The organism is Curtobacterium sp. APC 4022 (genome assembly GCF_030407555.1).
In the GTDB taxonomy this organism is placed as follows: Bacteria; Actinomycetota; Actinomycetes; order Actinomycetales; family Microbacteriaceae; genus Curtobacterium.
Genome location: NZ_JASDDD010000008.1, coordinates 1 through 57,671, shown reverse-complemented (window position 1 = coordinate 57,671; position 57,671 = coordinate 1). Strand labels below are relative to the sequence as shown.

The following is a 57,671-nucleotide window of genomic DNA, read 5'->3' as shown; positions in this document are numbered from 1 at the left end:
GTCCATCGCGCTCGGCAGCCGGAAGCCGTGCTCCACCAGGGTGCGCTTCCGGGAGGCGTCGCCCTCGTACATCGCACCGATCTGCGGCACCGTGACGTGCGACTCGTCGATGACCAGGAGGAAGTCCTCCGGGAAGTAGTCGATGAGGCAGTGCGGGGCTTCGCCGGGGCCGCGGCCCTCCATGTGGCGGGAGTAGTTCTCGATGCCCGAGCAGAAGCCGATCTGCTCCATCATCTCGATGTCGAAGGTGGTGCGCATCCGGAGCCGCTGGGCCTCGAGCAGCTTGCCCTGGCCCTCGAGCTCGGCGAGTCGCTCGGCCAGCTCGTGCTTGATCGAGGTGATCGCCCGGTGCATGACGTCGGTGTCCGCGACGTAGTGGGACGCCGGGAAGATCGAGACGGCGGGCAGGTCGTCGATGACGTTGCCGGTCAGCGGGTGCAGCGAGGACAGCGCTTCGATCTCGTCACCGAACATCTCGATGCGGATCGCGTGCTCTTCGTACATCGGGATGATCTCGAGCGTGTCGCCGCGGACCCGGAAGGTGCCGCGGGCGAAGTCGACGTCGTTGCGCTGGTACTGCATGCTGACGAACTTCCGCACGAGCTGGTCGCGGGAGATGTTCTGCCCGATGTGCAGCGCGACCGAGGCGTTCATGTACTGCTCGGGCGTGCCGAGGCCGTAGATGCAGGACACGGTCGACACCACGACGGTGTCACGGCGGCTGAGCAGGGAGTTCGTCGTCGAGTGCCGCAGACGCTCGACCTCGGCGTTGACGGACGAGTCCTTCTCGATGAAGGTGTCCGTCTGCGGGACGTAGGCCTCGGGCTGGTAGTAGTCGTAGTACGAGACGAAGTACTCGATGGCGTTGTTCGGCATCAGGCCGCGGAACTCATTGGCGAGCTGCGCCGCCAGCGTCTTGTTGTGCGCGAGCACCAGCGTCGGCCGCTGCACCTGTTCGATCAGCCACGCGGTGGTCGCCGACTTGCCGGTACCGGTCGCACCGAGCAGCACGACGTCGGTCTCACCCGCGTTGATGCGCCCGGCGAGTTCGGCGATGGCCGCGGGCTGGTCCCCACTCGGCATGTACTCGCTGATGACCTCGAACGGTCGGATGGCACGCGTGGGCTCTACGGCAACTCCCATGGAGCCAACAGTAGGCGCGGCCGCTGACATCGGAGTGCTCTGCTCGCCCTCGGCGTACTGTCAGCCGATAGCGGACGCAGAGACACCTGATCGGAACCGGTCGTAGCCTCCGAGCCGTTCAGCAACCCGACCGAAGAGGCCCCATGACCACGGCCCCCGCTGCAGCACCAGCGACGGGCACCCCGTTCCGCGGACGCATCCGCGGGCGGGTGCTCCTGCTCCTCTGCTGCATGTACGCCATCTCGTACATGGACCGTACGAACATCTCGACCGCCCTCCCCCACATCACCGACGAGTTCGGCCTCAGCGACACCGATGCCGGGTTCATCGTCTCGGCGTTCGCACTGCCGTACGCCCTGCTGCAGGTGTTCGGCGGCACCATCAGCGAACGCTTCGGCCCGCGCCGCGCACTGTTCGTCATCACCGTCGTCTGGGGTGTCGCCACGCTCTGGACCGGACTGGCCACGGGCTTCTGGACGCTCTTCGCGGCGCGGCTGCTGCTCGGCATCAGCGAAGCCGCGGCGTTCCCCTCCGCCACCCAGGCGATGAGCCGCTGGATCCCCCGCGACCGCAACGGCTTCGCACAGGGTGTGGTCCACTCCGCCGCGCGGCTCGGCAACGCCCTCGCACCGCTCGTCGTCGCTTACTTCATCGCGATCAGCGGCTGGCGCCTGGCGTTCTTCGCCACCGCCGTGCTCTCCGTGGCCTGGGGCATCACCTGGTTCGTCCTGTTCCGCGACCGCCCCGAGGACGCCCGCGGGATCACGAAGGCCGAACTCGCCGAACTGCCACCGGTCGAGACCCGCGCCACCCGCCCGCCGGTGCCCTGGCGCGCCCTGGCGAGGCAGATCCTGCCGGTGTCCTTCGTCGACTTCGGGTACGGGTGGACCCTCTGGGTGTTCCTCACCTGGATCCCGACGTTCCTCAGCGACCAGTACGACCTCGAGATCAGCGCCTTCGCCTGGTTCACGACCGCCGTCCTCCTGGCCGGGGTCGTCGGCGACACGGTCGGCGGGCTGCTCAGCGACCGGATCATCCACCGGGGCGGTGACCCGCGGCACGCACGACGCCTGGTCCTGGTGATCGGGCTCGGTGGGTCGCTGGTCTGCCTGCTCCCGCTCGTCGTCGTCGGGCAGAGCCTGACCGTCGCGACCGTGTCACTCGCCCTGTCGTTCTTCTTCCTCGAGCTCTGCAACGCGAACCTGTGGGCGATCCCGATGGACGTCGCCCCGCAGTGGTCCGGCACGGCATCCGGGTTCATGAACACCGGGTTCGGCGTCGCCGGCGTCGTCTCCCCCATCGTGTTCGGCGTCCTCATCGACGCCTCCGGATGGCAGCTGCCGTTCGGGATCTCGTGCGCGCTGCTCGCGGGTGCCGCGGTGGTCGCGTGGGTCATGAAGCCGCAGCGCCTCACCGTGACCGACGGCTTGCTCGAGGTGGGCGTCCCCGCGGTCGAGCGCGACGCCACGCAGTAGCGTCCGGCGGTCACCGATCCGTCCGACGCGGGGCGGGCCTCCAGTCCGGGAGGCGCGCCCCACGTCGGTCCGCACCGACCGTCGTCAGGCGCGCACCCGCCGCGCCCGCGACGGCCGACCGGTCAGCGGCACGCTGAGCGGCGTCCAGCGGAACGCCTCCGTCACCGCGACCGACAGCACGAGCACGAGCACGTACGTGACGAGCGTCAGCCACGGCTTCGGCACCGCCGACTCGAGCCAGTTGTCGCCGTACAGCAGGACCCAGATCATGAACGGGTGGCTGAGGAAGATGCCGAACGACCGGTCCGAGCCGTAGTCGACGACCCGCGCCAGGGCGGAGCCGGCCCGGCGGCGGTCCGCCCAGGCCGCACCGATCGCCAGGAACCCGACGAAGACGGCGGTGCTCCAGAGCACCTGCACGGGCTGCAGCGGGGTGCCGGCGGCGTACAGCGACTGGCCGAGGCCGACCTGCAGCCACCACACGCCGAGCGTGAGCGCCCCGGTGCCCGCGAAGGCCCAGAGGACGGCGCGGCGGTGCTCGCGGATGAAGCGGAGGAACGGGTCCGCGTGGTCTGCGGCCACCGCCCCGGAGACGATGAAGAACACGTACGAGAAGAAGAACTGCTTCTGGTACCCGTGCAGCCAGTCGATCGAGTGCGGCCAGTACTTGTAGGCGGCGAACACGGCGAGCTGCAGCAGGAACGCGACGCCCAGCACCGTGACGTGGTGCCGCCGGGTGACCCGGACCAGCCAGATGATCACCGGCAGCAGCAGGTACACCTGCATCGTCACGAGCAGGAAGTAGAGGTGGTACCAGGACGTCCCGGTGACGATCCCCTCGGCGGCGGTCGTGACCAGCGCCGGCACGTCTCCCCGGGTCGACGAGCTGGCCAGCCAGGACGCGGCGACGTACACGAACGACCACGCCAGGTAGGGCACGCCGACGAGCAGGAACCGGCGCGGCCAGAACTGCGCGAGCGGGCGCGGTCGGAGTGACCAGCTGTAGACGAGCACGAACGCGGTGAGCGAGAAGAACACCAGCCGGGTGAAGTGCAGCAGCCCGAGCAGGGCGTTCAGCGGGACGTCGTCGGCGGCGATGGTGTGGCTCGTGGTGTGCACGCCGATGACGCACGCGAACGTGAGGATGCGGAGGACGTCGACCTCGTACAGGTGCCGGGGCTTGCCGGACGCCGTGCGGGTCGGGGTCTGCACGCCGGGCGTGTCGGTGGCGGCGCTCACCGGGACTCGGTCATCGCTCGGACGCGGGCACGCTGCACCTTGCCGGTCGGTGCCCGCGGCAGGTCGGGGACGACGGAGATCTCGGCCGGACGACGGAACCGGGTCAGGGCGGACTCGGCCAGGGCGGTCAGGTCGGCGACGAGCCCGTCGATGTCGGCGTCCGCCTGCGGGATGACGTACGCCACCGGAACGGCACCGAGCACCTCGTCCGGCCGACCCACCACGACCGCTTCGAGCACGCGGGGATCGCGGAGCAGGACGTCCTCGACCTCGGACGGGTAGACCTTCTCACCGCCGCGGTTGATGACGTCGTCGGACCGCCCGGCGAGCGACACCCAGCCGTCGTCGGCGACGGACCCGAGGTCGCCGGTGGACAGCCAGCCGTCGGCGTCGAACCGGTCCGCCGCCCGGCCGCCCAGGTACGAGCGGACGATGCCCGGACCACGCACCCAGAGGGCACCGATCTCGCCGGCCGGCAGGAGGGCGCCGTCCTCGCCACGCACCTGGACCTCGGAGCCGACGGGCAGTCCGACGCTGCCCGGTCGGGCCGGTGCGTCGAGGGGCGTCGCGGTGATCTGGCTGGCACCCTCGGTCATGCCCCAGCTCACCACGAGCGGCAGGTCCCCGAGGGCGGCGCGCACCGGGTCCGGCAGCGGGGCGGAGGCGCTCCGGACGAACCGCAGCGACGCCGGCGGCTGCAGCGGTCCGGTCTTCGCCAGGACCGCCAGGACCGCCGGCACGGCGTTCAGCCAGGTCACCCGGCGGGCCGCGAGCAGTTCCCAGAACCCGGTCCGACGGAACCGGCGGTCGAGCACCAGCGTCGCTCCGGCCACCAGGGTGGCGGCGAGGCCCACCACCTCGGCGTTCACGTGGAAGAGCGGCAGCGAGTTGAAGCCGCGGTCCTCGGCGGTCAGCCCGTTGTGGCGGGCGATCGCGCGCGCGACGAACACGAGCTGCGACTCCGGCAGCTCGACGCCCTTCGGCGTCCCGGTGGACCCGGAGGTGAAGAGCACGACGGAGCCCTCGCCGGGGCCGTCGGTCGGCGCGTCCGGGACGTCGCCGTCGCGGACCCCGACCGGGAGGCCCGTGGCCGGGTCGATGCCGGCCGCGGGTGCTTCGGGGACGGTCGCGGGGGTGCCGGGGCCGGTCCCGGGCGTGCCGGTGCCGGTGCCGGTGCCGGTGCCGGTGCCGGTGCCGGTGCCGGTGCCACGGTCCGACACGACCATCGATGCGCCGCCGAGGAGCGCCGCGAGCCGTGCGGGTTCCGAGGGCGGCTGCCCGGTGTCGACCGGCACCGACCGTCGCCCGGAGGCGATCGCGGCGAGGTGCACGACGGCGAAGGCGATCGGGTCCCCCACGTCGACCAGGACGCCACCGGACGCCGGGACACCGATCGCGTCGAACGTCCGGGACCACGCGGTGACGGCGGCGTCGAGATCGCCGTACGTCAGCGTCCGGTCGGAGCGGGCGTCCTCGAGGTAGACGTGGTCCGGGGTCTGCTCGGCACGCTGCCGGATGAGCGCCGCGAGCGTCGTCTCGTCGCGGGCAACCGCCTTGAGGTCGGGTGTGGGGTGTTCACCGTCGTGCTGCACCGACTCATCGTATTTCCGCTGGCTATGACCGTCCGGAGGGAACGGCCGGAGTCGGGAACCGGTGCAGCATCCACTGCCAGATCCGGAGCATCCGCGGATCGCCGTGCTCGTCGAGCGGCGTCGAGTCCTTGATGATCCGCGAGTGCGCCCAGTGCGGGTTCCCCACCGGCAGGGCGGTGAGGATCGCGTGCGGGTCCGCGCCCGGTGGTGGAGGCTCGGTGTCGGTCCGCCACGGTCCGCCGGTGCCCGCCGAGCCGAGCGAGTTGCCCGCTCCGAGGGTGCCGCTCGGGCCCTCGTCCCGTCGGTCGCCGTCGAGTCCCATCGCCGACCAGGAGCCGGTGATCCGCGGGCCGAACTCGTCGCGCACGTCGTCCAGCGCGTACATCCGGCTCACCGGGGTCTGGCCGGGGTGGTCCATCCACGCGGCGTGCACCGGACCGACCGACTCGACGGGTGACGAGAACATCAGCGCCCCGAGCACCGGCCGGATGTGGGCGATGTACGCGGCCTCCCCGCCGCCCTGCGAGTGCCCGGCGACGACGATGTCCTGCCACTGGATGTCCTCGTCGGAGTGCACGAACCGGCCCCAGCCGCCGGCGGGGTCGACGTCGTCCAGGTGCGCCACGGCGTCGCGGAAGCGTGACACGATCGAGCCCGCCGGGCTCACGTCGCTGAGTGCCGAACCCCGCGTGCCGTCGAACCGGTTCCGCTGGACCTGGCCGTAGCAGCGGGCGTCGGCCTCGCAGGTGCCGGACAGGGTCTTGCCGAGGTTCCAGTAGTCGAGCCCGAGCACGTGGTACCCGTCGTCGAGCGCCGTGGTGAGGAACCGCTGGTAGTCGGCCGGCTTCGCCCGGGTGGCCGGCAGGAACAGCAGCAGCGGACCGCTCGGCGAGGTCCGGGCGGCGAAGTCGTCGCGGTTCGGGGCCAGCCGCTCCCCGTCGATCGCACCGAGCCGGAAGCGGTGGAAGTCGCTGTGCGGTGCTTCGCCGGGCTCCAGCGTGCCGTGGGGTTGCGCCGGCCGGCCACCCTCTGCGACACGTTGCCCGCCGAGCACGTTCGCCCCGACGAGTGCGGCGAGGCCCATGGCGACCAGGACGATGACCGCGACGACGAGCAGCCGGTGGTGCGTCCTCATCGGACGAGTCGCGCCCAGACCTCGTCGGCCGAGCGGATCGTCTGCTCGAGGGTGCTGGTCGCGTCGACGACGTGGTCGGCGAGGGCGAGGCGGTCGGCGTCGGAGGCCTGCGCCGCCACCCGCCGTTCGGCGTCCTCCCGGCGCATCCCCCGGTGTTCGACGAGCCGCTCGATCCGCACCGCGGCGGGGGCGTCGACGACCACGACGGCGTCGAACCGGAGCGGCCGTGACCCCTCGGCCTCGGCGAGCAACGGCACGTCGTAGACGACGACGGCGTCCGGGTCAGCTGCCTCGGCGGCGTCGAAGCGCTGCTGTGCGAGGCGCCAGACCGCCGGGTGGGTGATGCCTTCGAGCGCCCTGCGTGCCTCCGGGTCGGCGAAGACGACCGCACCGAGCGCGGGCCGGTCGAGACTGCCGTCCGGGGCGATCACCGCGTCGCCGAAGCGCTCCCGGACCGCCTGCAGACCCGGGCTGCCCGGTGCCACGGCGTCGCGTGCGAGCCGGTCGGCGTCGACCACCACCGCGCCGTGCTCCGCGAACCGCGTCGAGACGGTCGACTTGCCCGCGGCGATGCCGCCCGTGAGTCCGATGATGCGCACCCCGACAGCGTCGCACGGACTGCTCCACGAATGCTCCCAGCCGAGATCGCGGTCGCGGCGAGCCGTACGACGCCGAAGAGCCCGGCCCCGGTCGTCCCCTGGGGGACGATCAGGACCGGGCTCTCGGTCGGTGCGACGGGTGATCAGCTCACCCGGTCACATCCGTTCAGCTGGTGCTGGTCGTTCAGCTGTTGCTGAGCGCTCAGCTGTTGCTGAGCTTCTCGCGCAGCGCGGCGAGGGACGCGTCGTCGGCGAGGGTGCCGGCTCCGGTTGCCTCGCTCGTGAACGTCGAAGCGGCGGCCGGGAGGTCGAAGCCACCCTGCGCCTCTTCGGTGAGGGACTTGGCGACCTGGGCCTTGTGGGCCTCCCAACGCGCCTGGGCGGCCGCGTACTGGCCCTCCCACTCGGTGCGCTGGGTGTCGTAGCCCTCGAGCCACTCGTTGGTCTCCGGGTCGAAGCCCTCGGGGTACTTGTAGTCACCCTTGTCGTCGTACTCGGTCGGCATGCCGTAGAGCGCCGGGTCGAACTCGGTGCTCTCCGGGTCGACGCCCTCGTTGGCCTGCTTGAGGCTGAGCGAGATGCGGCGACGGTCGAGGTCGATGTCGATGATCTTGACGAAGACCTCGTCGCCCACGGACACGACCTGCTCGGCGAGCTCGACGTGCTTGTTCGAGAGCTCCGAGATGTGCACCAGGCCCTCGATGCCGTCCGCGACGCGGACGAAGGCACCGAACGGCACGAGCTTCGTGACCTTGCCCGGCGCGATCTGACCGATCGCGTGGGTGCGGGCGAAGACCTGCCACGGGTCTTCCTGGGTGGCCTTGAGCGAGAGCGACACGCGCTCGCGGTCCAGGTCCACCTCGAGGATCTCGACGGTGACTTCCTGACCGACCTCGACGACCTCGCTGGCGTGCTCGATGTGCTTCCAGCTGAGCTCGGAGACGTGGACGAGGCCGTCGACGCCGCCGAGGTCGACGAACGCACCGAAGTTGACGATCGACGAGACGACGCCCTTGCGGACCTGGCCCTTGTGGAGGTTGTTCAGGAAGGTGGTGCGCGACTCGGACTGCGTCTGCTCGAGCAGGGCGCGGCGCGAGAGGACCACGTTGTTGCGGTTCTTGTCGAGTTCGAGGATCTTCGCCTCGAGCTCCTGACCGAGGTACGGCGTCAGGTCGCGGACACGGCGCAGCTCGATGAGCGATGCCGGGAGGAAGCCGCGGAGACCGATGTCGACGATCAGACCGCCCTTGACGACCTCGATGACCGTACCGGTCACGACGCCGTCGGACTCCTTGATCTTCTCGACGTCGCCCCATGCACGCTCGTACTGTGCACGCTTCTTCGACAGGATCAGGCGGCCTTCCTTGTCCTCCTTCTGGAGGACCAGGGCCTCGACCTCGTCACCGACGTTGACGACCTCGTTGGGGTCGACGTCGTGCTTGATCGAGAGCTCGCGCGAGGGGATGACACCCTCGGTCTTGTACCCGACGTCGAGGAGGACCTCGTCGCGGTCGATCTTCACGACGGTGCCGGAGATGAGGTCTCCGTCGTTGAAGAACTTCAGGGTCTTCTCGACCTCGGCCAGGAAGTCATCAGCCGAGCCGATGTCGTTGATGGCGACCTGCTTGGGAGCCTTGGTCGTGGTGGTTGTCATGTAGAGATTGCTCCGAACGGACATGAGTCGGGCCGTGGCGGCGAGGGAGCGACCCCCGGTCCGCGAGCCGATCGGACGATCGGTGCGAGCCACCATGGCGATGAGTGTTGTTGGCGCGGATTGCGCCGCACAAGTCTATCCAGCGGGAGGGACGCCCACAACCGGGCGTGTCGGCTCAGCCGACGAGCGCACTCCGCAGGGTGTCCAGGCCGACGCCACCGAGCGCGAGGGCCCGGTGGTGGAAGGCCTTGAGGTCGAACGCCGCCCCTTCACGAGCCGCCACGTCGTCCCGGATCGACTCCCAGACGCGCTGCCCGACCTTGTACGACGGCGCCTGTCCCGGCCACCCGAAGTACCGCGCGACCTCGAACTGCACGAACGCGGGGTCCATGTTCACGTTCTGCCCCATGAAGTCGAGGGCGTACTCCCACGTCCAGCCGCCGCCGTCCGGGTTGGTCTTCTGCAGGTGCACGCCGATGTCGAGCACCACGCGGGCGGCACGCATCCGCTGGCCGTCGAGCATGCCCAGACGGTCGCCGTCGTCGTCCAGGAACCCGAGCTGCTCCATCAGGCGCTCGGCGTACAGCGCCCAGCCCTCGACGTGCCCGGACGGTCCGGCCAGCTGTCGGCGCCAGGTGTTCAGCTCGCCGCGGTTGTAGACCGCCTGGCTGATCTGCAGGTGGTGGCCCGGGACGCCCTCGTGGTAGACCGTCGTCTTCTCCCGCCAGGTGCCGAACTCGGTGACGCCCTGCGGGACGGACCACCACATGCGGCCGGCGCGCGAGAAGTCGTCGGACGGACCGGTGTAGTAGATCCCACCCTCCTGGGTCGGGGCGATCCGGCACTCCAGGCGCTTGATCGGGTCCGCGATGTCGAAGTAGCGACCGTCCATCGCGCGGATCGACTCGTCGCTGGTCTCCTGCATCCAGGCGCGGAGCGCGTCGGTGCCGTGCAGCACGCGCGCCGGGTCGGCGTCCAGCACCTCGATCGCCCGGGCGACGCTCGCCCCGGACTCGATGCGGTCGGCGATGCGCTCCTGCTCGTCGCGCATCCGCGCGAGCTCCTCGATGCCCCACTCGTACGTCTCGTCCAGGTCGACGACGGCGCCGAGGAACCGGCGGGAGTGCAGCGCGTAGTCGTCACGGCCGACGGCGTCCACCGGGGTCGCGAGCGGCAGCACGTCGTGCTCCAGGAACGCGCCGAACGACCGGTAGGCGGCCGCGGCGACCTCGGCCCCGCGGGTCAGCTCGGCGCGCAGCTGCTCGGGGACGGGAGCGCCGCCCTCGAGTGCGGCGCCGTCGGCGAGCTGGCGGAAGAACCCGTCGGGCGCGCCGTTCCGGGCGGCCTGCTCGGCGATCAGCTCGACCTGGCGCTTCGCCGCGGTCACGCCCTCGCGGGTGCCCTCGAGCAGCGTCTCGCGGTACCCCTCCAGGGCGTCAGGCAGTGCCTGCAGACGGCCGGCCACGTCCTGCCAGTCCTCGGCCGTCGCCGTCGGCATCAGGTCCAGGACGTCACGGAGCGACTGCGCCGGGCTCTGGATCACGTTGAGGTCGCGGAGGTGCAGCTTCCGCTCGTACGACTCGACGGTCAGGTCGAGCTCCGCACCGAGGTCGGTCTTCGTCACCCGGTCGACGTCGTCCAGTGCGTCGGCGGCGTCGAGCGCCCGGCGGGCGGCACGAGCGGCGTCGGCCAGGGCCGCGGCGCCTGCCGGCGACGTGTCGCCGTACCCGTCCGTCCGCCCCGGCACGCCGATGTACGTGGCGACGGTCGGGTCGAGGTCCACGAGCGTGGTGACCCACTGCTCGGCGACCTGGTCGACGGCGGACGGCTGACGGACGGGACGGTCATCGCTCATGTCACCGACCCTACCCACCGGCCCGACCGGCCCGACCGGAGCCGCCGCTCCCGCGGGTGCCGCCGCGCTCAGTGCGCCGCCGCCTCCCAGTTCGTGCCGAGCCCGACCGAGACGTCGAGCGGGACGGTCAGCTCGGCCGCGCCGCCCATGCGGGTGCGGAGGATCTCCTCGACCCGGTCCTGCTCCCCCGGTGCGATCTCGAGGATCAGTTCGTCGTGCACCTGCAGGAGCAGCCGCGAGCCGAGGCCGCCGTCACGGAGGTCCGCGTCGACGCCGAGCATCGCGATCTTCATGATGTCGGCGGCCGAGCCCTGGATCGGGGCGTTCAGCGCGGCACGCTCGGCGTTCTCGCGGAGCACCCGGTTCGGGCTCTTCAGGTCCGGGAACGGCCGACGACGACCGAAGATCGTCTCGGTGTAGCCGTCTTCGCGGGCCTGCTCGACGACGTTCCGGAGGTAGTCCCGGACCGCGCCGAAGCGGGCGAAGTACTCGGTCATCAGGGTGCGGGCTTCGCTCTGCTCGATGCGGAGCTGCTTCGACAGCCCGAACGCACTGAGCCCGTAGGCCAGGCCGTAGGACATCGCCTTGACCTTGGTGCGCATCTCCGGACTGACGTCCGACGGCTCGACGCCGAAGACCCGGGCGCCGACGAAGCGGTGCAGGTCCTCGCCCTCGTTGAAGGCCTGGATCAGCCCGGCGTCACCCGACAGGTGCGCCATGATCCGCATCTCGATCTGCGAGTAGTCGGCAGTGAGGAGCGTCGTGTACGGCTCGGCGACCGCGAAGGCCGACCGGATGCGGCGACCGACGGCGGTCTTCACCGGGATGTTCTGCAGGTTCGGGTCGGTCGAGGACACCCGGCCGGTGCTCGTGCCGGTCTGCTCGTACCGGGTGTGGATCCGGCCGTCGACCACGGCGGCGTCGAGGGTGTCGACGATCTGGCGGAGCTTCGTGGCGTCGCGGTGCTGCAGCAGCAGGCCGAGGAACGGGTGCGGGTGCTGCTCCTGCAGGTCGGTGAGGCTCGCGGCGTCGGTCGAGAAGCCGGTCTTCGTCTTGCGGGTCTTCGGCATCGCGAGCTCGGTGAACAGGACTTCCTGCAGCTGCTTCGGCGACCCGAGGTTGACCTCGTGGCCGATCTCGGCGAAGGCCTGCTGGGCGAGGTCCGCGGCGCGCTCCCCCAACTCGTGCGAGAGCCCGGTCAGCACCGGCCGGTCGATCCCGACGCCGGTCGTCTCCATCCGGGCGAGCACCGACGTCAGCGGCAGTTCGATGTCGTCGAGCACCGTGAGCGAACTCGGGTCGACGCGGGCCCGGAGCGCCGTGACCACGCGGAGGACGTACCAGGCGTGCACGCCGACGTTCACCGGGTCGGTCTCCGGCACGAGCTGGTTCGGGTCCGCCGTCGGCAGTTCCTCGCCGAGCTCCTGGTAGACGAGGTCGGCGAGGGGCTGGCCCTGCTTGCCGGGGTTCGCGAGCCAGCCGGTGATGCGGGCGTCGCCGGCGATCCCGGCGACGGTGAAGCCCGCCGTGCCGAGCGCCTTGATCGCGGCCTTGGCGTCGTGGAAGTGCTTCGGGGCGTCCGAGGCGAACCACGCCGAGAGCTGCTCGTAGTCCTGTGCTCCGCTGCCGCCGGGCACCAGCACGGCGTCGTCGTGCGTGGCGATGCCGATGGCGCTGAGGCGGCCGTCGATGACCTCCACCGCGACACCGAAGCCGTTCTCGGCGTCGGCGGCGGACTTCCGCTCCAGCCAGTGGCCGAGTTCCTCGTCGATCAGGGTCTTCACCGGCGGCGGCGTGGGGCCGGCGTCCTCGACGCTGCCGTCCGTCGTCGACGGATCGGTCGGTTCGCCGCTGCCGACGACCTTGAACACCCGGTCGAGCAGGGTGCGGAACTGCAGCGTGGCGAAGAGTTCACGCACCGCGGCCTCGTCCACCGGCCGGAGGGCGACGTCGGCGGGGCCGACCGGCAGCTCGACGTCGGTCACCAGGCGGTTCAGGCGGCGGTTCCGGATCGCCCGGTCGCGCTGCTCGCGGAGGTTGTTGCCGACGACGCCCTTGATCTCGTCGGCGTGCTCGAGCACCCCGTCGAGCGAGCCGTACTGGGTGACCCACTTCACCGCGGTCTTCTCGCCGACCTTGTCGATGCCGATCAGGTTGTCGCTGGTCTCCCCCACCAGGGCCGCGATGTCCGGGTACTGGTGCGGCTCGATGCCGTAGCGCTCGTACACCTTGTCGCGGTCGTAGCGGGTCAGTTCGGACACGCCCCGGACCGACGGATAGAGCAGCGTGACGTCGTCGTTGACGAGCTGGATGGAGTCGCGGTCACCGGACACCACGTAGACCTGGAAGCCCTGGTCGGCCCCCTGCTTCGACAGCGTCGCGAGGATGTCGTCCGCCTCGAAGTCCTCCTTCGTGACGGTGGTGATGCCCATCGCCTCGAGCGCCTGCTGCAGCAGCGGGATCTGGCCCTTGAACTCGGCCGGGGTCTCGGAGCGGGTGCCCTTGTACTCGGCGTACTCCCGCGTACGGAACGAGAACCGGGAGATGTCGAACGCGACCGCCAGGTGCGTCGGCTTCTCACGCTGCAGCAGCATGAGCAGCATCGAGATGAACCCGTGGATGGCGTTCGTGTGCTGCCCCTCGCGGTTCACGAAGCTGTCGACCGGCAGCGCGTAGAAGGCCCGGAAGGCGAGCGAATGGCCGTCGATGACCATGAGGGTAGGCTTTGCGGAGTCCGACACCCGGACAGCCTACCGACGGCCCCCGACAGGGTGCGGCCCCGGTCCTGGCAGAGCGACCACGCGGAAGGCCGACGCGACGTGACCGACGAACAGACCGTTCCGGACAGCCAGGGCGTCCAGGGTCCCCCGGCGGCAGTCGCCGAGTACCTCGCCCGCGGGATGGGCCAGCTCGCCGACAAGATGGGCATGGTCGTCACCGAACTCGGCGCGGACCGGGCCGTCGCGTCCATCCCCGTCGAGGGCAACCGACAGCCCGCCGGCCTGCTGCACGGTGGCGCGTACGTCGTCCTGGCCGAGAGCCTCGGGTCGATGGCGGCGAACATCCACGCCGGCCCCGGGCGCTACGCCGTCGGCATCGAGCTCAGCGCGTCGCACACCCGGAGCGCCACGAGCGGCCGCGTCACCGGCACCTGCACCGCGATCCACCTCGGTGGCACGCTCACCACGCACGAGATCGTCCTGACCGACGACGAGGGCCGGCGCTGCTCGACCGTGCGCATCACGAACATCATCCGCGACGCCCGCTGACACCGCGCGTCGGTGCCACCGGGCGTCAGTGACACCGGACGTCGTGACATCGGGCGTCAGGCCTCCGGCGGTCGTTGCAGCAGCAGCGGGGTGTCGCCGAACCCGAGCCGTCGGTAGAGCGTCTCACCGTCGACACTCGAGTGCACCGAGGTCCGCTCCACCCCGGCGTCGTCCGCGAGCTCGAGCAACGCGGTGACGATCCGTCCCGCGACACCGCGTCCGCGCAGGTCCGGGTGCACGTAGACCGTCTGCACGTCACCGGTCACGCGACGGCCGGGTCGGTCCGGCGTCGGCGGCCGGTCCGTCAGCGCGAGCCAGCCCATGCCGAGCACGACGCCGTCCCGTTCCGCGACCACGCAGCGGTGACTCTCCGACTGGTCGGCGGCGAACGCCACCATCGCGTCCCGGAAGTCCGCGGCGGACACCGCTGGCACCGCCCCGCCTTCGTCGACACTCCAACGCCAGCGGAGGTCGGCCACCGTCGGCAGGTCGGCCGGTCGGGAGGCCCGGATCACCACGTCGTCCATGCCCTCACCCTGCCACGTGGCCGGGTCGTGCTGGACGACGGGTCGCCGTACGACGGCTTACTTCTTGGCGCTGAGCTGCTCGATGATCGCCTTGGCGACGTCGTGCATGGTCAGACGGCGGTCCATCGACGCCTTCTGGATCCAGCGGAACGCCTCGGGCTCGGTGAGGCCCATCTTCTCGTTGAGCAGGCCCTTGGCCCGGTCGACGAGCTTGCGCGTCTCGAAGCGCTCGACCAGGTCGGCGACCTCGGCCTCGAGCGTGATGATCTGCTGGTACCGCGAGAGGGCGATCTCGATCGCGGGGAGCAGGTCGTTCGGGGTGAAGGGCTTCACGACGTAGGCCAGCGCGCCGGCCTCGGTCGCGCGCTCGACGAGCTCCTTCTGGCTGAACGCCGTGAGGAGGACGACCGGCGCGATGTGGTTCTTCGACAGCTTCTCGGCTGCGGAGATGCCGTCGAGCTGCGGCATCTTGACGTCCATGATGACGAGGTCGGGACGCAGGTCGGTCGCGAGCTGCACCGCGGTCTCACCGTCGCCGGCTTCACCGACCACGTCGAACCCGTTGTCGCGGAGGATCTCGACGATGTCGAGGCGGATGAGCGACTCGTCCTCGGCGACGACGACGCGACGGGGTGCTGCTGCGGTTGCTTCTGTGTCACTCACGACGGAGAGCCTACTAGACGCTCGATCCGACCGCGGCAACCCGGCCGGTCGCCGGAGCGACTCCAGATCAGTACGAGTGGCGGGACTCGAACCCGCACGCCAGAGGCAGAGCATTTTGAGTGCCCCGTGTCTACCATTCCACCACACTCGCGAGCGGTGCCAGCGTAGCAGCAGCGCTCCGGACCGCAGGTTCCGGCCAGGTCGCCGTCCCGCGCCGCCCCACCGCGGCGCGCGACGCCCGGTCACGGTACGGTCGGAGGTCCGGCTGACCTGTCAGGGAGGAGCCCCGTGGACTCTCGTGCCGTCCGCACGTTCCGCGCGTTCGTCGTCGTCACCGCCGTGGTCGCGGTGACCGCCGGCGTCGTCGCCGTCGTCTGGCCACGACCGACCCTCGTCCTCGTCGCGCTGCTCTTCGGTGTCTACCTGGTGGTCGCGGGCGCGATGCGGGTGTTCGCGGCGGCGCGTGGACACGGCACGCCAGCCACCTGGCGCTGGACCTCGGGCGTGGTCGGCACCCTCGTCGGCCTCGCCGGACTCGTGACGTTGCTCGACCCCGCGGTGCCGCTCGTCGTCTACGCGGTCCTCGGCGGCCTCGCCTTCCTGGTCGAGGGGGTCGCGGCCCTCGTCGGTGCCCTGGTCGGGCATCCCGGGTCCTCACGCGGGCCGACCGTCGTCAGCGGCGTGCTCTCGCTGCTCTGCGGCACGGCCGTGCTCCTCGCCCCGACGACGGCGCTCGAGGTGTTCACGGTCCTGGCGGGCATCGCGCTCGTCGGGGTCGGGAGCGCGGCCCTGCTGCTCCTGCCGGCCCGCGCCGCCGCCCGCCGCTGAGCGCGACGGGGCCCGCGGGTCCGCGTCAGCCCGTGCTGGTCCCGAAGAGCAGCCCGAGCAGGTAGGTCACGGCCGCGGCCCCGAACCCGATGCCGAGTTGCCGCAGAGCGCGCCGCAGCGGCGAGGCACCGCTCAGGACACCGACGACGGCACCGGTCCCGAGCAGGGCGAGACCGACCAGGGCGGCCGCCAGACCGATCGCCGGCCAGCCCTCGAGCCCGAACAGGTAGGGCAGCACCGGGATCACCGCACCGGAGGCGAAGAAGCAGAAGCTCGAGAGCGCCGCGCTGGTGCCGGTCCCGATCGCCTCGTGGTCGTCCGCGTCGTCCGTGACGCCCGGGCGCGGCAGCGCCGACCGCGACCGGACGACGGGGACGCCCCCGGTGGTCGGCGCGGCGAGGAGCGAGGCGATCACCTCGTCCGCGTGCGCGGCGGCCTCGTCCTCGGTCATCCCCCGCGCCCGGTAGACCAGGGCGAGTTCGTTCGCGTCGACGTCGAGGTCGGCGACCGCGTGCTGCGCCTCGGGGTGCGGCGTCGAGGCCTCGAGCAGTTCCCGCTGCGACCGCACCGACACGTACTCCCCCGCGCCCATCGACAGCGCGCCGGCGAGGAGGCCCGCGACACCGCTGAGCAGGACGAAGTGCCGGTCCGCTCCGGAGGCGCTGATGCCGATGATGAGCGCCAGGTTCGACACCAGGCCGTCGTTCGCCCCGAACACCGCGGCCCGGAAGGTCCCGGACAGACGCATCCGGCCACGGTTCGCGAGCCCACGCACCACCTCGCCGTGGATCCGTTCGTCGGCCGCCATCGTCGGGGTCGCGTCGGCGTCGTCCGCGTACGGCGAGCGGTCCTCGGCCCGCTGCATGAGCGCGAGCACGAACACCGACCCGAACCGCTTCGCCAGCGCGGCGAGCACACGGGTCCGCAGGCTGCCCGCGAGCGGTCGGCCGACGTCGTCGCCGAGCAGGTCCCGCCAGTGCTGTTCGTGGCGGCCCTCCGCCTCGGCCAGGGCCGCGAGGATCTCGCGCTCCTCACCGCTCCGTCGCGTCGAGAGGTTCCGGTAGACCGCCGCCTCGGCACGCTCGTCCGCCAGGTAGCGGCGCCACCGGTGGACGTCGGCCCGCGTCCGCGTGCTGTCGGACTGGAGGCTCGGGTCACCCATGCGACGCTCCTCGCGTGATCGGTCGGTCGGGACGGGACCACGCTACCGACGCAGGCCGCGTCCGGAACGCACCCCGGGCCTCCCGGCCGTCCGGACCGGACGTCTGCACGACACGAGGCCGCCACCCGGAGTGGGTGACGGCCTCGGATCGTGACGCTCCGATCGGGACGCTCCGATCGGGACGAGCGGCGCTCAGTCGCGGACGTACGCCGGAGCGGCCTGGGCGTGCGCGTCGCCGACGCGGTGCACCCGGAGGTCGTTCGTCGAGCCCTCGAGTCCGGGAGGGGAACCCGCCGTGACGATCACGCGGTCGCCGGGGATGGCGAGCCCGTTGCCGATGAGGACGTCGTCGACCTGCGAGAACAGCTCGTCGGTGTGCGTCTTCCGGTCGACCAGGAAGGAACGCACACCCCACGTCAGCGCCAGGCGGCGGCGGGTGGCTTCGTTCGGCGTGAAGGCGATGATCGGCAGGCCGTGGCGCAGGCGCGACATACGGCGAGCGGAGTCACCCGACTCGGTGAACACGCAGAGGTAGGACGCCTCGGTGAACTCGGCGATCTCGACGGCGGCGAGGGTGATCGCACCGCCGAGGGTGCGCGGCTTCGTGCCGAGCGGGGCGATGCGCTCGAGGCCGTGGTCCTCGGTCGACTCGACGATGCGGGCCATGGTGCGGACCGTCTCGATCGGGTAGTCACCGACGCTCGTCTCGCCGGACAGCATGACCGCGTCGGCACCGTCGAGGACGGCGTTCGCGACGTCGGAGGTCTCGGCGCGCGTCGGGATCGGCGAGGAGATCATCGACTCGAGCATCTGCGTCGCGACGATGACCGGCTTGGCCATCCGGCGGGACAGCTCGACCGCGCGCTTCTGCACGATCGGGACCGCCTCGAGCGGCAGCTCGACGCCGAGGTCACCACGGGCGACCATGATGCTGTCGAAGGCATCGATGATCTCCTCGAGCGCGTCGACGGCCTGGGGCTTCTCGACCTTGGCGATCACGGGGAGGCGCTTGCCCTCTTCGTCCATGATCTCGTGGGCCCGGACGACGTCCGAGGCGTTGCGGACGAACGACAGCGCGATGAGGTCCGCACCGATGCGGATGCCCCAGCGGAGGTCGGCCTCGTCCTTCTCGCTGAGGGCCGGGACGTTCACCGCCACGCCGGGGAGGTTGATGCCCTTGTTGTTCGAGACGGTGCCGCCGACGACGACCTCGGTGCGCACGCGCACACCGTCGGTGTCGAGGACGCGCAGCCGGACCCGGCCGTCGTCGATGAGCAGCGGGTCACCGGGCTTGACGTCCTGCGGCAGGCCCTTGAACGTCGTGCCGCAGACGTCCTTCGTGCCGGGGATGTCCTCGGTCGTGATGGTGAACTCGTCACCGACGGCCAGCTCGTGCGGGCCGTCCGCGAACTTCGCGAGACGGATCTTCGGACCCTGCAGGTCGACGAGGATCGCGACGGGCTTGCCGAGCTCCTCGGCGGCACGACGGACGTTCTCGTAGTTGGCCTCGTGCACGCTGTAGTCACCGTGGCTGAGGTTCAGGCGGGCCACGTCGACCCCGGCCTGGATGATCTGCTTGACGACCTCGTAGTCGGCGGTGGCAGGTCCGAGCGTCGAAACGATCTTTGCGCGTCTCAATGGATTCCTTCGTGTGGTGGTGTGGCTTCGGGAACGACGAGAGGCCACCAGCACCCTATCGAGTGCGGGTGGCCTCTCGTCTACGGGGAGGGGACCATCAGACCGAGATCGCCCGGTCCGTCGCCTTGACCGGGGCCGGCAGGATCGTCGAACCCTCGAGGTACTCGTCCACCTTCGAGGCGGCGGCACGGCCCTCGGCGATCGCCCAGACGATCAGGGACTGACCGCGACCGGCGTCACCGGCGACGAAGACGCCCGGCTCGTTGGTCGTGTAGTCGGCCTGGCGGCTGACCACACCCGAGACGCTCGTCGGCAGACCGAGCTGCGGTTCGAGCGTGTCGGTCTCGGGACCGGTGAAGCCCAGGGCGATGAGCACCAGGTCCGCCGGGATCTCCCGCTCGGTGCCGGCCTTCGGGACCCGGCGGCCGTCGAGGTACTCGGTCTCGGCCACACGCAGGGCGCGGACCTCACCGGCCTCGTTCGACAGGAACTCGACCGTGGACGCGAGGAACATGCGCTCCCCGCCCTCCTCGTGGGCGCTCGTGACCTCGAACACGGTCGCGAACATCGGCCAGGGCTGCTCCGACGGACGCTCGAGCGGCGGCTGCTTGCCGATCGCCAGGTTCGTCACGCTGAGCGCGCCCTGCCGGTGTGCGGTGCCGATGCAGTCCGCACCGGTGTCACCGCCGCCGATCACGACGACGTGCTTGCCCTCGGCGCTGATCTGGTTGTCGACGACCGTGCCGGCGTTCGCGCGGTTCTGCTGGACGAGGTAGTCCATCGCGAAGTGCACGCCGGAGAGATCGCGACCCGGGATCGGCAGGTCGCGCGGCACCGTGGCGCCGGTGGCGACGACGACCGCGTCGTAGCGGGACTTCAGGTCGTCCCAGGTGATGTCCCGGCCGATCTCGACGCCGGCACGGAAGCGGGTGCCTTCGGCCTGCATCTGGGCGAGGCGGGCGTCGATCTGCCGCTTCTCCATCTTGAAGTCCGGGATCCCGTAGCGGAGCAGACCACCGATGCGGTCGTCACGCTCGTAGACGGCAACGGTGTGGCCGGCACGGGTGAGCTGCTGCGCGGCGGCCAGGCCGGCAGGACCGGACCCGACGACGGCGACGGTCTTGCCCGTCAGGCGCTCCGGCGGGTGCGGGGTGACCCACCCGTTCTGGAACGCGTCGTCGATGATCGACACCTCGACCTGCTTGATGGTCACCGGCGGCTGGTTGATCCCCAGCACGCAGGAGGCCTCACACGGGGCCGGGCAGAGGCGACCGGTGAACTCCGGGAAGTTGTTCGTCGCGTGCAGCCGCTCGATGGCCTGACGACCCTCGCCGCGCCAGGTGAGGTCGTTCCACTCCGGGATCAGGTTGCCGAGCGGGCACCCCTGGTGGCAGAACGGCACGCCACAGTCCATGCAGCGACCGGCCTGACGCTTCAGCGCACCGGACTCCTGCTGCTCGTAGACCTCTTTCCAGTCCATGAGGCGGACCGGCACGGGGCGGCGGGGCGGCAGTTCACGTTCCTGGACCTTCAGGAACCCCTTGGGGTCAGCCACGGGTCACCTCCTGGGTGCGGGTCGAGCGGGAGTGGGGAGAGCAGGTGCGGTCAGCCACCGGTGACCTCCAGGATGCGGTTCCAGACGACGGTGCCGTCCGGGTCGAGGCCCTCGTCGACGGCCTGGCGACGCGTCTCGAGCACGGCCGCGTAGTCGCGTGGCAGCACCTTGACGAACTCGGACAGGTCGCCCGAGTCGAGCAGGCCTGCAGCGATCGTCGAACCGGTCTCGTCGGCGTGGCGGCGGAGCAGGTCGGTGACGATCTCCACGTCGGCACTGTCCAGCGGCTCCAGGCGGAGCTCGCCGGAGGCCAGCGCGTCGGTGTTGACGAGTTCGTGACGGAGCCCGCGGACGTACGCCGTGCCTCCCGACATGCCGGCACCGAGGTTCCGGCCGGTCTCGCCGAGGATGAGCGCGAGCCCACCGGTCATGTACTCGAGCGCGTGGTCGCCCACGCCCTCGACGACCGCGGTCGCGCCGGAGTTCCGGACCAGGAAGCGCTCCCCCACGATGCCGCGGATGAACATGCTGCCCTGGGTCGCGCCGTAGCCGATGACGTTGCCGGCGATGACGTTCTCGGCCGGGTCGAACCCGACGTCCTCGGCCGGGCGGACGACGATCTCGCCGCCGGACAGGCCCTTGCCGACGTAGTCGTTGCTGTCGCCGACCAGCCGGAGCGTGATGCCCGCCGGGAGGAACGCGCCGAGCGACTGGCCGGCCGACCCACGCAGGGTGATTTCGATCGAGCCCGTCGGCAGGCCGTTCTCGCCGTGCCGGAGGGTGACCTCGTGCCCGAGCATCGTGCCGACCGCGCGCTCCGTGTTGCGGATCGGCAGGTCGAGCGTCAGCGTGCCGCCGTGCTCGAGCACGTCGGACGCCTCGGCGATGAGTCGGACGTCGAAGTGCTGCTCGAGCTCGTGGTCCTGGGCGCGGCGGCGGCTGCGCGGCTCGTCGGGGGCGAACTCCGGTCCCTTGAGCACCGGCGCGAGGTCGAGACCCGAGGCCTTCCAGTGCTCCACCGCGCGGTCCACGTCGAGGGCGTCGGCGTGGCCGATCGCCTCGTCGAGGCTGCGGAAGCCGAGCTCGGCGAGGAGCTCACGGACCTCCTGGGCGATGAACTCGAAGAAGTTCACGACGAACTCCGGCTTGCCGGAGAAGCGCTTGCGGAGCTCGGGGTTCTGCGTCGCCACGCCCACCGGGCAGGTGTCGAGGTGGCAGACGCGCATCAGGATGCAGCCCTCGACCACCAGCGGGGCGGTCGCGAAGCCGTACTCCTCGGCGCCGAGCAGGGCGGCCACGACGACGTCGCGACCGGTCTTCATCTGCCCGTCGACCTGCACCGTGACGCGGTCGCGCATGCCGTTGAGCATGAGCGTCTGCTGCGTCTCGGCGAGACCGATCTCCCAGGGGGTGCCGGCGTGCTTCAGCGAGTTCAGCGGGCTGGCGCCGGTGCCGCCGTCGTGGCCGGAGACGAGCACGACGTCGGCCAGTGCCTTCGTCACGCCGGCTGCGACCGCGCCGATGCCGGACTGGCTGACGAGCTTGACGTGCACGCGGGCCGAGGGGTTGGCGCGCTTGACGTCGAAGATCAGCTGCTTGAGGTCCTCGATGGAGTAGATGTCGTGGTGCGGCGGCGGCGAGATGAGGCCGACGCCCGCGGTGGCGTGGCGGGTGCGGGCGACCCACGGGTACACCTTCTGCGGGGGCAGCTGGCCACCCTCGCCGGGCTTCGCGCCCTGGGCCATCTTCAGCTGGATGTCGGTGGCGTGCGTGAGGTACATGCTCGTCACGCCGAACCGCCCGGAGGCGACCTGCTTGATCGCGCTGCGCCGCTCGGGGTCGAGCAGTCGCTCGACGTCCTCGCCGCCCTCGCCCGTGTTCGACCGGGCACCGAGACGGTTCATCGCGATGGCGAGGGTCTCGTGCGCCTCCTGCGAGATGGACCCGTAGGACATCGCGCCGGTGTTGAAGCGCTTGACGATCTCGGCGATCGGCTCGACCTCGTCCAGCGGCACCGGGGTGCGGTCACCCGCGGTGAAGCCGAACAGGCCGCGCAGCGTCATCAGCTGCTCGGACTGGTCGTCGACCGCCTTGGAGTACTCGCGGAACACGTCGTACCGGCGGGCACGGGTGGCGTGCTGCAGGCGGAAGACGGTGTCCGGGTTGAACAGGTGCGGCGGTCCTTCGCGGCGCCACTGGTACTCGCCGCCGGTCTGCAGACGCTCGTGGGAGAGCACCGCGCCGTCCTGCGGGTACGCCTGGGCGTGACGCTCGGCGTTCTCGGCCGCGATCACGTCGACACCGACCCCGCCGAGGATCGACGACGTGCCGGTGAAGTACCGGTCGACGAACTCCTGGCTGAGCCCGACCGCCTCGAACGCCTGTGCGCCGGCGTAGCTGGACACCGTGGAGATGCCCATCTTCGACATGATCTTCAGGACGCCCTTGCCGAGCGCCTTGATGACGTTCTTGACGGCCTGCTCCGGGGTGAGCCCGGTGATCATGCCGGAGCGCACGAGGTTCTCGCACGTCTCCATCGCCAGGTACGGGTTGATCGCCGAGGCGCCGTACCCGATCAGGGTCGCCACGTGGTGCACCTCGCGCACGTCGCCGGCCTCGACGATCAGGCCGACCTTCATGCGCTGCTCGGTGCGGATCAGGTGGTGGTGCACGGCGGCGAGCAGCAGCAGGCTCGGGATCGGCGCGCTCTCGGCGTTGCCGTCGCGGTCCGACAGGACGATGAACTGCTTGCCCGACTCGATGGCCGCGTCGACCTCGTCACAGACGGCCTGGAGGCGCTGCTCCATCGCCGTCTCGCCGGCGTCGACCCGGTAGAGCCCACGGATCGTCACGCTCAGGTGCCGACCGGAGGCCGTCTCGAAGTGCTGGATCTTCGCCAGCTCGTCGTTGTCGATCACCGGGAAGTCGAGGACGATCTGCTTCGCGTGCTCGGGTCCGGCGCTCAGGAGGTTGCGCTCCGGCCCGAGACCGAGGCCCATCGACGTGATGACCTGCTCGCGGATCGAGTCGAGCGGCGGGTTCGTGACCTGCGCGAACTGCTGCGTGAAGTAGTCGAACAGCAGGCGCGGGCGCTGCGACAACACCGCGATCGGGGTGTCGGAGCCCATCGCACCGAGCGGCTCGGCCCCGGTCTGCGCCATCGGACGCAGCAGGACACGGACCTCTTCCTCGGTGTACCCGAACGCACGCTGACGACGGGTGACCGAGGCCGGGGTGTGCACGATGTGCTCGCGCTCCGGCAGGTCGTTGAGGTTGATGCGGCCGGACTCGAGCCACTCGGTCCACGGGCCCGAGGTCGCCAGGTCGCGCTTGACCTCGTCGTCCTCGATGATCCGGCCGTTCTCGGTGTCCACCAGGAACATCCGGCCCGGACGCAGACGCCCCTTGCGGACGACCTTCGCGGCGGGCACGTCGATGACACCCGTCTCGCTGCCCATCACGATGAGGCCGTCGTCGGTGACCAGGAAGCGTCCGGGACGCAGCCCGTTGCGGTCGAGCGTCGCTCCGACGAGCGTGCCGTCGGTGAAGGTGATCGCGGCCGGGCCGTCCCACGGCTCCATGAGCATCGAGTGGTACTCGTAGAACGCCCGGAGCTCGGGGTCCATGTCGGTCTGGTTCTCCCAGGCCTCCGGCACCATCATCGACATCGCGTGCGGCAACGACCGGCCGGTCAGCGTGAGGAGTTCCAGGACCTCGTCGAACGAGGCCGAGTCGCTCGCACCGGGGCTGACGATCGGCAGCAGCGGCGCCATGTCACCGAGCAGTTCGCTCTCGAGCTGCGACTGGCGCGCACGCATCCAGTTGCGGTTGCCGCGGACGGTGTTGATCTCGCCGTTGTGCGCGAGCGAGCGGAACGGCTGCGCGAGCGGCCACGACGGGAACGTGTTCGTCGAGTACCGCGAGTGCACGATGGCCAGGCGGGACGCGAAGCGCTCGTCGCTGAGGTCCGGGTAGAACGGCTCGAGCTGCAGCGTCGTGACCATGCCCTTGTAGACCATGGTGCGGCTGGACAGCGACATGAAGTAGAGCTCGGTGCCCTGCTCCGCGCGCTTCCGCAGTCGGAAGGCCTGGCGGTCGAGGTCGATGCCCGAGCGCAGCGCGCCCTGGTCGTCGTGGTGGGTCGACGCCACGAAGACCTGCTCGAAGGCGGGCATCGCGGCGCGGGCGAGCGTGCCGAGGACCTCGGGCCGGACGGGCACCTCGCGCCAGCCCAGGACACGGAGTCCCTCGGCGACGGCGAGCTGCTCGACCGCGGCCTTGGCGTCCGCGCGCGCGTCGGCGTCGAGCGGCAGGTAGGCGGTGCCCACGGCGTACTGCCCGGCGTCCGGCAGGTCGAAGTCGACCACGTCGCGGAAGAACGCGTCCGGCACCTGGCAGAGGATGCCGGCGCCGTCACCGGTCCCGGCGTCGGACCCGACCGCACCGCGGTGCTCGAGGTTGCGGAGCGCGCCGAGGGCGGCGTCGACGATGTCGTGCCCGGGCGTCCCGCGGAGCGTCGCCACCATGGCGAGACCGCAGGCGTCCTTCTCGTTCGCCGGGTCGTACATGCCGGCGGCGTCGGGGATCGCCGAGAACCGTCGGTGCGGCGAGCGGAGCCCGGACGGGGCTGACGCGCCGTTCGGGACTGCAGAGGGCTGGGGTGGCAGGAGCGCCATGGGGAACCGTCCTCACGAGGAAGTGGAACAGGGACAGCGATGGCCCGGTGGTGCGTTCCGCCCGAGCGGGCGGGACTGGTGCCCGTGCTCGCCGTCAGGCTGTGCCCTGACGGCGCGCGAGGAGTGGGGTCCGCTTGTGGCGGACCGCAAGCGCGGTGTGGTGCTGCGTTCGGGAGAGGCTGGGGACCTCAGTGTCGGTCGGCGACGGCGGCGACCGGCTCCGGATCGGCGACACCGGTGGTGGTGTCGTGCTCCGAGTAGGTGTCGTCCGAGTCTACATCGGACTTCGAGCGAGGCTCGCGACCCGGCAGGTACGGGCTCGGCTCCTTGCCGACGTGTCGTCGGGTCTGGATCGCGAAGATGATGATGCCGAGCAGGATCGCGGCGAAGGACATCCAGACGTTGGTGCGGATGCCGGCGAAGGTCTCGCTCGTGTCGACGCGGATGGACTCGAGCACCGAGCGGCCCAGGCCGTACCAGACCAGGTAGAGCGCCATGACGCGGCCCCACTGCAGGCGGAAGCGGCGGTCGAGCAGCAGGATCAGCACGGCGCCGACGACGTTCCAGATGATCTCGTAGAGGAACGTCGGGTGGAACAGCACGCCCTCCGGCAGGCCCTTCGGGTACGCCGGGTTGGTGGCTTCGATCTGCAGCCCCCACGGCAGGCTCGTCGGCATGCCGAAGAGCTCGTGGTTGAAGTAGTTGCCGAGACGACCGGCCGCCTGGGCGAGGAGCACGCCGGGAGCGGCGGCGTCGATGAAGGCCGAGAAGCGGAGACCCGCCATGCGGCAGCCGATCCAGGCGCCGACCGACCCGAGGATCAACGCCCCGAAGATGGCGAGCCCGCCCTCCCAGATGTAGAAGATCGAGAACGGGTCGATGCCCGGGCCGAAGTAGTCGCTGACATGCGAGAAGACGTGGAACAGGCGACCGCCGATGATGCCCGCCGGCACCGCCCAGATCGCGATGTCGATGATTATCCAGCGCTCGGCGCCGCGGGCGTTCAGCCGGTTGTTCGTGAGCAGCACGCAGATGACGATCCCGATCAGGATGCAGATCGCGTACGCGTGGATCCGGAAGTCGAGCGGCAGCGTCACGTTGAACGTGTCGTGCAGCCACGCGGTCAGGTCGAAGTACTGCCAGGCCGTGCTCGGGCTCGGGATGCTCAGGAGGGGCATGTGCGACTGTCGCCTTTCACGTGTGGAGCTGGTCAGCCGGTGGGGCTGGCGGCCCCGTGCGTTGCGGGCCTCCGGGCCCGGTCGGCCCGGATCACTGTAGCGCGGGTCAGCGCCGTGCTGCGCCGGACGACAGGTCGGCGGCGCGGTCGGCCACCCCGGTCACGCCGAGGTCGGCGAGGGCACGGACGAACGCGGAGCCGATGATCGCCCCGTCGGCGTACTCGAGCACCTCGGCGACCTGGTCGGCGGTCGAGATGCCGAGGCCGACACAGGTCCGCTGGACGCCGGCGTCGCGCAGGCGCGAGACCACCGTGCGGGCTGCCGTGTCGACGCCGACCCGGGCCCCGGTGACGCCCATGGTCGAGACCGCGTAGACGAACCCGCGGCTGCGGTCGACCGCCTGACGCATCCGGGTGTCGGTCGAGGACGGCGCCGCGAGGAACACCCGGTCGAGACCGGTGCGCTCGGAGGCGTCGATCCACTGCTGGCCCTCGTCGGGGATGAGGTCCGGCGTGATGAGACCGGCGGCACCGGCGGCGACCAGGTCGTCCGCGAACCGCTCGACGCCGTACCGCAGCACCGGGTTCCAGTAGGTCATCACCAGGACCGGCACGTCGACGCGCTCGGTGATCGCGTTGACGGCGTCGAACACCTGGGCGACCTTGAAGCCGTTGGCCAGGCTCTCCTCCGCCGCACGCTGGATGACGGGGCCGTCCATGACCGGATCGGAGTAGGGCAGGCCGAGCTCGATGACGTCGACGCCGTTCTCGGCGAGGGCGACGGCTGCGTCCACGCTGGTCCGCAGGTCGGGGTAGCCGGCGGGCAGGTAGCCGACGACGGCCCCGGCGCGCTCGACGTTGGCGCGGTCGATGGTCTCGGCGACGGTCTTGTTCGTGCTCACGACTGGACCGCCGTCTCGTCGAGGATGCCGAAGTACCGGCTGGCCGAGGCCACGTCCTTGTCGCCACGACCGGACAGGTTCACGAGGATGACGCCCTCGGGCCCGAGTTCCTTGCCGAGCTTGATCGCGCCGGCGAGGGCGTGCGAGGACTCGATCGCCGGGATGATGCCCTCGGTCCGGCTCATCAGCCGGAAGGCCTCCATCGCCTCGGTGTCCGTGATCGGCTCGTACTTCGCCCGCCCGATCGACGCCAGGTACGCGTGCTCCGGACCGACGCTCGGGTAGTCGAGCCCGGCGGAGATGCTGTGGCTCTCGATGGTCTGGCCGTCCTCGTCCTGCATCAGATAGGACTTGGCACCCTGCAGCACGCCTTCGCGGCCGAGCGTGATGCTGGCCGCGTGCCGACCGGTCTCGACGCCGTCACCGCCCGCTTCGAAGCCGTGCAGACGGACCGACTCGTCGTCGAGGAACGCCTCGAAGATGCCCATCGCGTTCGACCCGCCACCGACGCACGCGGCGACCGCGTCCGGCAGGCGTCCGACGCGGTCGAGCACCTGCTGCCGGGCTTCTTCGCCGATCACCTTGTGGAACTGGCGGACCATCTCCGGGAAGGGGTGCGGACCGGCGACGGTGCCCAGCAGGTAGTGGGTGGACTCGACGTTCGCCACCCAGTCGCGGAGGGCGTCGTTGATGGCGTCCTTCAGGGTGCGGGAACCGGTCTCGACGGGGATGACCTCGGCGCCGAGCAGACGCATCCGGGCGACGTTGAGTGCCTGGCGCTCGGTGTCGACAGCACCCATGTACACGACGCAGTCCATGCCGAACAGGGCAGCCGCGGTCGCGGTGGCGACACCGTGCTGGCCGGCTCCGGTCTCCGCGATCAACCGGGTCTTGCCGAGGCGGCGGGCGACGAGCGCCTGCCCGAGCACGTTGTTGATCTTGTGCGAACCGGTGTGGTTCAGGTCCTCGCGCTTGAGGATGATCCGGGCACCACCGGCGTGCTTCGCGAACCGCGGCACCTCGGTGATGATCGAGGGGCGACCGGTGTAGTCGCGGTGGAGGGTGTCCAGTTCCTCGCGGAAGGACGGGTCCGCCCACGCGGTCCGGAACGCGGTCTCGAGCTCGTCGAGCGCCAGGACGAGCGACTCGGGGACGAACCGCCCGCCGAAGTCGCCGAAGTAGGGGCCTTGCAGGTCACGGAGTGAGGTCACGGTGGTGCTCCAAGGAGTCCGGTCTGCACCGGACGGGTTGTCAGCCGTCGATGAACGACGCGAGCGTGGCGGCGGGGTCGGCGCCGGTGACCAGCGCTTCCCCGACGAGGACGACGTCGGCACCGGCGGACCGGTAGTGGGCGACGTCGGCAGGGGTCTTCACGGCGGACTCGGCCACGCGGACGACCCCGTCAGGGATGCGGTCAGCCAGGGACCCGAAGAGGTCACGGTCGAGCGAGAAGTCGGTGAGGTCGCGGGCGTTCACGCCGAGGATGCGCGCACCGGCGTCGAGGCCACGGGAGACCTCGTCGGCGGAGTGTGCCTCGACCAGGACGCGCATGCCGAGCTCTTCGGCCAGGCCGTGGAGCTGCACGAGGGTCGGCTGGTCGAGTGCCGCGACGATCAGCAGGACGATGTCCGCCCCGGCCGCACGGGCTTCGACGACCTGGTACGGGTCGGCGATGAAGTCCTTGCGGAGCACGGGCACCCCGACACGCGCCTTGACGGCTTCGAGGTCGGCCAGGCTGCCGAGGAACTTGCGGCCCTCGGTCAGGACGCTGATCGCCGAGGCTCCGCCGCGCTCGTAGTCCGCGGCGAGGGCTGCCGGGTCGGCGATGGTGGCCATCGCGCCACGGGACGGGCTCGCCCGCTTGACCTCTGCGAGGATCTTCACCCGGTCGCCGGGTGCCAGGAACTCGAGGGCGTCGAGCGGCGAGGCCACCCGGTCGAGGTCGCGTTCGACGTCCGCGTAGGGACGGTCGAGCCGACGAGCCGCCGCGTCCTCGAGCGCACCGGCGACCAGGCTCTGCAGCAGGTTCGTACCGGGGACGGGCGGGGTCGGCGCGGATGAAGTCGGCGCGGACGGAGTCGGCGCAGGCGTGCCGTTCGGGGTTGCAGCCGACATGCGCTCAGCCGCCGTGGTGCTTGGTGACGTACTTCGGACCGTTCACGCCGTAGCCGGCCTTGCCCATCGCGAAGCCCACGATCAGGCCGATCACGACGACGGCGGCGGACGCCCACACACCCCAGGCGAGGTCGAACCAGAAGCACAGCGTTCCGGCGGCGAAGCCGATCAGCATGATGACGACGGCCGTCCAGGCCGCCGGCGAGTGGCCTTCGCCGAGTTCTGCGGGCTCAGTGTTGCTCACGGTGCTCCTCGTTGTCGCTGGCGCCACCGGTCGCGCGGCGCTCCGTCGATCCTACCGTGTCCAGGGTGTCGGGCTGCCCGGCCGCGGTGTCCCCCGCGGTCGGGTCGACACCGGCGCTGAGGTCGTCCCAGTCGACGACCGCGTCGCGGACGACGGGTCGATGCGGAGCGCCGTCGGCGGCGGCCGGGCCGCCGGCGGCACCGGCGGCGGTGGCCGTGCCGGGCGTGGCGGGCGTGGCGGCGTCGCCGTACTTCCGGCTCGGACCGGGCCAGGACCGCTGCAGGAACAGCACCGCGACCCCGAGGAGCGCGGCGAGGACCCCGCCGATGATCCCGACGACCGGCCAGAGGCTGACGTCGACGCCGGTGACGACCCGTCGGACCGCTCCGAGGTCACTGACGCCGGCCACCGAGCCGATGGCACTCCGTGCGGCGGCGACCGGGTCGGACAGGGCGGTCACACCCGAGACGACGACGGCCACCCCGAGCAGGACCTGCACGACCGCGAGCACGACCCGGACCACGCGCCCGGCGATGGTCATGGCGAGGAACAGCGCGAGGCTGGCGATCGCGACGGCCGTGTACTGCGGTACGACGGTGGCGCCGTCCGCGTCGACGGTCTTGACGACGGCCGCGGTGTGGTCGAGGTGCACGGTGAACCACGTCTGGGTCCACGAGAGCATCACCAGTCCGGCGACGAGCAGCCCGATGACGACGACGAGTGGGCGGGAGCGCTTCACGGGGTGACCACGGTCATCCGGTTGGCGGTCGCCACGGCACGCAAGGGAGCAGCGGCCTTGTTGACGGACTCGAGGTGCTCGCTCATCGGGTCCGAGTCCGCGACCAGTCCGGCGCCGGCCTGCACGCGGGCGACTCCGTCCTGGATGAGGGCGGTGCGGATCGCGATCGCGACGTCGGCGTCCCCGGCGAAGTCGAAGTAGCCGACCACGCCCGCGTACGCCCCGCGCTTGGCGGGCTCGAGTTCGTCGATGATCTGCAGCGCACGCGGCTTCGGCGCTCCGGAGAGCGTGCCGGCCGGGAAGGTCGCGCGGAACACGTCGATGGCGGACATCCCCGGACGGATCGCGCCCTCGACGCTGGACACCAGGTGCATGATGTGGCTGAACCGCTCCACCGTCATGAACTCGGTCACGGCGACGGTGCCCGGCTCGCACACCTTCTGCAGGTCGTTGCGGGCGAGGTCGACGAGCATCAGGTGCTCGGCGCGTTCCTTCGGGTCCGCCAGCAGCTCGTCACCGAGTCGGACGTCCTCTTCCGTGGTGGCGCCGCGCGGCCGGGAGCCGGCGATCGGGTGCGTCATCGCCCGACCGTCCTGCACCTTCACCAGGGCCTCCGGCGAGGCGCCGACGATCCAGAACGGTTGGCCGTCGCGCCCTTCGAGCGACAGGAAGTACATGTAGGGGCTCGGGTTCAGCGTGCGGAGGACCCGGTAGACGTCCAGCGGGTCGGCCGTCACGTCGTGGTCGAACCGCTGCGAGATGACGACCTGGAACACGTCGCCGTCGCGGATGAACTGCTTCGACCGCTCGATCGACGCCGCGTACTCCTCCGGGGTGGACCGGGAGCGGGCGGTCGGCTCGGCGATGTCGAACGCCTCGGCGACGGTCGCGATGCTCGGCTGCACCAGGTCGGCCTGCATCCGGTCGAGTCGGGCCTGCGCGTCCGACCACAGGGTGTCGGCGTCGTCGGTGCCGTCGTTCAGGGCCGTCGCGACCAGCAGCACGAGGCCGGTGCGGTGGTCGAGGGCGGCGAGCTCCGACACGAACGAGAGCGCCTGTCCGGGCACGTCGAAGTCGGCCGGCGGGGCGTCCGGCAGGTGTTCCAGCTGCCGCACGGCCTCCCACCCGATGAAGCCGACGGTGCCGCCGACGAGCGGCGGCAGACCGGGGACGCGGGGCGTCGCCCAGCGCTCGTGGAGTCGTGCCAGGACCTCGAGCGGTTGCCCGTCGAGGGACCCGACGGCGCGCTCCGCGGAGATCCCGGTGTCGATCCAGGCGGCACGGTCGCCGTCCTGGGTGAGGACACCGAAGCTGCGGACGCCGACGAAGGACCAGCGCGACCAGAGGCCGCCCTGCCCGGCGGACTCGAGCAGGAACGAACCGGCGCGACCGTCGGCGAGCTTCCGGTAGACGCCGACCGGGGTCTCGCTGTCGGCGAAGAGCGCGCGGACGACGGGGACCACGCGGTGGCCCTCGCGGACGAGCCCGTCGAAGTCGTCGCGGAGTGTGGTGCGGGGCGAGTCGCTCATCGTGCGACACCGCCCGTCGCCGTGCCGGGAGCGGAGGCCTCCACCGTGTCGGGCGCCGACGCCGTCACCGGGTCGAGCGGATCGACGTCGAAGCACCGGTGGGCCCCGGTGTGACACGCGGCACCGACCTGGTGCACCGTGACGAGGAGCGTGTCGTCGTCGCAGTCCAGGGCGGCGGCGCGGACGTACTGGGCATGGCCGGACGTGTCGCCCTTGCGCCAGTACTCGCTCCGGGACCGCGACCAGAAGGTCACCCGGCCCTCGGTCAGGGTGCGGCGGAGGGCTTCCCGGTCCATATACCCGAGCATGAGGACGTCCTTCGACGATTCCTCCTGCACGATGGCGGGGAGCAGTCCGTCCGCACCGAAGCGCGCACGGTCGAGGACCGCTTCGGTGCTGGTGCTGGTGCTGTCGGTCATGAGGGCACCAGCCTACGGCCCCGCCCGGCGCGCTGGCTGCGGACGGGCACGCCGGACGGGAGGCCCGACCCGGCTTGCCGGGACGGCGTCAGCGGACGACGTGGCCGGTGGCGCGCAGCGCGTCCTTGACGTCGCCCACGGTCATCTCGCCGCGGTGGAAGACGCTCGCGGCGAGGACCGCGTCCGCACCGGCGTCGACGGCGGGGGCGAAGTGGTCGACGTGCCCCGCGCCTCCCGAGGCGATGACCGGCACCGAGGACACCGCACGGACCGCGGCGACGAGCTCGAGGTCGAAGCCGTTCTTCGTGCCGTCGGCGTCGATCGAGTTGACGAGGAGCTCCCCCGCACCGCGCTCGACGGCGTCGTGTGCCCAGGCGATGGCGTCGATGTCGGTCTCGGTACGGCCGCCGTGCGTCGTGACCACGAAGCCGGACGGCATCCGGTCGGAGCGCTTGACGTCGAGCGACAGGACGACGGCCTGTGCGCCGAACCGGTCGGCGATCTCGGAGACCAGTTCGGGGCGGGCGATCGCGGCGCTGTTGACGCCGATCTTGTCCGCGCCGCACTGCTGCAGCCGGGCGACGTCGTCGACGCTGCGGACCCCGCCGCCGACCGTGAGCGGGATGAAGACCTGCTCGGCGGTGCGGGTGACGGTGTCCCACATCGTGGCGCGGTTCTCGACCGTGGCGCCGACGTCGAGGAACGTCAGCTCGTCGGCACCCTGCTCGTAGTAGCGCGCGGCGAGCTCGACCGGGTCGCCGGCGTCCTGCAGGTCGAGGAAGTTGACGCCCTTGACGACACGGCCGCCCGAGACGTCGAGGCACGGGATGACGCGGACCGAGACGCCGCCCAGGGCGGTGGCGCCCGCGGGAGCGGCGGTCACAGGCGTGCGGCGTGGATCGGGCTGACCAGGATCGCCCGGGCGCCGAGGTCGTAGAGCGCGTCCATGATGAGGTTGGCGTCGTCGCGCGGGATCATCACGCGGACGGCCGACCAGTCGCGGTCGTGCAGCGGCGAGACCGTCGGGGACTCGATGCCCGAGGCGATCGCGGTCGCCTGCTCGAGCAGGGCGGACGGGATGTCGTAGTCGAGCATGACGTAGCCGCGGGCGACCAGGACGCCCTGCAGCCGGCGGCGGAGCACGTCGATGCCGGCGATCGTCTCGTCGGTGGTGATGAGCACCGCGGTGGATTCGAGGATGACCGGGCCGAAGATCTCGAGCCCGGCGGCGCGGAGCGTGCTGCCGGTGGAGACGACGTCGGCGACGGCGTCGGCGACCCCGAGCCGGACGGCGCTCTCGACCGCGCCGTCGAGCTTGACCAGGGTGGCGGTGACGCCGTGCTGCGCGAGGAACTCCCCGACCAGGCCGGGGTAGCTCGTGGCGACGCGGACGCCCTCGAGGTCCTGCAGCGTGCTGTACCGACCGGGGGCGCCGGCGAAGCGGAAGGTGGAGTCCGCGAAGCCGAGCGCGTCGACCTCGTGCGCGGTGGAGCCGGAGTCGAGCAGCAGGTCGCGGCCGGTGATCCCGACGTCGAGTGCGCCGGAGCCGACGTAGGTGGCGATGTCACGCGGGCGGAGGAAGAAGAACTCCACCCCGTTGCGCTCGTCGATGAGGTGCAGCGCCTTCGGGTCACGGCGACCGGCGTACCCGGCCTCCCGCAGCATCTCGGAGGCGGTCTCGGACAGTGAGCCCTTGTTGGGCACGGCGATGCGGAGCATCAGGTCTGCTTCCTGGAGGTGGGGTCGGTGACGGGTCTGCGGTGCGCGGGGTGACGCGCTCCCTACAGATGTCGCCAGACGTCCGCCGGGGTCAGGCCCTTCGCGATCATGAGGACCTGCAGGTGGTACACGAGCTGCGAGATCTCCTCCGAGGTGCGCTCGTCGCCCTCGTACTCGGCCGCCATCCAGACCTCGGCGGCTTCCTCCACGATCTTCTTGCCGATCTGGTGCACGCCGGCATCCAGTTCGGCGACGGTGCCGGAGCCGTCCGGGCGCGTGCGCGCCTTCTCGGTCAGTTCCGCGAACAGGTCGTCGAACGTCTTCACTTCTTCAGGCTACCGGTCCGCGAGGGCGCGCTGCGCCGCCGCTCGGAGATCGGTGATGCGCGCGGCCGGTTCGCCGCCGTAGACCGCGGAGCCGGCGACCAGGGTGTCGGCGCCGCTCCGGACCGCCTCGGGCACGGTGTCGACCGCGATGCCGCCGTCGACCTCGAGCCAGACGTCCAGGCCCGACGCGTCGACCGCGGCCCGGGCGTCGGCGAGCTTCGGCATCACCGAGGTCATGAACGCCTGACCGCCGAACCCGGGCTCGACGGTCATGAGCAGGATCATGTCGTAGGCGTCGAGGTGGTGCAGCACCTGGGTGACCGGGGTGCCGGGCTTCACGGCGACGGCGGCTCGGGCCCCGTTCGACCGGATCGCCGCGGCTGTCGCCACCGGGTCGGTCGCCGCCTCGAAGTGGAAGGTGACGCTCGATGCCCCGGTCTCGGCGTACTTCGGTGCCTCGGTGTCCGCGTCGGTGATCATGAGGTGCACGTCGAGCGGCACCGGCGACACCTGCTGCAGACGCTGGACGATCGGCAGGCCGAGCGTCAGGTTCGGCACGAAGTGGTTGTCCATCACGTCGACGTGCACCATGTCGGCGGTCTCGATGCGGTGCAGTTCGCGCTCGAGGTTCGCGAAGTCGGCGGACAGGATGCTCGGCGAGATGCGGATCGTCACCCGACGAGCCTACCGGCCGGTCGTCCGGTGCTCCGGCGGTCAGGCCGTCCGACGGAACAGCGCGATGAACATCGCGTCGGTGCCGATCCGGTGCGGCCAGAGCTGCACCGTCCGGCCGTCCGCCACCTGCGGGTCGCGGGCCGCCACCGAGCGGACCACCGAGGCGGTGTCGAGCTGCTCGAGCAGGTCGCCGTGGCGGCGCATCAGGGCGTCGACCTGTCCGCGCGTCTCGGCCAGGTGCGGCGAGCACGTCACGTACGCCAGCGTCCCGCCCGGGGCGAGCACACGGACCGCAGCCTCGAGCAGTTCCTCCTGCAGGACCGCCAGTTCGGCGACGTCCTCCGGTTGCTTCCGCCAGCGGGCCTCCGGACGCCGACGGAGCGCGCCGAGTCCGGTGCAGGGCGCGTCGAGCAGGATGCGGTCGTAGGTGACACCCGCACCGTCGTGGCCGTAGCGGCGGCCGTCGCCTTCGACCACGGTGACGGTGTCGCGGAAGTCGCGGAGGGCCTCCCGGACCAGTCCCACCCGGGCCGGGACGAGCTCGTTGGCGGTGAGGGTGGCACCGGCCTGCGCGGCCTCGGCGGCGAGGAGCGCGGCCTTGCCACCGGGGCCGGCGCACAGGTCCAGCCAGCGTTCGCCGGCCTGCACCTCGAACGATCGGGACAGTGCGAGGGCCGCGAGCTGGGACCCCTCGTCCTGCACGCGGAGACGGCCGGCGGCGACGCCGGGGACGCGCGCCGGGTCGCCGGTGACGCCGCGGATGCCGACGGGCGAGACCGGCAGGTCGGGCGCGGGTGAAGCGGGCTCCGCAGCGTTGACGTGGCCGTGGTCGTGGTCGCGGTCGGGCTGGTCGCGGTCGGGCTGGTCGGCCACGACGGCGTCGTCACCGGCCGGACCGACGGGAGGCTCGTCCCCCGCCACGTCGTCGTCCACCGTCGCGCGCGTGGTCGCCTGCTCGACGTCCTCTGCCGTGGCGACACCGGGCAGCGCGGCGAGCTGGACGCGCGGTGCCTCGTTGTCGGCGGCGAGGAGCGCGACGAGTTCGTCACGGGACCGTTCCGCGGCCAGGGCGTCCCGGAGCGCGGAGACGACCCAGACCGGGTGCGACCAGCGTGTCGCGAGGAGGGCCTCCCCGCCGAGGCCGGCCGTCACGAGGGCGTCCCACTCCTCCGGGGTCTTGCCGGCGACCTTCCGCATCACGGCGTTCACGAAGCCGGTGGCGCGGGCGACTCCGACCTCGCGGGCGAGCTCGACCGTGGCGGAGACCGCGGCGTGCGTCGGCGTCCGCATGCCGAGGAGCTGGTGCACGCCGAGGCGCATCACGTCGAGCACGTCGGCCTCGATGAGGTCCGCCCGGCGCCCGGACGCGACGGCGACGACCACGTCGTAGCGGCCGATCATCCGGATCGTGCCGTAGGTCAGCTCGGTTGCGAAGCCGGCGTCGCGGGCGCTGAGCCCGGCACGCCGGATGCGCGTCGGCAGGAGCAGGTTCGCGTAGGCGTCGTCGACTTGGACGGCGCGCAGGACGTCGAACGCCACGCGCCGGGCACTGACCTGACGGGGCTCCCGCGGCCGGCCCCCGGGTCGTCCCCCGGTCCGCCCGACGCCGGCGCCGCGCTGGCCGGCACCGCCACCGCGCTGGCCGCCGCCGTTCCCGCTGCGCTGGCCGCGATCGTGTTCCGCGCTCATGCGAGCACCTTCCCGTCGAGCGGTCCGAGCCCTCGGGCCCAGGCCGCGGCGTCCATCGCCTTCTTGCCGGCCGGCTGCACCTCGGTCAGCACGAGCGGTTCGTCCGCCGTCCCGACCAGCAGGGCGCCGTCCACGAGCCGGAGCGCACCGGGGGCGAGGTGCGGGGCGGTGTCCCCCGAGCCTCCCGGGCGGCCGTCGTGCGTCGCGAGCCGGTGCGTCCGCAGCAGCTTCACCCGGGTCTCGCCGAGGTGCGCGAACGCGCCCGGTTCCGGGGTGACGCCGCGGAGCCGGGCGTGCACCACGGATGCCGGGGCGGCGAAGTCGGTGCGGCCGTCCTCGAGCGTCAGTTTCGGGGCCGTCGTCGGCGCACCGAGCTGCTCGGTCGCCGTCGCCGTGCCCGCGGCGAGGGCGTCGACGACCCGGACCACCACGTCGGCGCCGGTCTCCGCCATCGCGGCGAGGACCTCGCCGGAGGTGGCCTCCGGGTCGATCGTGAAGGGCTCGGACGCGTAGACCGGGCCGGCGTCCAGGGCCTCGACCAGCTGGAAGACCGTGGCCGCGGTGGTGGTGTCGCCGGCCATCACCGCACGCTGCACGGGGGCGGCGCCGCGGTACGCCGGCAGGTCGGAGAAGTGCAGGTTGACCCAGCCGAGGCGAGGCGCGTCGAGGGCCGGGCGGCGCAGCAGCGCGCCGTACGCGACGATCACGCCGAGGTCGACGTCGAGGGCGGCGATCCGGGCGGTGACCTCGTCGTCCACCCGCGAGGCCTCGATCACCGGCAGGCCCAGCTCCGCCGCGACCTGCGCGACCGGCGTCGGCGTGAGCACGCGCTTCCGGCCCTGCGGCGTCGGCGGGCGGGTGAGCACCGCCGCGATCTCGTGGTCGGACGCCGCCAGAGCACGGAGGGTGGGGACCGCGGCAGCGGGGCTGCCGGCGACGACGAGACGCATCCGACCAGTCTCCCACGCGGCGCGCCGCCGCAGAGGCAGCGTGCCCGGCACGGAACTGTCCTCGGTGCGAGGATCCACCGCGCCGCCGAACGTCACCGTCGACGCACGGGTACGTTCACAGGCGATTCCCGGAAAGGAACGAACATGACAGACCGACTCTCCACCCCAGCACCCACCAGCTTCGCCGAGACGCCCGTGCAGAAGGGCGCCCTCGTCGTCGGCATCGTCTTCCTGCTCGTCGGCATCGCCGGCTTCATCCCGGGCCTCACCTCCGGTGACCTCGGCGGTGCCGGCAACGGTTCGATGGGCATGCTGCTCGGCATCTTCCAGGTGTCCGTCCTGCACAACATCGTCCACCTGCTCTTCGGCATCGTCGGCGTCCTGGCCGCTCGTCGTGCCAGTGGTGCGCGGCTCTACCTGGTCATCGGTGGCGTCGTCTACTTCGTGCTCTGGATCTACGGCCTGTTCACCGCGAACAGCGACAGCGCCGCGAACTTCGTGCCGCTGAACTCGGCCGACAACTGGCTGCACCTCGTCCTCGCGATCGGCATGGTCGCCCTCGGCGTCGTGCTCTCGCGTGGGCGTCGGGCACCGGTCGGCGCGGAGCGCGCCGCCCGCTGACGCGACGCGGCACATGACGGGAGGCCCGTGGCGGGATCGCCACGGGCCTCCCGTCATGTCGGGGCCGCGGTGGGCTCAGACCTCGGAGAACGGTTCGGCGTCGTCCATCCGGACCCGGAGCGCCGGGGCCGCACGTCGCTTCGTCCCGCCCTTGACGACCCGCCGGGTCGACGACCGGCGGATCACCTCGGCCTTGAGGGTCGCCGCCACCTCGGTGCCGTGCCCGTACGGGAACCGCACGATCGCCCGCACCGTCCCCGGCGTCGGGTCGTCGACGGGCACCGGGCCGAGCACCGGACCGACCGGCGCGTCACCGAGGGCCTCGATGGCACCGGTCACCGCCTCGTCCGTGCCGCTCAGGGTCGCGACCCGCACCGCCGGGGGGAAGAACAGTTCACGGCGGTCGGTGAGCTCCTCGTGCGCGGGGACGTCGAGCCGCCAGAGGGCCATCGCGTTCGCGAGCTTCCCACCGATGCCGACGAGGTACACCGGCGCTCCGGGTGCGCCCTTCGCCGCGGCGTTCGCCCAGATGCGGAGGACGTCCTCCTGCACACGGAGCCCCTCACGAGCCAGCATCCGCTCACCGTCCAGGAGCAGCACGCAGGCGTACCCGCCGGCGACGTCCGGTTCGGCGCCGCGCGTGGCGACGACGACGGCGGGGCGAGCGGGGACCGCGTCGATCGGACGTGACCCGTCCGCCACCACGATCCGGGTGTTCGGGAACGCCCGACCGAGTTCGTCGGCGGTGCGCTGGGCACCCTGGCCGACGGGCTTGAGCTTGCCGTTGCCGCACGTCGGGCAGCGGTACCCGGCCGCCAGCGCGCCGCAGAACCGGCACTGCGGGGTCGACCCGGCGTGCGGGCTGCCGAGGGGACCACCGCACACCCGGCAGTGCGCGCGCTCGCCGCACTGGGTGCAGACCAGGCCCGTGCCGAAGCCCGGGTTCGACACCTGCACGAGCACGGGGCCGTCGTGGCTGGCCTCGCGCGCTGCCCGCCAGGCACTGCTCGGGATCCGCGCCTGGGCGGCGTAGCCGTCGGCGTTCGTCTGGTGGGCGGTCGGGACCACCTTCGGCACCCGGGCGCGGTGCGGACCGATCTCCTGCAACCACCCGAGCTCGACGAGCCGCTGGACGTCGGTGCTTCGGGCGTGCGAGATCATCAGCAGCGCGGCCCCCGACTGGGACGTCCGCACCAGGGCGACGTCGCGGGTGTGCACGTACGGTGCGCGCTGCTCAGCGAACGACGGGTCGCCGTCGTCCCAGAGCGCGATGAGCCCGAGGTCTGACGCCGGCGCGTACACGGCGGCACGGCTGCCGATCGCGACGACCGGGTGGGTCCGGGCGGTCAGGAGTGCCCGGGCACGCTGCCCGTTCGTCTGCTTGGCGTCGAACCGGACCACGCGCTCGGCGGGCACCAGGACGAGCAGGGCGCGCTCGAGGTCGGCGACGTCGCGGAAGTCGGGGACGGCGATGACGGCGGAGCGCTCCCCCGCCAGCGTGTGCGCGGCGGCCTGTGCCAGGGTCGCTGCCCAGCCCGGCACCCAGGTGGGGTCGGGCGTAGCGGTGGCGTCGGTGGGCGGGTCCTCGTCGGCGGGGTCCTCGTTCGCCGGGTCCTCTTCCGCCGGGTCCTCGGGCTCGGCGGCGACCGGCGTCGGGGCGCTGAGCAGGACCGGGTGCGGGATCGCGCTGACGGCGGCACGGCCTCCGGCGTCGACCACGGACTCGATGACCGCGTCGCCGTAGCCCTCGACCGCCCCGGCCGTCACGCTGGGCGGCACGTACGCGGTGTCGCGCGCGAGCCAGGCCTTCTCCGGCCGCACCTGGCGGGTCGGTACGGCGAGCCGCAGCACGTCACTGGCGACGCCCGCGGCGCGGTCCGCCACGGCCCGGGCCAGCTGCCACACCTCCGGCGCGAGCACCGGCACCGGGCTGACGAGCTCCTCGATCGCGCTGAGCTCTCCCGGGAAGTCGTGCTCCGGGGACAGCGCGTCGACGGACACGACCTCGACCACGTAGGCGTCGGTCATCCGGGCGCCGGAGCGCAGCGGTACCCGGACCCGGACCCCCGGCACGCAGTCGTCCTCGATCTCGGCCGGCACCCGGTAGTCGAACAGACGGTCGAGCTGCGGGAGCGGCGAGTCGAGGACGACACGCGCGACGGTGGCCACGAGGGCCTCAGACGGTGGCGGAGACGAGTCCTGCCGCGGTGCGGAGCTCCTCGACGCGGTCGAGCTGCTCCCACGTGAAGCCCGGCAGTTCCCGACCGAAGTGCCCGTAGGTCGCGGTCTGCGCGTACTTCGGGGTCAGCAGGTCGAGGTCGCGGATGATCGCGGCCGGACGCAGGTCGAACACCTGCGTGATGGCGGCCTCGATCGTCGCGTCGTCCACGTGCCCGGTACCGAAGGACTCGACGTAGAGACCGACCGGCTTGGCGCGGCCGATGGCGTAGGCGACCTGGACCTCGAGGCGATCGGCGAGACCGGCCGCGACGGCGTTCTTCGCGACCCAGCGGAGCGCGTACGCCGCCGAACGGTCGACCTTCGACGGGTCCTTGCCGCTGAACGCGCCGCCACCGTGACGGGAGGCCCCGCCGTAGGTGTCGACGATGACCTTGCGGCCGGTGAGCCCGGCATCGCCCTGGGGCCCGCCGATCTCGAAGCGGCCGGTCGGGTTCACGATCACGTCGACGTGCGCGGAGTCGAGGTCCACCAGGTCGAGGACCGGACGGATGACGTGCTCGGTGATGTCGGCGGTCAGCTGCTCGAGCGAGACGCTCGGCGCGTGCTGGGTCGACAGGACCACGGTCTCGACGGTCTTCGGCGTGACGCCGTCGTACCCGACCGTGACCTGGGTCTTGCCGTCCGGACGCAGGTAGGTCAGTTCGCCGGACTTGCGCACCGCGGCGAGCTTCTCGGCCAGACGGTGGGCAAGCCAGATGGCGACCGGCATGTACTCCGGCGTCTCGTTCGTCGCGAAGCCGAACATGATGCCCTGGTCGCCGGCACCCTGGCGGTCGAGCGGGTCCATGCCGGCACCCGACCGGGTGTCGAGGGACTCGTCGACACCCTGGGCGATGTCCGGGGACTGCGCGCCGATCGAGATCTCGACGCCGCAGGTACGACCGTCGAAGCTCACGTCGGAGGAGTTGTACCCGATGCCGGTGATGACGTCGCGGACCAGCTGCGGGATCTCGACGTACCCGGAGGTCGTGACCTCTCCCGCGACGTGCACGAGCCCGGTCGTCACCATCGTCTCGACGGCGACCCGCGCGTGCGGGTCGACCGTGAGCAGGGCGTCCAGGATCGCGTCCGAGATCTGGTCGCAGATCTTGTCGGGGTGGCCTTCGGTCACCGATTCCGACGTGAACAGACGGAGCGCACTCACCGGGATCAGGCGGAGGGCTGCTGCTTGGTGACGGTCAGCTTGTCCTCGTTGATCTCGTGGAGCGCGACCGAGAGCGGCTTGTCGTCGATCGTCGAGTCGACGAGCGGACCGACGTTGTCGAAGAGCGAGCCTTCGTGCAGGTCGGCGTAGTAGTCGTTGATCTGGCGAGCACGCTTCGAGGCGAAGATCACGAGCGCGTACTTCGACTCGACCTTGCTGAGCAGGTCGTCGATGGGCGGGTCGATGATGCCCTGGGGGTTGGCCATGGGATTGCTCCTCGTCGTCGGTGCACCCGTCAGGGCGCAGAGAACAAGTCTACGACCTCGCGTGCCGCCGTGCTGACATCGGAGTTCACGATCCGCACGTCGAACTCGTCCTGGGCCGCGAGCTCCACCTTGGCGGTCTCGAGCCGGCGCGCCTGTTCCTCCGGCGATTCGGTCCCGCGGCCGATGAGCCGACGGACCAGTTCGTCCCAGGTCGGGGGCAGCAGGAACACCAGGACCGCCTCGGGCATGGCGTCCCGCACCTGGCGGGCACCCTGCAGGTCGATCTCGAGCATGACCTTCTCACCGGCGTCGAGCGCGCGGTCGATCGGCGGGCGCGGGGTGCCGTACCGGTACGAGTTGTGCACGGTCGCGTACTCGAGCAGTTCGCGGTCGCGGACCATCCGGTCGAACTCGGCGTCGTCGACGAAGTAGTAGTGCACGCCGTCGACCTCGCCCGGACGGGGCGCCCGGGTCGTCGCGGACACGCTGAGGTTCACCTCGGGGTACTGCTCGCGGATGTACGCGCTGACCGTGCCCTTGCCGACCGCGGTGGGTCCGGCGAGGACGACCAGCTTCGACGCGGCACGCTTCCGGCCGCGCTGGGCGAGCCAGTCAGCGAGCTCGGTCCGCTGGCGGCTGCCGAGTCCCCCGAGGCGCTTCGACGGCGCGATCCGGAGCGCGCCCATGACGGCTTCGGCCCGGGCGGGTCCGACTCCGGGCAGGCTCGTCAACAGGTCGCGGACCCGCAGCGAACGTTCCGCCGAGGTGGTCGCGACGACGGACTCGTCCTCGGACCACGCGGAGCGGGCGACCTTGAGCGGCGACCGGTCCCCGGCGGCGACCGCGGACTTCACCGCGGCGCGGGCACGCCGTGCGGCGACGGCGGCCTTCGCGGCGGCCACGCGGTCGACCTCCGGCGGGTTGCGGTGTGCCGGCAACGCCGACCGGTCGGCGGCGGGAGCGCTGCCCTGCTGCTCGTCGCTCACGCTGCCGGCTCCAGGGCCGCACGGATGCGGTCGGCACGGTCGGCCACGAGGGCGGCGACACCGTCCGGGCCGTCGCCGAGCAGACCGCGGGACTCGTTCACGAGCACCTGCTCGGCCCGGCTGCCGTACAGCGCACGGAGGTCCTCGATCCGGGCACCCTGGGCACCGAAGCCCGGCGCGAGCACCGGGGCGGTACCGATCTCGTCGGCGGTGATGCCGAAGTCGTCGAGGTCGAGGGTCGCGCCGAGCACGAGCCCGACGTCCCCCAGGGCCTGGTCGGCCGTCGTCCGGTTGTCGTCTGCCACGTCGACGACGATACCGGCAGCCACGGTCCGCCCGGCACGCGGGCCCTCGGCCAGCACCGCGGTCTGCAGGACCCGGGCCTCCGGGTTGCTCGTCGCGGCGAGCACGAACACACCGGCGCCGTTCTCTCGGGCGACGGCGATCGTCCCGGCCAACGAGCCGTAGCCCAGGTACGGCGACACGGTCATCGCGTCCGCCGCGAACGGTCCGTCGCGGTCGAGCCACGCCAGCGCGTAGTCGTCACCGGTGGACCCGATGTCGCCGCGCTTGACGTCCGCCACGACCAGGAGGCCCGCATCACGTGCACGACGGATCGTCGCGTCGAGTGCGCGGTAGCCGGGCACGCCGGCCGCCTCGAAGAACGCGATCTGCGGCTTCACCACGGCCGCGCGACCGGCGGCCGCGTCGACGAGGGTCGCGCCGAAGGCGGTGAGTCCGGCCTCGTCGCGGCCGAGCCCCCACGCCGCCAGGGTGGCGGCGTGGGGGTCGATGCCGACGCAGAGTGCGGACCGCGACCCGATGGCGGCGGCGAGCCGGACGCCGAACGGGGTCGGGCCTCCAGACCGGACTGGGGTCACCAGCCGGCTCGTTCGAGCGCGTAGTCCTGCAGGCTCCGGACGCTGTGCGGCGTCCCGATCGTCTCGATGGCCGCGACCGCCGCGCCGAGCTGCGAGATCGTCGTGAACAGCGGCTTGTCGGCCGCCACGGTCGCCGCGCGGATCTCGTACCCGTCCGCGCGACCGGCGGCACCGCTCGGCGTGTTGATGACGATGTCGACCTCGTTGCGGGCGAGCAGGTCGACGACGCTCTCCTGCCCCTGGCTGAACTTGCCGACGACGCCCACCAGGATCCCGTTGCGGCGGAGCACCTCGGCGGTGCCCTCGGTCGCGATGATCGTGAAGCCGAGCTGCTGCAGACGGTGCACCGGCAGGACGATGGCGCGCTTGTCGGTGTCGGCGACGCTCACGAACACGGTGCCGCTGGTCGGCAGCCCGCCGTACGCGGCCTCCTGGCTCTTGAGGAACGCCCGCGGGAAGTCGCGGTCGATGCCCATGACCTCACCGGTGGAGCGCATCTCGGGGCTGAGCACCGAGTCGACCACCTGGCCCTCGCGGGTGCGGAAGCGTCGGAAGGGCAGCACGGCCTCCTTGACGGCGATCGGGGACTCCATCGGGACGAAGGCGCCGTCGCGGCTCGGCAGCAGTCCCTCGGCGACCAGGTCGTCGATGCTCGTGCCGGTCATGACGCGGGCAGCGGCCTTGGCCAGGGCGATGCCGAGCGCCTTCGAGACGAACGGCACCGTGCGGCTGGCGCGGGGGTTCGCCTCGAGCACGTAGAGCACGCCGGCCGCGATGGCGAACTGCACGTTGAGGAGTCCGCGGACGCCGACCCCGCGGGCGATCTTCTCGGTCGCGTCGACGACGGCCTGGATCTCCGCGCGACCGAGGCCGACCGGGGGCAGGGTGCAGGAGGAATCACCGGAGTGGATGCCCGCCTCTTCGATGTGCTCCATGACGCCGCCGACGTAGAGCCGGTCGCCGTCGTAGAGCGCGTCGATGTCGATCTCGACCGCGTCGTCCAGGAAGCGGTCCACGAGCAGCGGCAGCTCCGGGCCGATGATCGCCTGGTCGGCCATCCGGTCGAAGTAGTCGGCGAGGGTGTCGGAGTCGTAGACGATCTCCATGCCGCGCCCGCCGAGCACGAAGGACGGACGGACGAGCACCGGGTAGCCGATGCCCTCGGCGACCGCGGTGGCGCTGGCCAGGTCGTGCGCGGTGCCGTTCTTCGGCGCGAGCAGACCGGCGTCGTCGAGGATGCGCGAGAACGCACCGCGCTCCTCGGCCAGGTCGATCGCGTCCGGGCTGGTGCCGAGGATCGGGATGCCGGCGGCCTCGAGCGGCTTCGCCAGGCCCAGTGCGGTCTGGCCGCCGAGCTGCACGACGACGCCGACGACCTCGCCGGAGGCCTGCTCGGCCGCGATGACCTCGAGGACGTCCTCCACCGTGAGCGGCTCGAAGTAGAGCCGGTCCGAGGTGTCGTAGTCGGTCGAGACCGTCTCCGGGTTGCAGTTCACCATGATCGTCTCGAAGCCGGCGTCGCTCAGTGCGAAGGACGCGTGCACGCACGAGTAGTCGAACTCGACGCCCTGGCCGATGCGGTTCGGGCCGGAGCCGAGGATGACGACCTTCTTGCGGTCGCTCGGGGCGACCTCGGTCTCGGTGTCGTAGGACGAGTAGTGGTACGGCGTCAAGGCCGGGAACTCGCCGGCGCAGGTGTCCACGGTCTTGAACACCGGGCGGATGCCGAGCGCGTGACGCTGGTCACGGGCCTCCTGCTCGGTGATGCCGCGCAGCGATGCGATCTGCGCGTCGCTGAAGCCGTGCTCCTTCGCCCAGCGGACGGTGTCGGCGTCGAGCGTCTCGGCGGCGCGGACCTCGTCGGCGACCTCGTTGATGAGGACGATCTGGTCGATGAACCAGGGGTCGATCTTCGTGGCCTCGAAGACCTCGGCCGCGGTGGCGCCGGCGACGAGCGCCTGCTGCACCGTGACGATGCGGCCGTCGGTCGGGATCGACGACTTCTCGAGCAGCGCGGCCTTGTCGAGCTGGTCGGCCGGGACGTCCCAGTGGAAGCTCGACCCGCGCTTCTCGAGCGAGCGCAGCGACTTCTGCAGCGCGGTGGCGTAGTTGCGGCCGATCGCCATCGCCTCGCCGACGCTCTTCATCGTCGTGGTGAGGGTGGCGTCGGCGGCCGGGAACTTCTCGAACGCGAAGCGCGGGGTCTTCACCACGACGTAGTCGAGCGTCGGCTCGAAGCTCGCCGGGGTGACGCGGGTGATGTCGTTCTGGATCTCGTCCAGGCGGTACCCGATGGCGAGCTTCGCGGCGATCTTGGCGATCGGGAAGCCCGTGGCCTTGGACGCCAGCGCGCTCGACCGCGAGACGCGGGGGTTCATCTCGATGACGATGAGGCGCCCGTTCGACGGGTCGACCGCGAACTGGATGTTGCAGCCGCCGGTGTCGACGCCGACGCGACGGATGATGTCGATGCCGATGTTCCGCATGTTCTGGTACTCGCGGTCGGTCAGCGTCAACGCAGGGGCGACCGTGATCGAGTCGCCGGTGTGCACGCCGACCGGGTCGACGTTCTCGATCGAGCAGACGACGACCGTGTTGTCGGCGTTGTCCCGCATGAGCTCGAGCTCGTACTCCTTCCAGCCGAGGATCGACTCCTCGAGCAGGACCTCGGTCGTCGGGCTGGACTGCAGCCCGTCGCCGACGAAGCGGACGAGTTCCTCCTCGGTGTACGCGAAGCCGGAACCGAGACCACCCATGGTGAAGGACGGCCGGACGACCAGCGGGTAGCCGAGGTCCTTCGCGAACTCCTTCGCCTCCTCCAGCGTGTGGGCGATGTGGCTGCGTGCCACGTCCGCGCCGGACTCGAGGACGAGCTCCTTGAAGAGCTGGCGGTCCTCACCGCGCTGGATGGCGTCCACCTTGGCGCCGATGAGCTCGACGCCGTACTTCTCGAGGATGCCGGCCTCGTCGAGGGAGATCGCCGCGTTCAGTGCGGTCTGCCCACCGAGGGTCGGCAGGACGGCGTCCGGCTGCTCGATGCGGATGATCTCCTCGAGCGACGCGTTGGTGATCGGCTCGATGTACGTCGCGTCGGCGAAGTCCGGGTCGGTCATGATCGTCGCCGGGTTCGGGTTCACCAGGATGACGCGGACGCCCTCGGCGCGGAGCACGCGGCAGGCCTGGGTGCCGGAGTAGTCGAACTCGGCGGCCTGCCCGATGACGATCGGGCCGGAGCCGATGACCAGGACGGAGCTGATGTCGGAGCGCTTGGGCATCAGTTGCCCTCCTTCGTGGTGTCGGAGCCGTGCGTCGGGTCGGCGGCGGGCGTGGTCGCGTCGGCGGTGGCCGCGTCGAGCGGCTCCCCCTGCCGACGGGCGACCACCATGTCCCGGAAGCGGTCGAAGAGGTACATGCTGTCGTGCGGTCCGGCAGCGGCCTCGGGGTGGTACTGCACGCTGAACGCGGGAATGTCGAGCGCCCGGAGGCCCTCCACCACGTTGTCGTTGAGCGAGTAGTGCGAGACCTCGACGCGGCCGAAGCCGACCGGGGACTCGAGGACCTGCCCGACGGGCGCGTCGACCGCGAAGCCGTGGTTCTGGCTCGTGATCTCGACCTTGCCGGTGGTGGTGTCGAGCACCGGCTGGTTGATGCCGCGGTGTCCGAACGGCAGCTTGTAGGTGCCGAAGCCGAGCGCGCGGCCGAGCAGCTGGTTGCCGAAGCAGATCCCGAAGAACGGGCGGCCGTCGCGGAGGCTCTCCTGCAGCAGGGTCACCTGCGCGTCGGAGGCCGACGGGTCGCCGGGGCCGTTCGAGTAGAAGAGCGCGTCGGGGTCGAGCTCACGGAGCCGTTCGACCGTGACGTCCTGCGGCAGCACGTGCACCTCGAAGCCGCGCTCGGACAGGTAGCGGGTGGTCGACGACTTCACGCCGAGGTCGAGGACGGCCAGCGTGCCGATCCGTTCCCCGACCGGTTCGACGACGTACTCCTCGGCCGTGGAGACCTCGGCGGACAGGTTCTTGCCCGCCATGCCGGCTTGCTCGGTGACGACCCGGAGCTGCTCGTCGGCGTCGAGCGTGGCGTCGGCCCCGCTGAACACGCCGCCCTTCATGGCGCCGGCGTCGCGGATGCGGCGGGTCAGGGACCGGGTGTCGATGCCGGAGATCCCGACGATGCCGTCGCGCACCAGGTGCTCGTCGAGCGAGGCGTCCGCGCGGTGGTTCGAGACCACGCGGCTGGGGTCGCGGACGACGTAGCCGGCGACCCAGATGCGACGGGACTCGGGGTCCTCGTCGTTGACGCCGGTGTTGCCGATGTGCGGCGCGGTCTGCACCACGATCTGCCCGGCGTAGGAGGGGTCGGTGAGGGTCTCCTGGTACCCGGTCATGCCGGTCGCGAAGACCACCTCGCCGAGCGTGCGCCCGCGGGCGCCGTAGGCCCAGCCGTCGTACCGGGTGCCGTCTTCGAGGACCAGTACGGCCCGTTCGCGTGTCATGAGTTCGTCCCTTCGCCCGCGGTCTGCGGGGAGTCGTTCGTCGTCGCCAGTCCCTGCAGGGCGGTGAGCGCTTCCGCGTCGCCCTCCGGGAACCGGAAGTAGGTGTCGAGGTCCGTCGCTGCTGCGGCGCCGGTCGCCGTCCATCGCAGTCGGACCAGTCCCCCGGGCTCGACCACACGGTCGATGGCCCACGTGGCCCGGTCGGCGCCGCGGACGGCACTCCGGGCGATCCACCGGTCGTCCACACCGGCGTGGTGCAGCACGACACCGGTCGCGTGCACCGTCACACCGCCGCGGCCACGGAAGCCGAGTCCGCCGGCGGTGATCCGTTCGAGCGGCTGGTCGGCGCGGGTCGTCGCGACGGTGAAGCCGTCCCAGGACCCGGCCGCCGGACCGCGGTCGGCCGGCACCGGGACGGGAGGCACGGCCTCCGCCTGCCGTCGGCTGCGCGTCCGCCAGGTGCGGGCCATCGCGACGAACAGCGCGGCCACCGCGAGCAGGATGACCCCGCCCAGCAGCCAGCGTGCCGCGTCACCGCTCATGCCGTCGCCATCCGTGCCGCCGCTGCCCGTGCCGCGACGGTCTCGCTGTCGACGAGCTGTCCGTCGAGGAGCGTGGGCATGCCGTGGTGGAAGGTCGCCACGACCCGGCCGGGCAGCGGCATGCCGAGGTACGGCGAGTTCTGCGACTGCCCGTGCAGGTCGGCTGCCGAGAAGTCGCGGCTCGCGGCGGGGTCGTAGAGCGTGATCTCGGCCGGGGCACCCTCGGCGATCGCGTGGCCGTGGCCCTCGACCTGGCCGATCCGGGCCGGGGCGCTCGAGAGCACCCGGGCGACGTCGGCCCAGTCGAGTCGACCGTCCTCGACCACGGCGGCGTGCACGACGCGCAGCGCGGACTCGAGGCCGACCATGCCGTTCGCTGCGGCGGGCCACTCGCAGTGCTTCGCCTCGGCCGGGTGCGGGGCGTGGTCCGTCGCGACGATGTCGATCGTGCCGTCGGCGAGGGCCGCGCGGAGTGCCTCGACGTCCTCGCGGCGGCGGAGCGGCGGGTTCACCTTGTAGCGGGCGTCGTAGCCCGGGGCGCCATCGTGTCCGGCGATGAGGTCCTCGGTGAGCAGGAGGTGGTGCGGGGTGACCTCGGCGGTGACGTCGATGCCGCGGGTCTTCGCCCAGCGGATCACCTCGACGCTGCCCGCCGTGGAGACGTGGCAGACGTGCAGTCGTGCGCCGACGTGCTCGGCGAGCAGGACGTCGCGGGCGATGATCGACTCCTCGGCCACGGCCGGCCAGCCCGCCAGGCCGAGCTCCGAGGACAGGCGGCCCTCGTTCATCTGCGCGCCGATGGTCAGGCGGGGCTCCTGCGCGTGCTGGGCGAGCACCCCGCCGAAGCCCTTGATGTACTCGAGCGCCCGACGCATGAGCAGCGGGTCGGCGACGCACGAGCCGTCGTCGGAGAACACCCGGACCTTCGCGCGGGAGGTCGCCATCGCGCCGATCTCGGACAGGTGCGTGCCCTGCAGCCCCTGCGAGACGGCGCCGATCGGCCGGACCGTGACGTAGCCGGCGTCGTCCCCGAGCGCCTGCACCTGCTCGACGACCCCGGCGGTGTCGGCGACCGGCGACGAGTTCGCCATCGCGTTCACAGCCGTGAAGCCGCCGGCGGCCGCGGCCCGCGAGCCGGACAGGACCGTCTCGGACTCCTCGTGGCCGGGCTCCCGGAGGTGCGTGTGCAGGTCGACCAGACCCGGCAGGGCGAGCAGCCCGTCGGCGTCGACGACCGTGGCGCCGGCCGCGTCGAGACCGGACCCGACCGCGGTGACGAGCCGTCCCTCCAGGCGGATGTCGGCACGCGAGCCGTCGACCAGCTGCGCGCCACGGATCAGGTGTGCGGTCATGCGACGGACTCCTTCTGCTGGTCGCCGGTGAGGGCGAGGTAGAGCACGGCCATCCGGACCGAGACGCCGTTCGCGACCTGTTCGACGACCGTCGAACGGGCGTCGTCCGCGGCCACGCCGGCGATCTCGAGCCCGCGGTTCATCGGCCCCGGGTGCATCACGAGGGTGCGCTCCGGCAGCCGCGCGAAGCGGGCGGCGGTCAGGCCGAAGTGCCGCGTGTACTCGCGGGGGTTCGGGAAGAAGGCGTCGTTCATCCGCTCCTGCTGGATGCGGAGCGTCATCACGACGTCCGGGTCCTCGGCGAGGGCCGCGTCCAGGTCGTGGTGGACGGCGGCGCCGAACGGCCTGTCGACCGCGGGCAGCAGGGTCGGCGGGGCGGCGAAGGTGACGTGGGCACCGAGCGTCCGGAGCAGCCAGGCGTTGCTCCGGGCGACACGGCTGTGCAGCACGTCGCCGACGATGAGCACCCGGACGCCGTCGAGGCCCTGGCCGCGGCTGTCCGCGCCGTGCAGGCGGCGGCGCATCGTGAACGCGTCGAGGAGTGCCTGCGTGGGGTGCTCGTGCGTGCCGTCGCCGGCGTTCACCACGGGCACGTCGATCCAGTCGGCCTCGGCGAGCACCCGGGGGGCGCCGGACGCGCCGTGCCGGATCACGATGCCGTCGATGCCCATCGCGTCGAGGGTCTGGACGGTGTCCTTGAGGGACTCGCCCTTCGAGACGCTGGAGCCCTTCGCGGCGAAGTTGATGACGTCCGCGGACAGTCGCTTGGCGGCGGCCTCGAACGAGATGCGGGTGCGGGTCGAGTCCTCGAAGAAGAGGTTCACGATCGTCCGACCGCGGAGCGCCGGGAGCTTCCGGACCTCGCGCGTGTTGACCTCGGCCATCTCCTCGGCGACGTCGAGGATCCGCACGGCATCGTCCCGCGACAGGTCGGCGGTGGAGAGCAGGTGCCTCATGCCGCACCGCCCGGTTCCGTGCTGCCCTGTTCGATGACGACGTCGTCGACGCCGTCGGTCTCGGTCAGGTGCAGGGTGACCCGCTCGTCCCCGGCTGTCGGGAGGTTCTTGCCGACGTGGTCGGCGCGGATCGGCAGCTCGCGGTGGCCGCGGTCGACGAGGACCGCCAGCCGGACCGCACGGGGGCGTCCGATGCCCTGCAGTGCGTCGAGTGCCGCGCGGACGGTACGGCCCGAGTAGAGGACGTCGTCGACCAGGACGACGACCTTGCCGTCGACACCGCCGGCCGGGATCACCGTCGGGTGCGGTGCGCGACCGATGCCGCGGCGCAGGTCGTCGCGGTACATCGTGACGTCGAGGGCGCCGACCCGCTCACTGCCGATGCCCCCGGTGGCGGACTCCCACCCGGGCTCGATGTCGGCGAGGATGCGTCCGAGCCGCTCGGCCAGGACGGCGCCGCGGGTCGGGATGCCGAGCAACACCAGGTCCGAGCCACCGTGGTTGGCCTCGAGGATCTCGTGTGCGATGCGCGTCAGAGCGCGCGTGATGTCGGGTTGCTGCAGGACCGTTCTGGTACCCACGCAGACCTCCTTCCCCGTCTCTCTGGACGGCTCCCGTCTCTCAGGACGGCTTCAAGGATGCTGACGGGTTCGAGCCTAGTGGGACTCCTGGTCCTCCGCGACAGTCCGACCGGACGGTCCACGACCACCGGCGACGGCGCCGAGGACGCCGTTCACGAAGCCGGCCGAGTCGTCGGTGGACAGCGACTGCGCGAGCTCGACGGCTTCGGCGATCGCGACCGCGTCCGGGACCTCCGGGTTGAACCGGAGCTCCCAGACGCCCATGCGCAGGATGCAGCGGTCGAGCACCGGCATGCGGGCGATCGCCCACCCCTGCGCGTGGTCGGTGATGACGTCGTCGATCTCGTACCGGGCCTCGTCGATGCCCGTCACGATCTGCCGCGCGTAGTCCCAGCTGGAGGTGCGCTCCGGCTGGTCGAGGTGGCGGACCGTCTCGGTCGCGAGGACGTCCGCGATCGGCAGCTCGCGCACCTCGGCCACGTAGAGCATGTCGAGGGCGCGCTTGCGCGCCTTGGAACGAGCACTCATCCGGTCAGCGCCTAGTCGTTGACGCGGCCGAGGTAGTTGCCGTCACGCGTGTCGACCTTGACCTTGGTGCCGCTCTCGAGGAAGAGCGGGACCTGGATCTGGTAGCCCGTGACGATCGTCGCCGGCTTGGTGCCACCGGAGGAACGGTCGCCCTGCAGGCCCGGCTCGGTCTCGATCGTGGTGACGATCGAGGTCGGGAGCTCGACGTAGAGCGGGTTGCCCTCGTTCATCGCGATGGTGACCTGCGCGGACTCGAGCAGGAAGTTCTTCGCGTCGCCGACGACCGTCGACGGGACGCTGATCTGGTCGTAGGTGTCCTGGTCCATGAACACGTACGAGTCGCCGTCCTCGTAGAGGTACTGGTAGTCGCGGCGGTCCACCACGGCGGTCACGATCTTCGCGCCGGCGTTGAACGTGCGGTCGACGACCTTGCCCGACACGACGTTCTTGAGCTTGGTGCGCACGAAGGCGCCGCCCTTGCCCGGCTTCACGTGCTGGAACTCGACGACCGACCAGAGCTGCCCGTCGATGATGAGAACGGCGCCGTTCTTGATGTCAGTGGTACTCGCCATTGGTCTTCCGTTCGATGGTGTTGTGAAGGTCTCACGGGCTCGTGGAGCCCCGGACGAGTGTAGCGGACGGGCTACTGCCGTCGGCGCGCGACCCAGGCCTCGATCGCCGCCCACACCAGCAGCACGACGCTGGTGCCACCGAGCAGGGCCCCGGCGACGAGCGTCGAGATGACCGCGGTCGGGCGCACCGGCTCGGCGAGGTACACGACGGACAGGAGGCCCGCCCCGGCTCCCAGGAGCACGAGCAGCACCCGACGGATCATGCCCGACACCGTCTGGCGGTCCCGACGGTCGCTGAGCAGGCGGATGTTCACCGACAGCTTGCCGGCCTCCACCGCCTCGGTGATCTTGTCGATCCGCCGGGGCAGACGGCGCGCCGAGGTGACGAGGCCGAACAGCTCGCGGACCAGGACGCCCCGGATGGCCGCGGGCCGCAGCTGGTCACGGATCTGCTCGGCGGCGAGTCCGCGCGACTCCTCGAGCAGGTCGAAGGACGGGGTCAGCGTGCGGAGCGTGCCCTCGAAGATCGCGAGCGCGCGGGCCGCCGCCACGAAGTCCGCCGGCGCGCGCAGCCGGTAGCGGCCGAAGACCTCGACGGCGTCGTCGACCGTCTCGACGCCGATCCGGGCGCCCGGGCCGAGCTCCTCGGCGACGAACCGGGCCATGTCCCGACGGAAGTCCGCCTCGTCCTCCACGTTCTGGACCGGCGCCATCCGGAGCACCGTGTCGGCGATCCGCGCGGTGTCGTCCTGCAGGTACGCGGCCAACAGTTCCTGGACCGTGTCCCGGAGACCCGGGTCGAGCCTCCCGACCGATCCGAAGTCGATGAGCGCGGGCCGCCCGTCGGGCAGCACCAGCACGTTCCCCGGGTGCAGGTCCGCGTGGTAGACGCCGTCGAAGACGACCTGGCGGAGGAACGAGCGGAGGATCGAGCGCATCGGCTCGTCGAGGTCGCGGTCCGAGCGCTCGGCGCGGATCGCGCTGAGCGTGTCGCCCTCCAGGAACTCCATCACGAGCACGCGGCGGCTCGACAGGTCCCGGTAGGGCTCCGGGAACCGGACCTCGTCGGGCCGGGCGCTGCGGGCCTGGGCGGCGCGGAGCGACTCGAGGTTCCGGAGCTCGGCCGAGAAGTCCACCTGCCGGATCAGGTCGGCGCCGTACTGTTCGGCGACCTGGACGATCCCGAGCTGACGGGCCTGGGCCGAGGTCCGGGTCAGGAACCGCACGGCCCGGAGCGCGATGTCGACGTCACGGCGGACGGCCGCGTCGATGCCCGGGCGCTGGACCTTCACGGCCACCGCGGTGCCGTCGGTGAGCCGGGCGCGGTGCACCTGCGCGATCGACGCCGCGGCGACCGGCTCGGGGTCGAACGAGGCGAACACCCGGTCCACCGGCGCACCGAGTTCGGCCTCGAGCAGTGCCGTGACCTCCTCGGGCGCGGCGGGACGGACGTTCCGCTGCAGGTGCGCGAGTTCCTCGGTCCACTCCTCCGGCAGCAGGTCGTCGCGGGTCGAGAGCAGCTGGCCCATCTTCACGAACCCGCCGCCGGCCTCCTCGAGCGCACGGCGGAGGTGGTCCGCCTGGCTGCGGCGGAGCTCGGACGTCGCCGGGTCGTGCGAGAAGTCGAGGCGCCGGAAGGGCAGCAGCGCGTGCCGTCGGGCGATGCCGAGGACCTCCGCGAAGCGACGGCCCCGACTCCGGAACCCCGCGGGTTCCTGACGCTGCTGGGGGGAGAAGTCGCTGAGGCGGGGCGGGTTGGGCACGGTGTCAGTCTGCTCCGCGGGCCTGGGGTCCAGCGGGGCGCGCTGCGGTCCCGGCGCCCGACCGGGTCACACGCTCAGGCGCCGACCTCCTGGTAGGCGGTGAAGAGCAGGTGGTCCTCGGGCCCCTCGAGCGTCACGGGCTTGCCCACCGCGTCGAGGATGATGAAGCGGAGCATGCCGGCCCGCGCCTTCTTGTCGCGGCGCATGGTCGCGAGCAGGCTCTGCCAGCGGCCGAGCGGGTACGTCGTCGGCAGGGACAGCGAGTCCAGGATCGAGCGGTGCCGGTCGACCGTGGCGTCGTCCAGGTGCCCGGTGAGCCGTGCGAGCTCGGCGGCGAACACCATGCCGACCGCGACCGCCGCACCGTGCCGCCACTGGTACCGCTCGGCGTGCTCGATCGCGTGGCCGAGGGTGTGGCCGTAGTTGAGGACCTCGCGGCGCCCCTGCTCGGTGAAGTCCTCCGACACGACCTGTGCCTTCAGCTCGATCGCGAGCTCGACCACGCGCCGGAACTCCGGGGTCGTCGGGTCGGTCACGCGGTCGACGTCCGCCTCGATCACGTCGAGGATCTCGGGCACCGCGATGAAGCCGGCCTTCACGATCTCGGCGAAGCCCGCCAGGATCTCGTTGCGCGGCAGGCTGCGGAGCAGGTCGAGGTCGCCGACCACGGCGCGCGGGGCCGCGAAGGCGCCGACCAGGTTCTTGCCCTCGTTCGTGTTGATGCCGGTCTTGCCGCCGACGCTGGCGTCGACCAGGCCGAGGACCGTCGTCGGCATCGACAGGTACGGCACGCCGCGCAGCCAGGTGGCGGCGACGAACCCGGCGAGGTCGGTGACCGCGCCGCCACCGAGGCCGATCACGGCATCGGTGCGGGTGAAGTCCGACTGGCCCATGACCTGCCAGCAGAACGATGCGACCTCGATGCGCTTGGCGGCCTCGGCGTCGGGTACCTCGGCGATGAGGGCTTCGAGCCCGGCGCCGACGAGCAGCTGGCGGAGGTCCTCGGCACGGGCACCCAGGGTCGGGGCATGCACGATGAGCACCTTCGCCACGCGGGGGCCGAGCAGAGCGGGGACCGAGGCGAGCAGACCGTTGCCGATCGCGACGACGTAGCCGCCCTCACCGCCGACGCGGATCTCGGTGGTGCCTTCGGGCAGGGTCGACTCGGTCACGGTGCTCCTTCGTCGGAGGTGGGTGCTGCGGGGCTGGGTGCTGCGGGGCTGGGCGGTGCGGTACCGGGTGCTGCGGTACCGGGGGTTGCGGTACCGGGTGCTGCGGTTCGGGGTGCTGCGGGCGTGGGTTCCGCGTCGCTGCCCGGGGTGCTGCGGACCCAGGCGACGATGTCCTCGGCGACCCGGGACATCGGCCGGCGTGAGGTGTCGAACACCGCGTGGGCCAGCTCGGCGTAGGTGTCGGCCCGCTCGTCGAGGATGCGCTGCCACGCCGTGATGCCACCCGCGGCGATCAGCGGGCGGTCACTCCCGACGATCCGTGCGGCGACCGCCTCGGCCGTCACGGTGAGCAGGACGACGTGCGCCCCGGCCATCGCGGCGCGGGTGTCCGGGTGCATGACCGCTCCCCCGCCGACCGACACGACTCCGCCGGTCAGCACGGCCTGACGGACCGCGGCGGCCTCGAGTTCGCGGAACGCCGGCTCACCGTGCTCGGCGAAGAACTGCGGGAGCGGACCGTGCTCGCGGACGATCACCCGGTCGGTGTCGGTGAACGGGACGCCGAGGGCCTTCGCGACCCGGCGGCCGACGCTCGACTTGCCGGCACCCATCGGACCGATCACGACGATCGGCGCTGCGGTCGACCCACTGAGCATGACGACCATCCTCCCACAGCGACGACGGGCGGCGTCCGGTGCCCCGTGTGGGACACCGACCGCCGCCCGTCGCGTGGTCGTGCTGGTGGTCCGACCGCCTACTGGTAGTCGGGGTGTGCCCGCAGCCAGGCCTGGAACTGCTTGACGGCCTGTTCGTGCTGCGCGAGCGTGTCCGAGAACACCGTCTCCCCGGTCTCCAGGTTCACCGTCACGAAGTAGCGCCAGTTGCCGGTCGCCATCTTGGTCACCGCGTTCAGGGCGAGGTCACCCGGGTTGGAGATCGGCGCCGGCGGCAGCCCCTCGTGCTGGTAGGTGTTGTAGCGGTTCGACTTGTCCGCTCGCTCGGCGTCCGTCGTCGTCACGCGGTGGGTGTTGCCCGTGCCGTAGGCGACCGTCGCGTCGGACTGCAGGAGCATCCCGTCGTCGAGCCGGTTCTGGAACACCCGGGCGACCTTCGGGTAGTCGGCGGCGAGGCCGGCCTCCTTCTGCACGAGCGACGCGAACACGACGACGCGCTCCTGGTCGGCCTCGGCGACACCGGCGGTCTTCAGGTGCTGCTTCATGGTGTCGACCATGGTCTGGAAGTACTGCTTCGCCGTCCACTTCGGGTTGATCGGGTACGTGGCCGGGAACAGCCAGCCCTCGAGCGTGGTGACGCCGGACGGCAGACCGTAGGCGGAGAGGTCCTTCGCAGCGGCCTCGACGTCGGCCTTGCTCAGCCCGGCCTTCGAGACCATGCCGGCTTCGATGTCCGCAAGCGCCGTGCCCTCGGGGATGACGATGGACGGGTCCTGGACACGGTTGGCCTTGTCCTGCAGTGCCGTCAGCGCGGCCTTCGAGCTCATCTTCTTCTTCAGTGCGTACGAGCCCGGCTGGAACTGCACGTTCGGCGACGCGAGCAGCAGCTGGTAGAACACCTTCGAGGTCTTCACGACACCGCTCCGCTGCAGCGTCGCGGCGACGTCCTCGCCGATGTCGCCGTCCTTGATCGTGATCGTCACCTTCGAGGTGCCGTCGCCGGTGTAGTCGTCGCTCTCCTGCGAGCCCGAGATCGCGCTGGCGATGGCCTGGATCTTCGGGGCGGCGAAGTTGTAGGCGACGGCACCGCCGGCGACCACGATCGCCACGATGACGATCCCGGCGATCAGCGGGCCCTTGCGTCGCGGCGGACGTTCGTCGCGCGGCGGCCGGGAGGCTCCACCACGTCGGCCTCCGTCGTCACCACCTCGCCCTCCGGCACCGCGGCCGCCGCCGGCGAGGTCGTCACCGGCGAGGTCGTCGTCGCTGGGGCCGTCGTCGAGGGGGCCGTCCGCCGGCCGGGCGTCGGTCGCGACGGCGCTGGCTGCGGCATCCGCAGCCGCCCCGGCACTCGCGTCCTCGCCGCGCGCTCCCGGGACCGGACCGCTGTGGAGGGAGCCGCCGAG

General features: G+C 71.6%; 49 protein-coding genes and 1 tRNA gene (1 of these 50 running past the window's edge). 4 read left to right on the top strand and 46 right to left on the bottom strand.

From position 1 onward, the window contains the following. Positions 1 to 1,143 carry the 5' portion of an excinuclease ABC subunit UvrB gene (uvrB, locus tag QL987_RS04535; RefSeq protein ID WP_111073547.1) on the bottom strand. It extends 948 nt beyond the left edge of the window, so only the first 1,143 of its 2,091 coding nucleotides appear in the window; the start codon lies at positions 1,141 to 1,143; its stop codon lies off the left edge, out of view. A gap of 143 nt (positions 1,144 to 1,286) precedes the next feature. Between uvrB and QL987_RS04530 the strand changes: the two genes are divergently transcribed. Beyond that, a complete protein-coding gene (locus tag QL987_RS04530; protein ID WP_290156458.1) occupies positions 1,287 to 2,618 on the top strand; it encodes an MFS transporter in 1,332 nt (443 codons plus the stop codon). A gap of 84 nt (positions 2,619 to 2,702) precedes the next feature. On the opposite strand, the gene QL987_RS04525 is transcribed toward QL987_RS04530, so the two are convergent. From QL987_RS04525 to polA, 7 genes are all read right to left on the bottom strand, one after another. Continuing rightward, the gene (locus QL987_RS04525) at positions 2,703 to 3,857 is read right to left on the bottom strand and encodes an acyltransferase (protein WP_290156457.1); all 1,155 of its coding nucleotides are present in this window, start codon (positions 3,855 to 3,857) and stop codon (positions 2,703 to 2,705) included. Further along, positions 3,854 to 5,449, bottom strand: a complete 1,596-nt coding sequence (locus QL987_RS04520; RefSeq protein WP_290156455.1) for an AMP-binding protein — start codon at positions 5,447 to 5,449, stop codon at positions 3,854 to 3,856. Before QL987_RS04520 ends, QL987_RS04525 begins: the two co-directional genes overlap by 4 nt. 22 nt (positions 5,450 to 5,471) lie before the next feature. Continuing rightward, the gene (locus QL987_RS04515; RefSeq protein ID WP_290156454.1) at positions 5,472 to 6,584 is read right to left on the bottom strand and encodes a hypothetical protein; all 1,113 of its coding nucleotides are present in this window, start codon (positions 6,582 to 6,584) and stop codon (positions 5,472 to 5,474) included. Next, entirely contained in the window at positions 6,581 to 7,183 is a 603-nt protein-coding gene (gene coaE, locus QL987_RS04510) for a dephospho-CoA kinase (RefSeq protein ID WP_290156451.1), read from the bottom strand. The genes QL987_RS04515 and coaE overlap by 4 nt, the downstream gene beginning before the upstream one ends. A gap of 202 nt (positions 7,184 to 7,385) precedes the next feature. Then, positions 7,386 to 8,837, bottom strand: coding sequence for a 30S ribosomal protein S1 (rpsA, locus tag QL987_RS04505; protein ID WP_111073553.1), 1,452 nt, complete (start codon positions 8,835 to 8,837; stop codon positions 7,386 to 7,388). 175 nt (positions 8,838 to 9,012) lie between these two features. Further along, a complete protein-coding gene (locus tag QL987_RS04500) occupies positions 9,013 to 10,692 on the bottom strand; it encodes a DUF885 domain-containing protein (protein WP_290156450.1) in 1,680 nt (559 codons plus the stop codon). A gap of 68 nt (positions 10,693 to 10,760) precedes the next feature. Continuing rightward, entirely contained in the window at positions 10,761 to 13,433 is a 2,673-nt protein-coding gene (polA, locus tag QL987_RS04495; protein ID WP_111073555.1) for a DNA polymerase I, read from the bottom strand. A gap of 159 nt (positions 13,434 to 13,592) precedes the next feature. Here polA and QL987_RS04490 point away from each other — a divergent pair, with 159 nt between their 5' ends. Further along, positions 13,593 to 13,961 carry a hotdog fold thioesterase gene (locus QL987_RS04490; protein ID WP_166779355.1) on the top strand — a complete coding sequence of 123 codons (369 nt, stop codon included), beginning with the start codon at positions 13,593 to 13,595 and terminating at the stop codon, positions 13,959 to 13,961. Between the two features lie 56 nt (positions 13,962 to 14,017). Here QL987_RS04490 and QL987_RS04485 read toward each other — a convergent pair whose 3' ends face one another. The 3 genes from QL987_RS04485 to QL987_RS04475 all read right to left on the bottom strand — a co-directional run bounded on the left by QL987_RS04485 (position 14,018) and on the right by QL987_RS04475 (position 15,302). Further along, positions 14,018 to 14,488 carry a GNAT family N-acetyltransferase gene (locus tag QL987_RS04485; RefSeq protein ID WP_290156449.1) on the bottom strand — a complete coding sequence of 157 codons (471 nt, stop codon included), beginning with the start codon at positions 14,486 to 14,488 and terminating at the stop codon, positions 14,018 to 14,020. Between the two features lie 57 nt (positions 14,489 to 14,545). Further along, entirely contained in the window at positions 14,546 to 15,151 is a 606-nt protein-coding gene (locus QL987_RS04480) for a response regulator (protein ID WP_110825040.1), read from the bottom strand. Between the two features lie 71 nt (positions 15,152 to 15,222). Beyond that, a tRNA-Leu gene (locus tag QL987_RS04475) sits at positions 15,223 to 15,302 on the bottom strand. 137 nt (positions 15,303 to 15,439) lie between these two features. On the opposite strand from QL987_RS04475, the gene QL987_RS04470 reads away from it, so the two are divergent. After that, entirely contained in the window at positions 15,440 to 15,979 is a 540-nt protein-coding gene (locus QL987_RS04470; protein ID WP_181439121.1) for a DUF308 domain-containing protein, read from the top strand. Between the two features lie 25 nt (positions 15,980 to 16,004). On the opposite strand, the gene QL987_RS04465 is transcribed toward QL987_RS04470, so the two are convergent. The 18 genes from QL987_RS04465 to QL987_RS04380 form a co-directional block, all read right to left on the bottom strand. Next, the gene (locus QL987_RS04465; RefSeq protein ID WP_221850274.1) at positions 16,005 to 17,141 is read right to left on the bottom strand and encodes a VIT1/CCC1 transporter family protein; all 1,137 of its coding nucleotides are present in this window, start codon (positions 17,139 to 17,141) and stop codon (positions 16,005 to 16,007) included. A 192-nt stretch (positions 17,142 to 17,333) separates the two neighbouring features. Next, complete coding sequence (gene pyk, locus QL987_RS04460) at positions 17,334 to 18,779, bottom strand: pyruvate kinase (protein WP_290156448.1); 1,446 nt, start codon at positions 18,777 to 18,779, stop codon at positions 17,334 to 17,336. A 97-nt stretch (positions 18,780 to 18,876) separates the two neighbouring features. Continuing rightward, positions 18,877 to 20,334, bottom strand: a complete 1,458-nt coding sequence (locus tag QL987_RS04455) for a glutamate synthase subunit beta (protein ID WP_290156447.1) — start codon at positions 20,332 to 20,334, stop codon at positions 18,877 to 18,879. 50 nt (positions 20,335 to 20,384) lie between these two features. Next, positions 20,385 to 24,902: a glutamate synthase large subunit gene (gene gltB, locus QL987_RS04450; RefSeq protein ID WP_290156480.1), complete on the bottom strand. Its 4,518-nt coding sequence runs from the start codon at positions 24,900 to 24,902 to the stop codon at positions 20,385 to 20,387. Between the two features lie 296 nt (positions 24,903 to 25,198). Beyond that, entirely contained in the window at positions 25,199 to 26,188 is a 990-nt protein-coding gene (gene lgt / locus QL987_RS04445; RefSeq protein ID WP_290156446.1) for a prolipoprotein diacylglyceryl transferase, read from the bottom strand. 106 nt (positions 26,189 to 26,294) lie between these two features. Then, positions 26,295 to 27,089: a tryptophan synthase subunit alpha gene (gene trpA / locus QL987_RS04440; protein WP_290156445.1), complete on the bottom strand. Its 795-nt coding sequence runs from the start codon at positions 27,087 to 27,089 to the stop codon at positions 26,295 to 26,297. Beyond that, positions 27,086 to 28,300 (bottom strand): tryptophan synthase subunit beta, encoded by a 1,215-nt coding sequence (trpB, locus tag QL987_RS04435; RefSeq protein WP_221850279.1) that lies wholly within the window; start codon positions 28,298 to 28,300, stop codon positions 27,086 to 27,088. Before trpB ends, trpA begins: the two co-directional genes overlap by 4 nt. Positions 28,301 to 28,340: 40 nt before the next feature. Continuing rightward, entirely contained in the window at positions 28,341 to 29,114 is a 774-nt protein-coding gene (gene trpC / locus QL987_RS04430) for an indole-3-glycerol phosphate synthase TrpC (protein WP_111073710.1), read from the bottom strand. A 94-nt stretch (positions 29,115 to 29,208) separates the two neighbouring features. Beyond that, positions 29,209 to 29,448, bottom strand: coding sequence for a DUF6704 family protein (locus QL987_RS04425; protein WP_111073564.1), 240 nt, complete (start codon positions 29,446 to 29,448; stop codon positions 29,209 to 29,211). Beyond that, complete coding sequence (locus QL987_RS04420) at positions 29,435 to 30,187, bottom strand: Trp biosynthesis-associated membrane protein (RefSeq protein WP_290156444.1); 753 nt, start codon at positions 30,185 to 30,187, stop codon at positions 29,435 to 29,437. Before QL987_RS04420 ends, QL987_RS04425 begins: the two co-directional genes overlap by 14 nt. Next, positions 30,184 to 31,716: an anthranilate synthase component I gene (locus tag QL987_RS04415; RefSeq protein WP_221850281.1), complete on the bottom strand. Its 1,533-nt coding sequence runs from the start codon at positions 31,714 to 31,716 to the stop codon at positions 30,184 to 30,186. The genes QL987_RS04420 and QL987_RS04415 overlap by 4 nt, the downstream gene beginning before the upstream one ends. Then, positions 31,713 to 32,135 (bottom strand): phosphoribosyl-AMP cyclohydrolase, encoded by a 423-nt coding sequence (gene hisI, locus QL987_RS04410; protein ID WP_253463213.1) that lies wholly within the window; start codon positions 32,133 to 32,135, stop codon positions 31,713 to 31,715. Before hisI ends, QL987_RS04415 begins: the two co-directional genes overlap by 4 nt. Positions 32,136 to 32,223: 88 nt before the next feature. Then, positions 32,224 to 33,018, bottom strand: a complete 795-nt coding sequence (gene hisF / locus QL987_RS04405) for an imidazole glycerol phosphate synthase subunit HisF (protein ID WP_258376620.1) — start codon at positions 33,016 to 33,018, stop codon at positions 32,224 to 32,226. Then, on the bottom strand, positions 33,015 to 33,854 hold the full coding sequence (gene hisG / locus QL987_RS04400) for an ATP phosphoribosyltransferase (RefSeq protein ID WP_111073568.1): 840 nt from the start codon (positions 33,852 to 33,854) through the stop codon (positions 33,015 to 33,017). Before hisG ends, hisF begins: the two co-directional genes overlap by 4 nt. A gap of 62 nt (positions 33,855 to 33,916) precedes the next feature. Next, positions 33,917 to 34,180, bottom strand: a complete 264-nt coding sequence (locus QL987_RS04395; RefSeq protein WP_110902198.1) for a phosphoribosyl-ATP diphosphatase — start codon at positions 34,178 to 34,180, stop codon at positions 33,917 to 33,919. A 9-nt stretch (positions 34,181 to 34,189) separates the two neighbouring features. After that, positions 34,190 to 34,855, bottom strand: coding sequence for a ribulose-phosphate 3-epimerase (gene rpe / locus QL987_RS04390; protein ID WP_253463215.1), 666 nt, complete (start codon positions 34,853 to 34,855; stop codon positions 34,190 to 34,192). Positions 34,856 to 34,894: 39 nt separating this feature from the next. After that, positions 34,895 to 36,544, bottom strand: coding sequence for a transcription antitermination factor NusB (locus QL987_RS04385; RefSeq protein ID WP_290156442.1), 1,650 nt, complete (start codon positions 36,542 to 36,544; stop codon positions 34,895 to 34,897). After that, positions 36,541 to 37,494 carry a methionyl-tRNA formyltransferase gene (locus QL987_RS04380; protein WP_290156441.1) on the bottom strand — a complete coding sequence of 318 codons (954 nt, stop codon included), beginning with the start codon at positions 37,492 to 37,494 and terminating at the stop codon, positions 36,541 to 36,543. Before QL987_RS04380 ends, QL987_RS04385 begins: the two co-directional genes overlap by 4 nt. A 144-nt stretch (positions 37,495 to 37,638) precedes the next feature. On the opposite strand from QL987_RS04380, the gene QL987_RS04375 reads away from it, so the two are divergent. Beyond that, on the top strand, positions 37,639 to 38,115 hold the full coding sequence (locus QL987_RS04375; protein WP_290156440.1) for a DUF4383 domain-containing protein: 477 nt from the start codon (positions 37,639 to 37,641) through the stop codon (positions 38,113 to 38,115). Positions 38,116 to 38,190: 75 nt separating this feature from the next. Here the strand turns inward: QL987_RS04375 and QL987_RS04370 are convergent, their stop codons facing one another. The 17 genes from QL987_RS04370 to mltG form a co-directional block, all read right to left on the bottom strand. Beyond that, positions 38,191 to 40,284, bottom strand: coding sequence for a primosomal protein N' (locus QL987_RS04370; protein WP_290156439.1), 2,094 nt, complete (start codon positions 40,282 to 40,284; stop codon positions 38,191 to 38,193). Between the two features lie 7 nt (positions 40,285 to 40,291). Further along, the gene (metK, locus tag QL987_RS04365; protein WP_111073574.1) at positions 40,292 to 41,500 is read right to left on the bottom strand and encodes a methionine adenosyltransferase; all 1,209 of its coding nucleotides are present in this window, start codon (positions 41,498 to 41,500) and stop codon (positions 40,292 to 40,294) included. Between the two features lie 5 nt (positions 41,501 to 41,505). Continuing rightward, positions 41,506 to 41,766: a DNA-directed RNA polymerase subunit omega gene (rpoZ, locus tag QL987_RS04360; protein WP_290156438.1), complete on the bottom strand. Its 261-nt coding sequence runs from the start codon at positions 41,764 to 41,766 to the stop codon at positions 41,506 to 41,508. 29 nt (positions 41,767 to 41,795) lie between these two features. After that, positions 41,796 to 42,704: a guanylate kinase gene (gene gmk / locus QL987_RS04355; RefSeq protein WP_290156479.1), complete on the bottom strand. Its 909-nt coding sequence runs from the start codon at positions 42,702 to 42,704 to the stop codon at positions 41,796 to 41,798. A gap of 44 nt (positions 42,705 to 42,748) precedes the next feature. Next, positions 42,749 to 43,633 (bottom strand): orotidine-5'-phosphate decarboxylase, encoded by an 885-nt coding sequence (pyrF, locus tag QL987_RS04350; protein WP_290156437.1) that lies wholly within the window; start codon positions 43,631 to 43,633, stop codon positions 42,749 to 42,751. Beyond that, the gene (gene carB / locus QL987_RS04345) at positions 43,630 to 46,908 is read right to left on the bottom strand and encodes a carbamoyl-phosphate synthase large subunit (RefSeq protein WP_290156436.1); all 3,279 of its coding nucleotides are present in this window, start codon (positions 46,906 to 46,908) and stop codon (positions 43,630 to 43,632) included. Before carB ends, pyrF begins: the two co-directional genes overlap by 4 nt. Beyond that, on the bottom strand, positions 46,908 to 48,125 hold the full coding sequence (carA, locus tag QL987_RS04340) for a glutamine-hydrolyzing carbamoyl-phosphate synthase small subunit (protein ID WP_253463226.1): 1,218 nt from the start codon (positions 48,123 to 48,125) through the stop codon (positions 46,908 to 46,910). The genes carB and carA overlap by 1 nt, the downstream gene beginning before the upstream one ends. Further along, on the bottom strand, positions 48,122 to 48,667 hold the full coding sequence (locus QL987_RS04335) for a hypothetical protein (protein ID WP_290156435.1): 546 nt from the start codon (positions 48,665 to 48,667) through the stop codon (positions 48,122 to 48,124). The genes carA and QL987_RS04335 overlap by 4 nt, the downstream gene beginning before the upstream one ends. After that, complete coding sequence (locus QL987_RS04330) at positions 48,664 to 50,019, bottom strand: dihydroorotase (RefSeq protein ID WP_290156434.1); 1,356 nt, start codon at positions 50,017 to 50,019, stop codon at positions 48,664 to 48,666. The genes QL987_RS04335 and QL987_RS04330 overlap by 4 nt, the downstream gene beginning before the upstream one ends. Then, entirely contained in the window at positions 50,016 to 50,975 is a 960-nt protein-coding gene (locus tag QL987_RS04325; protein ID WP_111073580.1) for an aspartate carbamoyltransferase catalytic subunit, read from the bottom strand. The genes QL987_RS04330 and QL987_RS04325 overlap by 4 nt, the downstream gene beginning before the upstream one ends. After that, positions 50,972 to 51,556, bottom strand: a complete 585-nt coding sequence (pyrR, locus tag QL987_RS04320) for a bifunctional pyr operon transcriptional regulator/uracil phosphoribosyltransferase PyrR (RefSeq protein ID WP_111073581.1) — start codon at positions 51,554 to 51,556, stop codon at positions 50,972 to 50,974. The genes QL987_RS04325 and pyrR overlap by 4 nt, the downstream gene beginning before the upstream one ends. Positions 51,557 to 51,631: 75 nt before the next feature. Next, positions 51,632 to 52,084, bottom strand: a complete 453-nt coding sequence (gene nusB, locus QL987_RS04315) for a transcription antitermination factor NusB (RefSeq protein ID WP_111073582.1) — start codon at positions 52,082 to 52,084, stop codon at positions 51,632 to 51,634. A gap of 11 nt (positions 52,085 to 52,095) precedes the next feature. Further along, positions 52,096 to 52,656 carry an elongation factor P gene (gene efp, locus QL987_RS04310; protein WP_166778825.1) on the bottom strand — a complete coding sequence of 187 codons (561 nt, stop codon included), beginning with the start codon at positions 52,654 to 52,656 and terminating at the stop codon, positions 52,096 to 52,098. A gap of 71 nt (positions 52,657 to 52,727) precedes the next feature. Beyond that, complete coding sequence (locus QL987_RS04305; RefSeq protein ID WP_290156433.1) at positions 52,728 to 54,419, bottom strand: AarF/UbiB family protein; 1,692 nt, start codon at positions 54,417 to 54,419, stop codon at positions 52,728 to 52,730. 74 nt (positions 54,420 to 54,493) lie between these two features. Further along, positions 54,494 to 55,576, bottom strand: coding sequence for a 3-dehydroquinate synthase (gene aroB / locus QL987_RS04300; protein WP_111073714.1), 1,083 nt, complete (start codon positions 55,574 to 55,576; stop codon positions 54,494 to 54,496). Between the two features lie 11 nt (positions 55,577 to 55,587). After that, complete coding sequence (locus QL987_RS04295) at positions 55,588 to 56,247, bottom strand: shikimate kinase (RefSeq protein ID WP_356839628.1); 660 nt, start codon at positions 56,245 to 56,247, stop codon at positions 55,588 to 55,590. 98 nt (positions 56,248 to 56,345) lie between these two features. Beyond that, a partial coding sequence (mltG, locus tag QL987_RS04290; protein ID WP_290156432.1) for an endolytic transglycosylase MltG occupies positions 56,346 to 57,671 on the bottom strand: 1,326 nt, incomplete at its 5' end.

Coding starts and splice junctions, on each gene's coding strand:
- QL987_RS04500 (WP_290156450.1), bottom strand. CDS start 10,692: ATGAGCGATGACCGTCCCGTCCGTCAGCCGTCCGCCGTCGACCAGGTC.
- QL987_RS04515 (WP_290156454.1), bottom strand. CDS start 6,584: ATGAGGACGCACCACCGGCTGCTCGTCGTCGCGGTCATCGTCCTGGTC.
- QL987_RS04335 (WP_290156435.1), bottom strand. CDS start 48,667: ATGAGCGGTGACGCGGCACGCTGGCTGCTGGGCGGGGTCATCCTGCTC.
- efp (WP_166778825.1), bottom strand. CDS start 52,656: ATGGCGAGTACCACTGACATCAAGAACGGCGCCGTTCTCATCATCGAC.
- QL987_RS04295 (WP_356839628.1), bottom strand. CDS start 56,247: ATGCTCAGTGGGTCGACCGCAGCGCCGATCGTCGTGATCGGTCCGATG.
- rpsA (WP_111073553.1), bottom strand. CDS start 8,837: ATGACAACCACCACGACCAAGGCTCCCAAGCAGGTCGCCATCAACGAC.
- QL987_RS04415 (WP_221850281.1), bottom strand. CDS start 31,716: ATGAGCGACTCGCCCCGCACCACACTCCGCGACGACTTCGACGGGCTC.
- QL987_RS04325 (WP_111073580.1), bottom strand. CDS start 50,975: ATGAGGCACCTGCTCTCCACCGCCGACCTGTCGCGGGACGATGCCGTG.
- lgt (WP_290156446.1), bottom strand. CDS start 26,188: ATGCCCCTCCTGAGCATCCCGAGCCCGAGCACGGCCTGGCAGTACTTC.
- nusB (WP_111073582.1), bottom strand. CDS start 52,084: ATGAGTGCTCGTTCCAAGGCGCGCAAGCGCGCCCTCGACATGCTCTAC.
- rpoZ (WP_290156438.1), bottom strand. CDS start 41,766: ATGGCCAACCCCCAGGGCATCATCGACCCGCCCATCGACGACCTGCTC.
- QL987_RS04485 (WP_290156449.1), bottom strand. CDS start 14,488: ATGGACGACGTGGTGATCCGGGCCTCCCGACCGGCCGACCTGCCGACG.
- gltB (WP_290156480.1), bottom strand. CDS start 24,902: ATGTACGACCCGGCGAACGAGAAGGACGCCTGCGGTCTCGCCATGGTG.
- QL987_RS04330 (WP_290156434.1), bottom strand. CDS start 50,019: ATGACCGCACACCTGATCCGTGGCGCGCAGCTGGTCGACGGCTCGCGT.
- QL987_RS04385 (WP_290156442.1), bottom strand. CDS start 36,544: ATGAGCGCGGAACACGATCGCGGCCAGCGCAGCGGGAACGGCGGCGGC.
- QL987_RS04530 (WP_290156458.1), top strand. CDS start 1,287: ATGACCACGGCCCCCGCTGCAGCACCAGCGACGGGCACCCCGTTCCGC.
- carA (WP_253463226.1), bottom strand. CDS start 48,125: ATGACACGCGAACGGGCCGTACTGGTCCTCGAAGACGGCACCCGGTAC.
- QL987_RS04490 (WP_166779355.1), top strand. CDS start 13,593: ATGGGCCAGCTCGCCGACAAGATGGGCATGGTCGTCACCGAACTCGGC.
- QL987_RS04380 (WP_290156441.1), bottom strand. CDS start 37,494: ATGCGTCTCGTCGTCGCCGGCAGCCCCGCTGCCGCGGTCCCCACCCTC.
- QL987_RS04465 (WP_221850274.1), bottom strand. CDS start 17,141: ATGGGTGACCCGAGCCTCCAGTCCGACAGCACGCGGACGCGGGCCGAC.
- carB (WP_290156436.1), bottom strand. CDS start 46,908: ATGCCCAAGCGCTCCGACATCAGCTCCGTCCTGGTCATCGGCTCCGGC.
- hisG (WP_111073568.1), bottom strand. CDS start 33,854: ATGCTCCGCATCGCCGTGCCCAACAAGGGCTCACTGTCCGAGACCGCC.
- hisI (WP_253463213.1), bottom strand. CDS start 32,135: ATGACCGACAGCACCAGCACCAGCACCGAAGCGGTCCTCGACCGTGCG.
- QL987_RS04375 (WP_290156440.1), top strand. CDS start 37,639: ATGACAGACCGACTCTCCACCCCAGCACCCACCAGCTTCGCCGAGACG.